The organism is Citrobacter sp. ANG330 (genome assembly GCF_047467925.1).
In the GTDB taxonomy this organism is placed as follows: Bacteria; Pseudomonadota; Gammaproteobacteria; order Enterobacterales; family Enterobacteriaceae; genus Citrobacter_A; species Citrobacter_A amalonaticus_G.
Window position 1 is genome coordinate 1 of sequence record NZ_JASJUI010000003.1, and the last position, 56154, is coordinate 56154.

58 protein-coding genes and 1 pseudogene (1 of these 59 only partly in view) are annotated in these 56154 nt (G+C 54.6%); 23 read left to right on the forward strand and 36 right to left on the reverse strand.

The features are described 5' to 3' along the window. The 4 genes and pseudogenes from QNN88_RS08340 to QNN88_RS08355 all read left to right on the forward strand — a co-directional run. A partial coding sequence (locus tag QNN88_RS08340; protein WP_414239812.1) for an RHS repeat-associated core domain-containing protein occupies window positions 1–645 on the forward strand: 645 nt, incomplete at its 5' end. A gap of 28 nt (window positions 646–673) precedes the next feature. Further along, a complete protein-coding gene (locus QNN88_RS08345; RefSeq protein WP_414239813.1) occupies window positions 674–1084 on the forward strand; it encodes a hypothetical protein in 411 nt (136 codons plus the stop codon). 96 nt (window positions 1085–1180) lie between these two features. Next, a pseudogene (locus QNN88_RS08350) lies at window positions 1181–1888 on the forward strand (RHS repeat-associated core domain-containing protein); the annotation flags it as partial. An 11-nt stretch (window positions 1889–1899) separates the two neighbouring features. Beyond that, window positions 1900–2202 (forward strand): hypothetical protein, encoded by a 303-nt coding sequence (locus QNN88_RS08355; protein ID WP_414239814.1) that lies wholly within the window; start codon window positions 1900–1902, stop codon window positions 2200–2202. 256 nt (window positions 2203–2458) lie between these two features. Here the strand turns inward: QNN88_RS08355 and hypF are convergent, their stop codons facing one another. The 3 genes from hypF to QNN88_RS08370 form a co-directional block, all read right to left on the reverse strand. After that, window positions 2459–4696: a carbamoyltransferase HypF gene (gene hypF / locus QNN88_RS08360; protein ID WP_414239815.1), complete on the reverse strand. Its 2238-nt coding sequence runs from the start codon at window positions 4694–4696 to the stop codon at window positions 2459–2461. 103 nt (window positions 4697–4799) lie between these two features. Beyond that, window positions 4800–5345: an electron transport protein HydN gene (gene hydN, locus QNN88_RS08365; protein WP_042999599.1), complete on the reverse strand. Its 546-nt coding sequence runs from the start codon at window positions 5343–5345 to the stop codon at window positions 4800–4802. Window positions 5346–5489: 144 nt separating this feature from the next. After that, the gene (locus QNN88_RS08370) at window positions 5490–6503 is read right to left on the reverse strand and encodes a LacI family DNA-binding transcriptional regulator (RefSeq protein WP_414239816.1); all 1014 of its coding nucleotides are present in this window, start codon (window positions 6501–6503) and stop codon (window positions 5490–5492) included. Window positions 6504–6768: 265 nt separating this feature from the next. On the opposite strand from QNN88_RS08370, the gene ascF reads away from it, so the two are divergent. From ascF to QNN88_RS08385, 3 genes are all read left to right on the forward strand, one after another. Then, window positions 6769–8223: a PTS cellobiose/arbutin/salicin transporter subunit IIBC gene (gene ascF / locus QNN88_RS08375; protein ID WP_414239817.1), complete on the forward strand. Its 1455-nt coding sequence runs from the start codon at window positions 6769–6771 to the stop codon at window positions 8221–8223. 22 nt (window positions 8224–8245) lie between these two features. Then, entirely contained in the window at window positions 8246–9670 is a 1425-nt protein-coding gene (locus tag QNN88_RS08380; RefSeq protein ID WP_414239818.1) for a 6-phospho-beta-glucosidase, read from the forward strand. Window positions 9671–9835: 165 nt separating this feature from the next. Further along, window positions 9836–10087: a SymE family type I addiction module toxin gene (locus QNN88_RS08385; protein WP_414239819.1), complete on the forward strand. Its 252-nt coding sequence runs from the start codon at window positions 9836–9838 to the stop codon at window positions 10085–10087. Window positions 10088–10113: 26 nt separating this feature from the next. Here the strand turns inward: QNN88_RS08385 and hycI are convergent, their stop codons facing one another. The 9 genes from hycI to hycA form a co-directional block, all read right to left on the reverse strand. Next, window positions 10114–10578 (reverse strand): hydrogenase maturation peptidase HycI, encoded by a 465-nt coding sequence (gene hycI, locus QNN88_RS08390; protein WP_414239820.1) that lies wholly within the window; start codon window positions 10576–10578, stop codon window positions 10114–10116. Beyond that, entirely contained in the window at window positions 10571–10981 is a 411-nt protein-coding gene (locus tag QNN88_RS08395; protein WP_414239821.1) for a formate hydrogenlyase maturation HycH family protein, read from the reverse strand. Before QNN88_RS08395 ends, hycI begins: the two co-directional genes overlap by 8 nt. Next, window positions 10978–11745: a formate hydrogenlyase subunit HycG gene (hycG, locus tag QNN88_RS08400; protein WP_042999592.1), complete on the reverse strand. Its 768-nt coding sequence runs from the start codon at window positions 11743–11745 to the stop codon at window positions 10978–10980. Before hycG ends, QNN88_RS08395 begins: the two co-directional genes overlap by 4 nt. Continuing rightward, window positions 11745–12287: a formate hydrogenlyase complex iron-sulfur subunit gene (locus QNN88_RS08405; RefSeq protein ID WP_414239822.1), complete on the reverse strand. Its 543-nt coding sequence runs from the start codon at window positions 12285–12287 to the stop codon at window positions 11745–11747. Before QNN88_RS08405 ends, hycG begins: the two co-directional genes overlap by 1 nt. A 9-nt stretch (window positions 12288–12296) precedes the next feature. Further along, window positions 12297–14006 carry a formate hydrogenlyase subunit HycE gene (hycE, locus tag QNN88_RS08410; protein ID WP_414239823.1) on the reverse strand — a complete coding sequence of 570 codons (1710 nt, stop codon included), beginning with the start codon at window positions 14004–14006 and terminating at the stop codon, window positions 12297–12299. Between the two features lie 17 nt (window positions 14007–14023). Further along, window positions 14024–14947, reverse strand: coding sequence for a respiratory chain complex I subunit 1 family protein (locus tag QNN88_RS08415; RefSeq protein ID WP_042322638.1), 924 nt, complete (start codon window positions 14945–14947; stop codon window positions 14024–14026). Between the two features lie 2 nt (window positions 14948–14949). Continuing rightward, the gene (gene hycC / locus QNN88_RS08420; RefSeq protein WP_414239824.1) at window positions 14950–16776 is read right to left on the reverse strand and encodes a formate hydrogenlyase subunit 3; all 1827 of its coding nucleotides are present in this window, start codon (window positions 16774–16776) and stop codon (window positions 14950–14952) included. Next, a complete protein-coding gene (hycB, locus tag QNN88_RS08425) occupies window positions 16773–17384 on the reverse strand; it encodes a formate hydrogenlyase subunit HycB (protein WP_414239825.1) in 612 nt (203 codons plus the stop codon). Before hycB ends, hycC begins: the two co-directional genes overlap by 4 nt. 128 nt (window positions 17385–17512) lie before the next feature. Next, window positions 17513–17974, reverse strand: a complete 462-nt coding sequence (gene hycA, locus QNN88_RS08430) for a formate hydrogenlyase regulator HycA (protein WP_414239826.1) — start codon at window positions 17972–17974, stop codon at window positions 17513–17515. A gap of 210 nt (window positions 17975–18184) precedes the next feature. On the opposite strand from hycA, the gene hypA reads away from it, so the two are divergent. The 6 genes from hypA to flhA all read left to right on the forward strand — a co-directional run bounded on the left by hypA (window position 18185) and on the right by flhA (window position 24051). Then, a complete protein-coding gene (gene hypA / locus QNN88_RS08435; protein WP_414239827.1) occupies window positions 18185–18535 on the forward strand; it encodes a hydrogenase maturation nickel metallochaperone HypA in 351 nt (116 codons plus the stop codon). A gap of 3 nt (window positions 18536–18538) precedes the next feature. Beyond that, window positions 18539–19411, forward strand: coding sequence for a hydrogenase nickel incorporation protein HypB (gene hypB, locus QNN88_RS08440; protein ID WP_414239828.1), 873 nt, complete (start codon window positions 18539–18541; stop codon window positions 19409–19411). Next, window positions 19402–19674, forward strand: coding sequence for a hydrogenase 3 maturation protein HypC (hypC, locus tag QNN88_RS08445; RefSeq protein WP_414240222.1), 273 nt, complete (start codon window positions 19402–19404; stop codon window positions 19672–19674). The genes hypB and hypC overlap by 10 nt, the downstream gene beginning before the upstream one ends. Next, on the forward strand, window positions 19674–20795 hold the full coding sequence (hypD, locus tag QNN88_RS08450) for a hydrogenase formation protein HypD (protein ID WP_414239829.1): 1122 nt from the start codon (window positions 19674–19676) through the stop codon (window positions 20793–20795). Before hypC ends, hypD begins: the two co-directional genes overlap by 1 nt. Further along, window positions 20792–21802: a hydrogenase maturation carbamoyl dehydratase HypE gene (hypE, locus tag QNN88_RS08455; protein WP_414239830.1), complete on the forward strand. Its 1011-nt coding sequence runs from the start codon at window positions 20792–20794 to the stop codon at window positions 21800–21802. Before hypD ends, hypE begins: the two co-directional genes overlap by 4 nt. Window positions 21803–21972: 170 nt before the next feature. After that, a complete protein-coding gene (flhA, locus tag QNN88_RS08460) occupies window positions 21973–24051 on the forward strand; it encodes a formate hydrogenlyase transcriptional activator FlhA (RefSeq protein ID WP_414239831.1) in 2079 nt (692 codons plus the stop codon). Between the two features lie 76 nt (window positions 24052–24127). Here the strand turns inward: flhA and QNN88_RS08465 are convergent, their stop codons facing one another. Continuing rightward, a complete protein-coding gene (locus tag QNN88_RS08465) occupies window positions 24128–24472 on the reverse strand; it encodes a nitrous oxide-stimulated promoter family protein (RefSeq protein WP_414239832.1) in 345 nt (114 codons plus the stop codon). Between the two features lie 197 nt (window positions 24473–24669). Here QNN88_RS08465 and QNN88_RS08470 point away from each other — a divergent pair, with 197 nt between their 5' ends. The 5 genes from QNN88_RS08470 (at window position 24670) to mutS (ending at window position 30807) form a co-directional block, all read left to right on the forward strand. Beyond that, the gene (locus QNN88_RS08470) at window positions 24670–25587 is read left to right on the forward strand and encodes a metal ABC transporter substrate-binding protein (protein WP_414239833.1); all 918 of its coding nucleotides are present in this window, start codon (window positions 24670–24672) and stop codon (window positions 25585–25587) included. After that, window positions 25584–26405, forward strand: a complete 822-nt coding sequence (gene sitB, locus QNN88_RS08475) for an iron/manganese ABC transporter ATP-binding protein SitB (RefSeq protein ID WP_414239834.1) — start codon at window positions 25584–25586, stop codon at window positions 26403–26405. The genes QNN88_RS08470 and sitB overlap by 4 nt, the downstream gene beginning before the upstream one ends. Further along, window positions 26402–27259 carry an iron/manganese ABC transporter permease subunit SitC gene (gene sitC / locus QNN88_RS08480; RefSeq protein ID WP_414239835.1) on the forward strand — a complete coding sequence of 286 codons (858 nt, stop codon included), beginning with the start codon at window positions 26402–26404 and terminating at the stop codon, window positions 27257–27259. The genes sitB and sitC overlap by 4 nt, the downstream gene beginning before the upstream one ends. Beyond that, window positions 27250–28098, forward strand: a complete 849-nt coding sequence (gene sitD / locus QNN88_RS08485; protein ID WP_414239836.1) for an iron/manganese ABC transporter permease subunit SitD — start codon at window positions 27250–27252, stop codon at window positions 28096–28098. The genes sitC and sitD overlap by 10 nt, the downstream gene beginning before the upstream one ends. A gap of 147 nt (window positions 28099–28245) precedes the next feature. After that, entirely contained in the window at window positions 28246–30807 is a 2562-nt protein-coding gene (gene mutS, locus QNN88_RS08490) for a DNA mismatch repair protein MutS (RefSeq protein WP_414239837.1), read from the forward strand. 98 nt (window positions 30808–30905) lie between these two features. Here the strand turns inward: mutS and QNN88_RS08495 are convergent, their stop codons facing one another. The 3 genes from QNN88_RS08495 to QNN88_RS08505 are packed head-to-tail and all read right to left on the reverse strand — an operon-like array spanning window position 30906 to window position 33173. Further along, complete coding sequence (locus tag QNN88_RS08495) at window positions 30906–31142, reverse strand: non-oxidative hydroxyarylic acid decarboxylases subunit D (RefSeq protein WP_414239838.1); 237 nt, start codon at window positions 31140–31142, stop codon at window positions 30906–30908. Between the two features lie 10 nt (window positions 31143–31152). Continuing rightward, a complete protein-coding gene (locus QNN88_RS08500; RefSeq protein ID WP_414239839.1) occupies window positions 31153–32580 on the reverse strand; it encodes a non-oxidative hydroxyarylic acid decarboxylases subunit C in 1428 nt (475 codons plus the stop codon). Further along, window positions 32580–33173, reverse strand: coding sequence for a non-oxidative hydroxyarylic acid decarboxylases subunit B (locus QNN88_RS08505; protein ID WP_414239840.1), 594 nt, complete (start codon window positions 33171–33173; stop codon window positions 32580–32582). The genes QNN88_RS08500 and QNN88_RS08505 overlap by 1 nt, the downstream gene beginning before the upstream one ends. A 171-nt stretch (window positions 33174–33344) precedes the next feature. Here QNN88_RS08505 and QNN88_RS08510 point away from each other — a divergent pair, with 171 nt between their 5' ends. Continuing rightward, window positions 33345–33752, forward strand: a complete 408-nt coding sequence (locus QNN88_RS08510) for a MarR family winged helix-turn-helix transcriptional regulator (RefSeq protein WP_414239841.1) — start codon at window positions 33345–33347, stop codon at window positions 33750–33752. A gap of 119 nt (window positions 33753–33871) precedes the next feature. On the opposite strand, the gene rpoS is transcribed toward QNN88_RS08510, so the two are convergent. After that, window positions 33872–34864 (reverse strand): RNA polymerase sigma factor RpoS, encoded by a 993-nt coding sequence (gene rpoS / locus QNN88_RS08515; RefSeq protein ID WP_000081550.1) that lies wholly within the window; start codon window positions 34862–34864, stop codon window positions 33872–33874. Window positions 34865–34926: 62 nt separating this feature from the next. Continuing rightward, on the reverse strand, window positions 34927–36009 hold the full coding sequence (gene nlpD / locus QNN88_RS08520; RefSeq protein ID WP_414240223.1) for a murein hydrolase activator NlpD: 1083 nt from the start codon (window positions 36007–36009) through the stop codon (window positions 34927–34929). On the opposite strand from nlpD, the gene QNN88_RS08525 reads away from it, so the two are divergent. Continuing rightward, window positions 35936–36097 carry a peptidase gene (locus QNN88_RS08525; protein ID WP_414239842.1) on the forward strand — a complete coding sequence of 54 codons (162 nt, stop codon included), beginning with the start codon at window positions 35936–35938 and terminating at the stop codon, window positions 36095–36097. The genes nlpD and QNN88_RS08525 overlap by 74 nt on opposite strands. Window positions 36098–36193: 96 nt before the next feature. Here QNN88_RS08525 and pcm read toward each other — a convergent pair whose 3' ends face one another. From pcm to cysD, 10 genes are all read right to left on the reverse strand, one after another. Further along, a complete protein-coding gene (gene pcm, locus QNN88_RS08530) occupies window positions 36194–36820 on the reverse strand; it encodes a protein-L-isoaspartate O-methyltransferase (RefSeq protein ID WP_414239843.1) in 627 nt (208 codons plus the stop codon). Beyond that, window positions 36814–37575: a 5'/3'-nucleotidase SurE gene (gene surE, locus QNN88_RS08535; protein ID WP_414239844.1), complete on the reverse strand. Its 762-nt coding sequence runs from the start codon at window positions 37573–37575 to the stop codon at window positions 36814–36816. The genes pcm and surE overlap by 7 nt, the downstream gene beginning before the upstream one ends. Next, complete coding sequence (gene truD, locus QNN88_RS08540; protein ID WP_414239845.1) at window positions 37556–38605, reverse strand: tRNA pseudouridine(13) synthase TruD; 1050 nt, start codon at window positions 38603–38605, stop codon at window positions 37556–37558. Before truD ends, surE begins: the two co-directional genes overlap by 20 nt. Next, a complete protein-coding gene (gene ispF, locus QNN88_RS08545; protein ID WP_414239846.1) occupies window positions 38602–39081 on the reverse strand; it encodes a 2-C-methyl-D-erythritol 2,4-cyclodiphosphate synthase in 480 nt (159 codons plus the stop codon). Before ispF ends, truD begins: the two co-directional genes overlap by 4 nt. Next, window positions 39081–39791: a 2-C-methyl-D-erythritol 4-phosphate cytidylyltransferase gene (gene ispD, locus QNN88_RS08550; RefSeq protein ID WP_414239847.1), complete on the reverse strand. Its 711-nt coding sequence runs from the start codon at window positions 39789–39791 to the stop codon at window positions 39081–39083. Before ispD ends, ispF begins: the two co-directional genes overlap by 1 nt. Before the next feature lie 18 nt (window positions 39792–39809). Then, the gene (gene ftsB, locus QNN88_RS08555) at window positions 39810–40121 is read right to left on the reverse strand and encodes a cell division protein FtsB (RefSeq protein ID WP_042288707.1); all 312 of its coding nucleotides are present in this window, start codon (window positions 40119–40121) and stop codon (window positions 39810–39812) included. 183 nt (window positions 40122–40304) lie between these two features. Further along, window positions 40305–40628, reverse strand: a complete 324-nt coding sequence (locus QNN88_RS08560) for a DUF3561 family protein (RefSeq protein WP_414239848.1) — start codon at window positions 40626–40628, stop codon at window positions 40305–40307. 46 nt (window positions 40629–40674) lie between these two features. Next, entirely contained in the window at window positions 40675–41280 is a 606-nt protein-coding gene (cysC, locus tag QNN88_RS08565; RefSeq protein WP_414239849.1) for an adenylyl-sulfate kinase, read from the reverse strand. Beyond that, window positions 41280–42707 (reverse strand): sulfate adenylyltransferase subunit CysN, encoded by a 1428-nt coding sequence (gene cysN / locus QNN88_RS08570; RefSeq protein ID WP_414239850.1) that lies wholly within the window; start codon window positions 42705–42707, stop codon window positions 41280–41282. Before cysN ends, cysC begins: the two co-directional genes overlap by 1 nt. A gap of 9 nt (window positions 42708–42716) precedes the next feature. Then, complete coding sequence (cysD, locus tag QNN88_RS08575) at window positions 42717–43625, reverse strand: sulfate adenylyltransferase subunit CysD (RefSeq protein WP_042322572.1); 909 nt, start codon at window positions 43623–43625, stop codon at window positions 42717–42719. A gap of 274 nt (window positions 43626–43899) precedes the next feature. On the opposite strand from cysD, the gene QNN88_RS08580 reads away from it, so the two are divergent. Beyond that, the gene (locus QNN88_RS08580) at window positions 43900–44937 is read left to right on the forward strand and encodes an aminopeptidase (RefSeq protein ID WP_414239851.1); all 1038 of its coding nucleotides are present in this window, start codon (window positions 43900–43902) and stop codon (window positions 44935–44937) included. Window positions 44938–45004: 67 nt separating this feature from the next. Here the strand turns inward: QNN88_RS08580 and cysH are convergent, their stop codons facing one another. From cysH to cysJ, 3 genes are all read right to left on the reverse strand, one after another. Continuing rightward, window positions 45005–45739, reverse strand: a complete 735-nt coding sequence (gene cysH, locus QNN88_RS08585) for a phosphoadenosine phosphosulfate reductase (RefSeq protein WP_414239852.1) — start codon at window positions 45737–45739, stop codon at window positions 45005–45007. A gap of 99 nt (window positions 45740–45838) precedes the next feature. Then, window positions 45839–47551, reverse strand: a complete 1713-nt coding sequence (gene cysI, locus QNN88_RS08590; RefSeq protein ID WP_414239853.1) for an assimilatory sulfite reductase (NADPH) hemoprotein subunit — start codon at window positions 47549–47551, stop codon at window positions 45839–45841. After that, window positions 47551–49350, reverse strand: a complete 1800-nt coding sequence (gene cysJ / locus QNN88_RS08595) for an NADPH-dependent assimilatory sulfite reductase flavoprotein subunit (RefSeq protein ID WP_414239854.1) — start codon at window positions 49348–49350, stop codon at window positions 47551–47553. Before cysJ ends, cysI begins: the two co-directional genes overlap by 1 nt. A 305-nt stretch (window positions 49351–49655) precedes the next feature. On the opposite strand from cysJ, the gene queD reads away from it, so the two are divergent. Continuing rightward, window positions 49656–50018 (forward strand): 6-carboxytetrahydropterin synthase QueD, encoded by a 363-nt coding sequence (gene queD, locus QNN88_RS08600; RefSeq protein ID WP_414239855.1) that lies wholly within the window; start codon window positions 49656–49658, stop codon window positions 50016–50018. Window positions 50019–50713: 695 nt separating this feature from the next. Here the strand turns inward: queD and queE are convergent. From queE to QNN88_RS08615, 3 genes are all read right to left on the reverse strand, one after another. Then, window positions 50714–51385, reverse strand: a complete 672-nt coding sequence (gene queE / locus QNN88_RS08605; RefSeq protein WP_042999521.1) for a 7-carboxy-7-deazaguanine synthase QueE — start codon at window positions 51383–51385, stop codon at window positions 50714–50716. Between the two features lie 71 nt (window positions 51386–51456). Then, window positions 51457–52146, reverse strand: a complete 690-nt coding sequence (locus QNN88_RS08610; protein ID WP_414239856.1) for an N-acetylmannosamine-6-phosphate 2-epimerase — start codon at window positions 52144–52146, stop codon at window positions 51457–51459. Next, complete coding sequence (locus QNN88_RS08615) at window positions 52146–53702, reverse strand: maltose/glucose-specific PTS transporter subunit IIC (protein ID WP_414239857.1); 1557 nt, start codon at window positions 53700–53702, stop codon at window positions 52146–52148. Before QNN88_RS08615 ends, QNN88_RS08610 begins: the two co-directional genes overlap by 1 nt. A 165-nt stretch (window positions 53703–53867) precedes the next feature. Between QNN88_RS08615 and QNN88_RS08620 the strand changes: the two genes are divergently transcribed. Beyond that, window positions 53868–54692, forward strand: a complete 825-nt coding sequence (locus QNN88_RS08620; RefSeq protein ID WP_414239858.1) for a MurR/RpiR family transcriptional regulator — start codon at window positions 53868–53870, stop codon at window positions 54690–54692. A 57-nt stretch (window positions 54693–54749) separates the two neighbouring features. Here QNN88_RS08620 and eno read toward each other — a convergent pair whose 3' ends face one another. Together eno and pyrG are read right to left on the reverse strand one after the other, a co-directional pair. Then, on the reverse strand, window positions 54750–56045 hold the full coding sequence (gene eno / locus QNN88_RS08625; protein WP_042322547.1) for a phosphopyruvate hydratase: 1296 nt from the start codon (window positions 56043–56045) through the stop codon (window positions 54750–54752). 89 nt (window positions 56046–56134) lie between these two features. After that, window positions 56135–56154 carry the final stretch of a glutamine hydrolyzing CTP synthase gene (pyrG, locus tag QNN88_RS08630; protein ID WP_042999517.1) on the reverse strand. The gene runs 1618 nt beyond the window's last position, so the window shows 20 of its 1638 coding nt (coding positions 1619–1638); its start codon lies off the right edge, out of view — the gene reads right to left on this strand; it ends in the stop codon at window positions 56135–56137.

Consider the following 56154-nt stretch of genomic DNA (forward strand, 5'->3'; position numbering starts at 1 on the left):
GAACAGCTCATTCGTCTGCCGGGGCAGCAGTATGATAAAGAGACGGGGTTGTACTATAACCGGCACCGGTACTACGACCCGTTACAGGGGCGGTATATCACGCAGGATCCGATTGGGCTAGCGGGGGGGCTAAACGCTTACAGATATCCTTTAGACCCAATGAATAATATAGATCCGATGGGATTAAAAACATGTATCTTAGTAACAAAAGGATCAATGTCATTGTTGCCAGGATTCAGAGACCATGCGTCGTTATTTATTGAAAGAGCCTATATTGATAACGGACAGTATGAGTCTGTAATATATGATCCTTCTGGTTCATATGCCAGATCAATTGATACAGGGAACGGGGATCAGTTATTTCATGACAATGCGTCATTTGAGAAATATAAAGATTTCTATAGAAAACATGATAATTCTACTGTCGATATTACCTGCAACTATGAAACTACTGCTGAGGCAGAAATGAATTTCTATAAAAAAGTTATGGAGTTAGGTGACAGGTCTGGTCCTGCATGCGCCTCAACAGTGTCTACTGTTCTTGAAGGATCTCCTTTTTTTCCTCGTGTTACAGGGGGAACTTTTTTCCCAGGGGATTTATTCAGAGATGCAGGCATAGACTATTCAAAAGCTGGAGTAAAGTGATAATAATTTCACTTACAGGAGCGACCTGATGTTAAAAACCAAACAATATATATATTTATATATAAGTTCCATTATATGCTGTGTTCTTCAATACTATATATTGGCAGGAACACATAAAGTCGGTAGAGAAAACTGGCCTTATGTCTTTGCTTCAAGCTTAATATCATTTTTGATTATCAATTCAATTTATGGAAATGTAAATGGAAAAATTTTTAGGATCACTCTTCTAACGGTTATGTTTTCTATTCCATTCATAGTTTATACATTAATAGAATGGCTTTATTTTCCTTCATCATTATTAAACACTATCAATGACAATGCTGTTTTCTATTTCTGCTCGGTAACTTTCTTATCAGGCGGTTGGATATTCTCAATCGCCTTGATTCTGAATTCAAAATATAGAGAAAAGTTAGATAAGTATTCTAGCCATAAGAATTAGATTAAGAATGAATTACAGTCTTAACATAAGACCTCTCAAGAGATAATGGCAAACCAGATTAAGTTATAATTTGCTATCACGATAACTTGCAGCGCCCACCGGGGCCTGCCGCTGGCGCTGATTGACATTAACGGGACCATAGCGTGGCGCGCAGAGTTTGATGAATGGGGGAATATGGTGCGGGAAGATAACCAGCATAACCTGGAGCAGCTCATCCGCCTGCCGGGCCAGCAGTATGATAAAGAGACAGGACTGTACTATAACCGGCACCGTTACTACGACCCGTTACAGGGAAGGTATATCACGCAGGACCCGATAGGGTTGATGGGGGGATGGAATCAATATATTTATCCATTAGATCCAGTTAGTTACATAGATCCATTGGGGTTAGATCAATTTTTATTTTCAAATGCGGATGAGGCCGGATTATTTGCTATAAAAATGTGCAACGCTGATTCAATTGAAAATAATCAAGAATATGGTGGTTTGATATGCAAAAAGGATAAGAACTATTTTTATACTGGTCCTCTAAAAGGCAGTTTAGCAGGGGTGAACCCATACAAAGCAGCCTGTCCTGACGACTCGAAAAGGGTTGGTGTATATCATACGCATGGATATTTTTCTGATACAAAAGGAAATAAGGTTTTAAAGGAAAATGATGCTTATGATAGCTTACATTTTTCACCGACAGATAAAAGTAGCGCTGATTTTTATGCTAAAGGAGAAAAAGAGTATTCAAGTTATCTGGGGACACCAGAGAATACCTATCTTAAATACAGCCAAAAAAAACAAGAAAGTCTCTGAGATGAAATATTATGAAATTTTTTGTTTTTATTTTCATGCTATGCACAATATGCAGTGCTTTTGGAGAGGATGTGATTTATTTAACAGGCAGAGAACAATCATCCTTAAAAATTGTATCTAATTGCTTGCCAGATAATGAGTCGTTTGAAAGTTATAATGCAAGTATTGAAGATACAAAAGAGTTTATTGAGATCATTTTTTTCAAATCTGATGGAAATATGTATAGCCAAGGTGGAGGTGGTAAAATGTATGTTTATCATGTTGATTTAAAAAATAAAACATGTGTTTTAGTAAGAAAAACGTTAATGAAATAATTTAAGTGTATAGTAAAAATATTGGGTCATGCCTTTAACCGTTACAGCAGAGTGGCGGCACTGGACAGGCTATAGGGAGAACTGAGGCGCAATGCGGTGTCTACAATGGCAATCGTGGCGCCGATTTAATTCATCATTATCACTAAATTGGCATCACGACCCTATATCACGCCAACCAGCCCCGCATAGAGAACCACAGCACCACAACTCACTGCGGACACAACTGTTTGGTTGACCCTATCATCACAAAGAATAATTAAGTTGGCGTCCCACGCGCCGCAGCAATCACCGCCTGTCCCAGCGACAGTCCGCCGTCGCCTGCCGGTAACTGTTGCGGAAACAGCAGCGTGAAATCGGCCAGATAATGCGCCAGACGCGCCGATAAAAGCCGGTTATGCATTACACCGCCGCTGAAGACTAACGTTGTGATCCCGCGTGCGGTGGCTTGTTCGCGCAGCATCGCGGCAAACCCTTGCGCCAGCGCATCATGAAACGCCCATGCGCGTTCGACGGGCGTTGCCGGCCAGTTCAGCCACTGCGACCAGAAGGTTGCCAGGTCCAGTTGATTCCCCGTCAAGGGAAGCATGACCGGATGTTTAATACCCGCGCATTGCGACGCCAGCGCCTCGAGTGCGCAGGCGGCCTCCCCTTCATAGCTGAGCGATTCTGGCGCACAGTTCAGCGCTGCGGCAACCGCATCGAACAGACGCCCACAGGAGGAGGCCAGCGGTGCGTTAATTCCGCGCTCAATCGCGCGTGTCAGCACGTTCCAGTTCTGCCGCTGTACACCGGCCGTTTCCGGATAACGCTGCCAGTCCGATACGAAGCGCAGACACTGCGCTAACAGATTGCGCCAGGGCTGCTTCGCGGCGAGATCGCCACCGGCAAGCGCCACGGCGGGCAGTCCGCCAAGATGTTCACACTCACGGTAATTCACCCGCAGGCATTCTCCGCCCCACAGTACCCCCGCGTCACCCATTCCGATACCATCCAGCGTCAGGGCGATGACATCGCCGCCGTCCAGCGGCCAGCCGTGCTCGGCAAGGCACGCCGCGGCATGGGCATGATGATGCAACACAATCTCCGTCGGCAGGTTCATTTCGCTCGCCCACTGGCTGGAAACATAGCCCGGATGAGCGTCATGAACGATGCGTTGCGGCGTGAAATCATAGATGTTCTGGATTAGCCGCAGCGCCTCACGCCACTGATTCTGAATCCCGTCATCGCTGAGATCGCCAAGATGCTGGCTGATCACCGCCTGCTTGCCGCGCACCAGGCAGAAGGTGTTTTTCAGATCCGCTCCCAGACACAGCATCGGTGGCACATTCTCAAATCCCGGCGGCAGCGCCAGCGCATCCGGGACAAATCCCCGCGAGCGACGCAGCATTTCACCGCTTTCACGCACCACCGAATCGTCCATTCGCTGCACGATATCGCGATTGTGCAGCAGGAAACCGTCAGCAATCTCCTGCAAATCATCGAGCGCCTGTTCATTACTGATGGCCGGCGGTTTACCGCTGAGATTACCCGAAGTCATCACCAGCGGGCGCTTCAGTTCCTGGAGCAGCAGATGCTGGAGCGGATTGGCGGGAAGCATCACGCCCACCTCCGCAAGCCCGGGCGCAATGCCGTCACACAGCGAGGCAACATGTTGTTTATCGACCAGCACAATCGGCGCGGCGGGCGTTTTCAGCAGTCGGACAGCCGCATCCGGCAGGCCCGACGCATCAGGCAGCATGACCGCCAGCGGTTTTGTCGGACGACGCTTACGCGCACGAAGCATTGCCACCGCAGCACCGTTTCGCGCATCGCAGGCCAGATGAAACCCGCCGATCCCCTTAACGGCAACAATGCCCCCGGCCTTCAGCATCTCAACCGCAGCCTGCAATGCCGTCTCTTTTTCCGCCTGGTGTTCGCCGCTCAGCCAGCGCAGATGCGGACCACACGCCGGGCAGGCCACCGGCTGGGCGTGAAAACGTCTGTCATACGGATCGCGATACTCGCTGTCGCATTGCGGGCAGAGCGGAAATGATGCCATTACGGTAAACGGACGATCGTAGGGCATCGCCCGGATAATGGTAAAACGCGGGCCACAATGGGTACAGTTGATAAAGGGATAACGATAACGACGCTCACCGGGTGTATTCATTTCGGCAAGACATTCCGGGCACGTCGCGGCATCGGGCACTATTTGGGTGTTCATCGTGCCGCCCGCACTCTGGCGAATGCTGAATTCTTCAGGCTGTTGTAGCCAGTTAAATGGCTCGCACTCTACGCTGTCGATACGCGCTAATGGCGGACAATGGGCATGCAGTTCATTGATAAACAGCGCGGGATCTTCCAGCAATCGCACCACCACACCATCGCCGTCATTACAGACGTCGCCATGCAACTGAAGCTGCTGTGCCAGCTGCCAGACGAAAGGACGAAAGCCGACGCCCTGAACTTTGCCGCGAATACGGAGCTGTACGCCGGAGGGGGTATTTGTTGCCATTACATCATTCTCGCCATCATCATTCCCGGAAATGTATTTTACGAAAATTTCCGGGAATTCCCTTGATGCCAGCGCGTTTCCTGAGTGATTTTTGCGGCAGGAATCAGAAAAGCAAAGACGCGGAAGAATCCAGCGCCGCGCGACGACGCTTTTCTGCGCTGAGTTGCTCAAGCTTATTACGATCAACGCAAATCAGGGCATGCGTCGGGCAGGCTTCCATACAGGCCGGACCGGCATCGCGGTGATAACAGAGATCGCACTTGTTGGCTTCCGCTTTTTCCGCCCGTACGTTCAGACCCGCACCGCTGTTACGCACAACCGGACGCACCACGACTTCCATAGCGCCATACGGGCAGGCCACCACGCAGGTTTTGCAGCCAATACAGCGTTCCTGCATCACATGCACGAAGCCTTTATCGCGGCTGATGGCACCGTTCGGACAGACGTTGGCACACGGCGCGTCTTCGCACTGGCGGCACAGCGTCGCCGTCGAGACGTTAACACCTTTGATCACATGAATACGGGGTAAAAAGGTTTCAGGGGTCAGTGACGCACAGTCCTGGTTTTCCTGATGGGAGACCACGCAGGCCACTTCACAGGTACGGCAACCAATGCACTTATTGGCGTCTGCAATGATGAAACGGTTCATCAAATTCTCCAGCAATAACGGATAATGTGCCGAAGCATTCACAAATCATGCCAGTTTTTATCTAACTGTAATTTAAAGATATTCTAAAACAAAGGACGACGATTTCGGTGTCATCGTCACGAATGACGATGACACGTGACAATTCTAACAACCGACAATCGGTGTAAGAGAGTCGCGGCGGATCAGCGTGCCAGTGAAGCTTTTTGGTGGCGTGAACGCCCCGCCGTCCAGCATAAAAATGAGTCGCCCAATGGTCTCCTGAATCATCTCCGTCACCGGGATTTTGACACTGGAGAGCGCCGGTATGGTGTAGGGCGCCATCGCGATATCATCGAAACCGATCACCGACACCTGCGATGGTACGGCCAGCCCATTATCATGCAACTGTTTGATGGCCCCAATCGCCATGTCGTCATTGCTGGCCACCAGCGCGCTGAACGTCACGTCGCGAGAAAGCAGCGTTTCCACCCCGGCGGCACCGCAGGCAGGGGTCCATTTCCCCTTGACGATGAGGTTGTCATTGACGGCGATACCGTGTCGGATCAGCGCCTCTTTATACCCGGACAGGCGTTCAACCCCGGTGGGTGAGTCCATTGAGCCGGTAATAAACGCAATCTGCTGGTGGCCTGCGGCAATCAGTTCCGCCACGGCGTTATAGCTGGTTTGCTTTTGATCGCACCAGACGCAGTGACTGCTGTTTTTCCGTAACCGGCGGTTAAGCACCATAATCGGCTGCGAGTGGCTGTCGATAATGTCATCTATCTCATCCACGCTGAGAAAACGCGGGTAAATCATGATGGCGTCACAACGTAAATCCAGAAGATACTGGATCGCCTGACGCTCCTCCTGCGCGCTGTGTTTGCCATCGGCAAGCAGAAGCTGACGCCCTTTATCTTCCGCCATCCGCGCGGTATGAAACAGCAGTTCGCTAAAATAGACGCCGTGGTAGAGGGTGTTAGTCACCACCAGCCCCAGCGTCTGACTGGTTTTCGCCGCCAGGCTACGCGCCAGCAGGTTAGGCCGATAGCCGCTCTCCTCAATCGCCTGAAATACGCGGTCCTTCGTCTCCTGGCTGACGTAGCCATTCCCTGAAAGCACCCGCGAGACCGTCGCCTTCGACACCCCGGCCCGCTGCGCTACCTCCAGCATCGTCGTCATAAGTTTTCTTCCTTTTCTCGCAATGAGATGCAGTGTACTGCACCGCTACGTGGTTGTCTCAGATGCTAAAGCACGGCCAAAAACCACCAGTGACGAACATCACAATTACGAGCAATAACCAAAATTAATTCTTGCTGAAACAAAATAAACTCATCATGATTTTGTGGAACCGGTTTCCCATGAACGTTTCATCACCGACGATCTCACGACCGATCATGCGGCAAAAATAAAACGTACCCTACTGATAAAACAGGATAAAAATCCTATGTCCAAGAATTATGCAGCGCTGGCGCGCTCCGTGGTGACGGCTCTGGGCGGCGTCGACAATATCACTGCAGTGACACACTGCATGACGCGTCTGCGTTTCGTCGTGAAAGATGACACGCTGGTCGATGCTGCCACGCTTAAAACCCTCAGCGGCGTACTCGGCGTGGTGCGTAGCGACAACCAGTGCCAGGTCATCATCGGCAATACCGTCTCTCAGGCCTATCGTGAAGTTGTCAGTCTGCTGCCGGGCGATATGCAACCCGCCGAGCCCGTTGGCAAACCCAGGCTGACGCTCAGACGCATTGGCGCGGGGATCCTTGATGCGCTGATCGGCACTATGTCGCCGCTGATCCCGGCGATTATCGGCGGATCGATGCTCAAACTGTTGGCGATGATCCTGGAAATGACCGGCGTGCTGGAAAAAGGCTCCTCCACGTTAACGATCCTGACCGTGATCGGCGATGGCGCCTTCTTCTTCCTGCCGTTAATGGTGGCGGCGTCGGCGGCGATTAAGTTTAAAACCAACATGTCGCTGGCGATCGCCATTGCCGGGGTGCTGGTGCATCCGAGCTTTATCGACCTGATGGCGAAAGCGGCGCAGGGCGAACACGTTGAATTCGCACTGATCCCGGTCACCGCGGTGAAATACACCTATACGGTTATTCCGGCGCTGGTGATGACCTGGTGTCTGTCGTACATCGAACGCTGGGTGGATCGCATTACGCCCGCGGTCACCAAAAACTTCCTGAAACCCATGCTGATCGTGCTGATCGCCGCCCCGCTGGCTATCGTACTGATCGGGCCAATTGGCATCTGGATCGGTAGCGCGATTTCCGCGCTGGTTTATACCATTCACGGCTATCTCGGCTGGCTCTCTGTCGCCATTATGGGCGCACTGTGGCCGCTGCTGGTAATGACCGGGATGCACCGCGTGTTTACACCGACCATTATCCAGACGATTGCCGAAACGGGCAAAGAAGGGATGGTTATGCCGTCCGAAATTGGCGCCAACCTGTCGCTTGGCGGCTCCTCGCTGGCGGTAGCCTGGAAAACGAAAAACCCGGAACTGCGCCAGACTGCGCTGGCAGCGGCGGCCTCGGCCATCATGGCCGGAATTTCGGAACCCGCGCTCTACGGTGTGGCGGTGCGCCTGAAACGTCCACTGATCGCCAGCCTGATCAGCGGCTTTATCTGTGGCGCGGTCGCCGGAATGGCCGGACTCGCCAGCCACTCGATGGCAGCGCCGGGCCTGTTTACCAGCGTTCAGTTCTTCGACCCGGCCAATCCCATGACCATTGTTTGGGTGTTCGGCGTCATGGCGCTGGCGGTGGTGTTGTCGTTTGTTCTGACGCTGCTGTTGGGCTTTGAGGATATCCCCGTCGAAGACGCGGCCGCACAGGCAAGAAAAAACCAGGCTGCACAAGCCGCTACGGTAAAAGGCGCCAGCGCCTGACTGTTATTCACTGAGGTTTATTATGGCTGTATTTCCGCAAGGATTTTTATGGGGCGGCGCACTCGCCGCCAACCAGTCTGAAGGCGCATACCGGGAAGGCGGCAAAGGGCTGACCACTGTCGATATGATCCCGCACGGCGAACATCGTATGCCGGTCAAACTGGGCCTGGAGAAACGCTTCCAGTTGCGGAATGACGAATTTTATCCCAGCCATCAGGCGATTGATTTTTACCATCGTTATAAAGACGATATCGCCCTGATGGCGGAAATGGGCTTCACCGTCTTTCGCACCTCGATTGCCTGGAGCCGAATTTATCCCAACGGCGACGAACTGACGCCCAACGAGGAAGGTATTGCGTTCTATCGGGATCTTTTCGCGGAGTGCAAAAAATACGGCATTGAACCGCTGGTGACGCTGTGCCACTTCGACGTGCCCATGCACCTGGTTACCGAATACGGCTCCTGGCGTAATCGCAAAATGGTGGAGTTTTTCACCCGCTATGCGCGTACCTGTTTTGAAGCTTTTAACGGGCTGGTGAAATACTGGCTGACCTTCAATGAAATCAACATCATGCTGCACAGTCCGTTCTCTGGCGCGGGCCTGGTGTTTGAAGAGGGGGAAAATCAGGATCAGGTGAAATATCAGGCCGCGCACCATGAGCTGATCGCCAGCGCGCTGGCAACGAAGATCGCCCATGAGATCAACCCGCAGAACCGGGTGGGCTGCATGCTGGCGGGCGGGAATTTTTACCCGTACTCCTGTAAGCCGGAAGATGTCTGGACAGCGCTGGAAAAAGATCGTGAAAACCTGTTTTTCATCGACGTTCAGGCGCGCGGCGCCTACCCGGCCTATTCCGCCCGCGTGTTCCGCGAGAAAGGCGTGGTGATTGAGAAAGCCCCGGAAGACGAAGCGATTCTGAAAAACACCGTCGATTTTGTCTCCTTCAGCTATTATGCGTCACGCTGCGCCTCGGCGGAGATGAACACGAAAAACACCAGTGCGGCAAACGTGGTGAAATCATTGCGCAATCCACACCTTCAGGTTAGCGACTGGGGATGGGGAATCGATCCGCTTGGCCTGCGCATCACGATGAACATGATGTACGACCGTTACCAGAAGCCGCTGTTTCTGGTAGAAAACGGCCTTGGGGCAAAAGATGAAGTCGATGCCGACGGCAATATTAATGACGATTATCGTATTAGCTATTTGCGCGAACACATCCGTGCGATGGCTGACGCCATTGAGGACGGCGTGCCGCTGATGGGTTATACCACCTGGGGTTGTATTGATCTGGTGGCCGCGTCGACGGGTGAGATGAGCAAGCGCTACGGCTTCGTCTATGTTGACCGTGATGATGCCGGGAACGGCACGCTGGCGCGAATCCGCAAGAAATCGTTCTGGTGGTATAAAAAAGTGATCGCCAGCAACGGCCAGGATCTGGCGTAAACAGGAGGTCGGATAGCGCTCGCATTATCCGGCCCCCTTCCCGCGTTACATCATTTGCATTTCGTTTCCGTTATCTCCCTTCCAGTTTCCGGTTTGCCCCTTCCCTTTTTTACTGGCATTTTATACAGGTATTTTCATCTACTCGTGGGTAACAAGGAATCGTTTATGACTATTGAGGCTGGCAGTCCTGAAATCGCTATCATCAGGCCGTTTCGTCGTTTAAAGGTGAGCTATGTCAGAAAGCGCCATGAGGACCCGAAAACCGGCAATACGCGCCGCTATAGCCGGCATGCGTCGTTAACCATTAATGGCGACTGGCTGGAACAGGCGGGTTTTCCGACCGGCACTATTGTCAATGTGGCGGTGATGCAGGGGAAATTAGTGATCGAACAGGTGAGAGAAGAACAGGCCGGATGAGGCCAGGACCGTCATCCGGCATGAAATCACGACGCCTCCAATTCCGCGAAGCCGCCGTGGCCCTTCCAGCCGTCGAGACGCTGGTAAACGGTGTCGACGGCGTCCTTAATTGGCTGAGTCATAGGATAATAGAACCCGACGATATCCGGCTGAATTCCGAGAAAGATCACCTCGCCGACATCGTCTTTGAGCTGATCGACCAGATAATTCAGCGGCATATTGTGGGTGGTCATCATGAACATCTCGGCGATATCATCAGGATCGATAATGCGGATCTCGCCGGGATTGAGCCCCATGTCGGTGGCATCTACGATCAACAGGCGATCCGGGCGCAGTTCGCGAATGGCGACGATGTCATTTTCCGGCGCGCTGCCGCCGTCGATCACGACCCAGTTTCCCTTTGCCTGCGCCGCGCATTTTTCTGCCAGCAGCGGGCCCGCGCCGTCATCGCCCATCATGCTGTTGCCTACACACAGTAAAACGTCAGTCACGCAGTCTCCTCACCATCAGGTAAATGGCGCTCTCCTGATGAATATCATGCAGCATGCTAAGCATCTGTTTACTCCATGCCTGCTGCTCCGGGGTCTGTACCGCAAGCGCACGATCGAACGCGTGCGCCAGCATTTGCACATGATTAAAATCGATGACGATCTCGCCGTACTTCGGCACCCCTTCCATTTTCCGACGGGCCACGCTGCCCTCTTCCAGCGTGGCAATCCACGCCAGATACGCCTCCCACGGGCAGGTCAGCGCGGCTTCCAGACAGTCGATGATCCCTAGGTGGTGACCAATCGCCAGGCTGTAATAGACAACCTGCTGCGCCTCGGCGGGCGTCGCATCGTTCTCATCAATAAACTTACGGCTCAGTTGACTGAACACCACTGTTTCACTCATCGGATTCGCGCCTCTTCGACAACCTGATTCAGGTGCGTGACAATCTCGGTCAGGCGCGGATCGCTTTCCGCTTCCAGCCAGCGCGCCACCTGATGTTCACCCTGACCGAGCTGGCGCAGGTAATCATCGGCTATCTGGCGGCCATAGCGATAACCGGCCAGTCGACGCGCCTCGCGATCGACCTTCACGCGCAGCGGCTGCACCATGTCCGGATGCAGAATTTCCGCGGGCTGATCGTCCAGTTCGCCAGGCGCTCGAGCGTGAATTTTCTGCTCCAGCAGGCCGAGCGCCATCGCAAAACCGTACAGCGTTGCCGCAGGCGTTGGCGGGCATCCCGGAATATACACATCCACCGGCACAATTTTGTCGGTACCGCCCCAGACGCAGTACAGGTCATGGAAGATACCGCCGCTGTTGCCGCAGGCGCCGTATGAGATACAGATTTTCGGATCGGGCGCAGACTGCCAGGCACGCAGCGCCGGGGAGCGCATCGCGCGCGTAACCGCGCCGGTGAACAGCAGAATGTCCGCATGACGCGGTGACGGTACGACTTTGATACCAAAGCGTTCGGCGTCGAACAGCGGTGACAAGGTCGCGAAAATTTCAATTTCACAGCCGTTACAGCCGCCGCAGTCCACGCGGTAAACATAGGCTGAACGCTTGATGTTTTTCAGTAATGACGCCTTCATGCTGGCGATGGACTCATCCACCGTCATCGGTACCGGAATACCGTTTGCGTCACGCGGACCTAATAAATGGCTCATCAGCTGGCCTCTTTCATATGGCGAGTCAGTTCAATTCGGTCGGACGGCACCAGGCACTTCTGACGCTTGCAGTCCGGGCAGGTCTCAAAGCTTTCACGGTGATGCTCCGCGCGGCTGTCGCCGTTGTGCTTAAGCAGCGCAATGGCGTAATCAATCTCTTTCTGAACAGCGAAAGGACGATGGCATACGCGGCAGTTGCACAGTGCAAAACGGGACTGCTGGAGGAAATCCTCTTTCTTCCACACCGCCAGCTCATACTCCTGCGAAAGCCTGATCGCCGCCGTCGGGCACACTTCTTCGCAGCGGGCGCAGAAGATGCAGCGCCCGAGGTTGAACTGCCAGGCCAGTTCGCCGCTGACCAGATCGGTTTCCACCGTCAACGCATTCGACGGGCAGGCATTCACGCAGGCCGCACAACCAATGCACTGCTGCGGATTGTGCTCCGGCTTGCCGCGGAAGTTTTTATCAACTGCAATCGGCTCCAGCGGATAAGACGAAGTCGGTGCGCCGGTTTTGATGACTTTTTTGATAAAGGTAAACATGGCGATTCCTTATTTCAGCGGCGAGTTTTTACGCTCAATGCTGTAGCGCTCAAGTTCTTTGTATGGCACGACTTTGCTCTTCTTCTTACGCACATCCACCACGGTCATGCGGTCAGTACAGGAGTAGCAAGGGTCAAGGCTACCGATAATCAGCGGTGCATCAGAAACGGTGTTGCCGCGCAGCATGTAACGCAGGGTCGGCCAGTTGGCGTAAGTCGCCGCACGACAGCGCCAGCGGTACAGCTTCTGGTTGTCGCCGGTCATGCTCCAGTGAATATCATCACCGCGCGGCGCTTCGGAAAAGCCCAGCGCAAAGCGGTGTGGAATATAGGTGAAGCCTTCAACCATCAGCGGGCCACCCGGCAGGTTGTCCAGACCGAAGTCGATCATATTCAGCGCGGTGTACACTTCGTTGATGCGCACTTTCAGACGAGAGATCACATCGCAGCCCTGTTCACTGTGAACCGTCATCGGCAGCAGGCCGTAACCGACAAACGGGTGATCGGCGCGGGTGTCACGAGCGTGACCGCTGGCGCGAACCATCGGCCCAACGTTACTGAAATCACGCGCAATCTCTGGATCCAGACGACCAATTCCCACGGTGCGCTGTTCCATGTTCGGCGTACTGAGCAGCATATCCACCAGTTCCTGCACGTCACGACGCATCTGCTGCGCCAGTTGACGGGTCTGGATCATGTCCTCTTTCAGCAGATCGCGACGAATCCCGCCAATCAGGTTCAGACCGTAGGTTTTACGCGCTCCGGTCAGGATCTCCGCCATCTTCATGGAGGTTTCGCGTACGCGGAAGAACTGCATAAAGCCGGAGTCAAAACCGGTGAAGTGACAGGCCAGGCCGAGGTTCAGCAGGTGGGAATGCAGACGCTCTACCTCCAGTAGAATGGCGCGGATCATCTGCGCGCGTTCCGGCACTGCGATGCCCATCGCGTTTTCAACGGAGGTGGTATACGCGGTGCTGTGGGCAAAGCCGCAGATCCCGCATACGCGGTCCGACAGGAAGGTGACTTCGTTATAGCCCATCCGGGTTTCCGCCAGTTTCTCCATGCCGCGATGGACGTAGAACAGACGGTAATCGGCGTCGATAATGTTTTCGCCGTCAACGAACAGGCGGAAGTGCCCGGGCTCATCTGAGGTAACGTGCAGCGGGCCAATCGGCACCACGTTATTTTTCTTGTCGCCCAGTTCGTTAATGAACTCGTAGGTTTCCGCATCGGTGGTCGGTGCCGGACGCTGACGATAATCCATACTGTCTTTACGCAACGGATAGAGTTCGTCCGGCCAGTCATCCGGCAACACCAGACGGCGTTCATCCGGCAGACCGACCGGGATCAGACCGTACATGTCGCGCACTTCACGTTCGCCCCAGACGGCAGCCGGAACGCGCGGCGTGACGGACGGGAATTCCAGCTTATTGGCATCAACTTCAACACGTACCGTGATCCAGCATTTGGTGCCCTGCTCCATCGACAGCACGTAGTACACGGCGTAATGACCGCAAAGTTGACGTTCATCGTTGCCGAACAGCACGGAGAGCCAGCCGCCCTGCTTGTAGTAAAGGAATTCGACCACTTCCGGCAGATAGTTGACCTTCACGGTGATGGTCAGCTGATCCCGGGTCTGCCAGGCTTCGTCCAGTACCACGCCAGGAAAAGCCTGGTGCAGTGCTGCAAGGTATTGTTGACCAATTTTTTCTTCAGACATGCTCAAACTCTCTTAAATCACGCCACCAGCAAGGAGACGAAGGCTAAAAACGCAAACCCAAATCCGGCCCAGGTCACGCGTGAAGTGGCGCAAAAACGCAGACGCGCCATGCTGTTTTCGAACAGGGCAATCACCAGCACGCCGACCAACAGCTTGACGATGGCAATCACCAGCGCCAGCAGCAATCCACCTGCGCTGAACGTTTCCATCTGTCCCCACGGCAGGAACACGCCGACAAACATTTGCAGCACCACCAGCTGTTTGAGACTAATGCCCCACTTCAGCACCGCGAAGCCGCTGCCGCTGTATTCGGTCAGCGGGCCTTCCTGCAACTCCTGCTCCGCTTCCGCCAGATCGAACGGCAGTTTTCCCATTTCGATAAAGGTGGCGAACGCACAGGCGCACAGTGCCAAAATCAGCGGGATGCTGCGGGCTGCTGGCCAGTGATAGATCGTATCGGTGATATTGCTGATATGGGTGGAACCCGCGACCTGCGCAGCGACCCACAGTCCCAGCAGCAGGATTGGCTCCACCAGCACGCCGAGCATCGCTTCGCGACTGGCGCCGATTGCCGTGAACGGGCTACCGGTATCCAGACCAGCAATGGAAAAGAAGAAACGGGCAATGGCGAACAGATAAATCAACGTGATCAAATCGCCCAGTTGCGGCAGCGGTGACCCCACAGTCACCACCGGCAGCGCGGTGGCGATGGTCAGCATGACGCCCACCATCACAAACGGCGTCAGGCGAAAGACCCAGCCGGCATCCGCCGGCGCGACGCTCTGACGCCCCAGCAGTTTGATCAGGTCGCGATACTCCTGCAATACGCCAGGACCGCGACGATTGTGCAGACGGGCACGCGCCACGCGGGTTACGCCGGATAACAGCGGCGCGGCGGCAAAGAGTACCAGCGCCTGAATTAACGGATATAAAACACTCATTCTCAGGCTCCTCGTGAAACCACAATCACCACCAGCACCGCCAGCTCAATCAGCGCCAGGCGACGGAACAGAACCGGAGCAGCTGCGTTCTGCCAGCCCGGAATCAGCGATACCGGATTGAGCCATTTACGCAGTCTGAGGATCGGCGCAAAGGCCTCTTTTACCGGCATCGCGAAACCATGCGCGGTAATGACCATCGACTGCTCGTGATCGTAGCCGCAGACCCATGCCGTACCGCGTGAACGCGACGGCAGACGGTTGCCTTTGAATATAGCCATGATGATGAACGGCAGCAGCGGACACGCGATCAGCAGCAGCGTGATCATCGGTTGTGAAACCGTGGTGTTGGCGGTTTCCAGCGGTAACGGCACTGCGGTCGCCAGCAGCGGCAGCAGCCACGGCGCGGCAACCCCGCCCAGCACACAACAAATCGCCAGTGCCACGACGCTGACGCCCATCAGGAGAGGCGCACAGCAGGCGTTTTCCGCTTCTTTCGTGCGCGGCGCGCCGAGGAAGGTCACGCCATACACTTTCGCCATACACATCACCGCCAGCGCACCGGTGATCGCCAGTCCAACCGCCAGTAATGGCCCCAGCAGACGACCAATAAATGCGCCGCTGTTGCCCAGCTTGAAGAAGGACTGATAGATAACCCATTCGCCGGCAAAGCCGTTCAGCGGCGGCAATGCAGCCATCGCCATCAGCCCCACCAGTATTGCAATGGAAATGACCGGCATGCGTTTGCCGATGCCGCCCAGTTTTTCGATATCGCGATGCCCGGTACGAAACCAGATGCTGCCCGCTCCGAGGAACAGTACGCTTTTGAACAGGCTGTGGTTCACCAGGTGATAAAGCCCACCGGTCAGGCCCAGCGCAATCAGCGTCGGTTGATTGAGCGCAATCCCGGTTACGCCAGCCCCCAGACCGAGCAGAATAATGCCGATGTTTTCCAGGGTGTGATACGCCAGCAGGCGCTGAATATTGTGCTCCATCAGCGCATACAGACCGCCAACAAACGCGGTGATCATGCCGAGCACCAGCAGCAGCACGCCCCACCACAGCGGCGCATTACCGCCAATCAGCGATAGCGAGAGAATGCCCAGCAGACCGACCTTCATCACCACGGTGGAGAACAGGGCTGCCGCCGGAGCGCTGGCGTTCGCGTGTGCCTGCGGCACCCATCCGTGGAGTGGAATAATCCCGGCCAGCAGACCAAAACCCGCCACGCCGAGCAGCCAGATGTCAGAACCCAGCGGCAGCTCCTGGGTACGCAGGTCGAGCAGGCGTAACTCCAGCGTGCCGTAGCGCTGCCACACCAGATAGCAGGCAATCGCCAGCAGCAGCGTACCGAGACGCCCCAACGCGAACCACAGCTTGCCTTCTTTGCTGCATCCGGTCAGGAACACCGCACTCAGCGCCATGATTTCCGCCATCACCACCAGCGTGCCAAGATTGCTGGCGGCAACCGCGCACACCGCCGCGGCCATCAGCAGATTCACCAGCAGGCCGTTAGCTTTCACCTGCGGATGGCGATGCCAGTCGATGTTGTACAGACTGACGAACAGTCCACACAGCCCCAGCGTAATCAGCCAGATGGCATTCAATGGGGTGATTTGTACGCTGTGACCGATAAACGGCATCACGCCGCGCACCGCGACAGCGTTGATGAGCACGGAGAAACCCGCCGCGGCGGTACACAAGCTCCCCACCGCGCCGCCCACGCCAGCAATCCAGCCGCTCAGCGCTTTATGAAAAGAGAACAGAAATGCCAGGACGGCGGCAGCGGCAAACCAGGCCACGCCGCTGGCGATCAGTGAAATTGCGCTCATTTTGCCTCCCCACTCTGCGCCTGCTGAAACAAGGTGAGATCGCCGAAGTCGGTATTGAAAGTCAGCTCACGTTTGCGTTTACTGGCGCGGGCGATGTCCATGTTATTCACCAGATGCAGGGCTTTGGTCGGGCACATCCGCACGCAGGCTGGCCCTTGTTCGTCAAAGCTGCACAGATCGCATTTCACCGCGATAGCCCTCACGCCCGGAACCCAGTCCAGCAACGTGCTGACGCGAGCCGGCGCAGGGGGAGCTGGTGGAGCTTTCGACGTATTGGCGTTGGCCGGGATATGCAGCGGACGGCTGCCGGAAAATTCGATCGCGCCAAACGGACAGGCAATGCCGCACAGTTTGCAGCTTACACACAGGCTTTCATTAAGCTGTACGGCGCCCTCCACCCGGTTAATCGCGTTAACCGGACAAACGGTAGCGCAAGGCGCATCTTCACAATGGTGGCAAAGCTGCGGCGCGGATTCTTTTTCATTTAACATCACTTTCAGGCGCGGCATAGACTGCAGGCCGTGCTGGCGATGCGTCTCTGAACAGGCGGCCTCACAGGTGTGACAGCCGATACAGAGCGTGGAGTCAGCAATTACAAAACGATTCACCAGGCATTCCTCAGGTGATAGTCATTTTTGACGAAAACATGCCGACGAGATGTCAGTTTCGACACTGTTCGACATATCTGTCCCTCAATTCGTCGTGACGACCAACGACACGACGCAAAGCACCGCCTTCAGGCCGCCGGATTTTGTTCCGCCACCAGTTGGCTCAGATTGATCGGCGAACCGCTTTCGACAGCGGCATACAGACGGTCATAGACGCTGGAGATTTTGTCGAGATAGTGCTCCAGCACCTGCTCGCGATTGCGGTTGCTGACCTGCTCATCGACTTTGCCGTCAATACTCAACTGCGCCTGCGCAACCAGTTGTTTATCTTCGCCATCTTTGGTTTCGACGTAGTACTCGATGGTGTGGCTGTTAAAGCCATCCGCCAGCGTGACGTAAATACGAAAGTGTTCGAACAGCACGAAGCAGAGATCTTTATCCGGCGCGCAGCTCATCGCGTGATGCAGGCGCGCTTTCGACAGGGTGATCCCCTGAACCAGCGAGTTGCAGTAAATATGCCACTGGTCCTGTAGGCGACGATGCCGCTGCGCGATGTAATCGGCTTTTTCGCTTATTTCCCAAATAGTCATGTCAGGTTACCCGTTTAACAGAGATAGCCTGCCATAAGCATTTTTCATGCCAGTTTTTAACCATTTGTTTTTTCATGAATTTAAAAATAAATGACGGCTGTCGACGCCGAGATGACATGTCATTTCGTCATCATCGTCATTGACAAGCACACCCAATTTTCAGGCTGGCATAATTATTGCTTAACCCTGCCCATCATATCGGGAGGCACTATGCACGAAATAACCCTTTGCCAGCGGGCACTGGAATTGATCGAACAACAGGCCGTCGCGCACGGCGCAAAACGGATAACTGGGGTCTGGCTCAAAATTGGCGCATTTTCTTGCGTAGAAACCAGCGCTCTCTCCTTTTGTTTTGATCTGGTATGCCGTGGCACCGTTGCGGAAGGTTGTAAACTGCACCTCGAGGAACAAGAAGCCGAATGCTGGTGTGAATCCTGTCAGCAATACGTCACCTTACTGACTCAGCGCGTACGTCGTTGCCCGCAATGCAATAGCGACATGCTGCAGATCGTGGCCGATGACGGATTACAGATCCGGCGAATAGAAATAGATCAGGAGTGAGCGATGTGTACTACATGCGGTTGCGCTGAAGGCAACCTTTATATAGAGGGTGATGAGCATAACCCTCATTCCGCGTTTCGCAGCGCGCCCTTTGCCCCGGCAGCTCGCCCGGCGCTGAATATTACCGGCATTAAAACGACCGAATTCACCCCGAGCCAGACGGAAGAAGGCGATTTGCACTACGGTCACGGTGAAGCCGGCACCCACGCGCCAGGCATGAGCCAGCGCCGGATGCTGGAAGTGGAAATCGACGTGCTGGATAAGAACAACCGCCTGGCCGAGCGCAACCGCGCCCGCTTCGCGGCGCGTCAGCAACTGGTGCTTAACCTCGTCTCCAGTCCCGGTTCCGGTAAAACAACTCTGCTCACCGAAACGTTGATGAAACTGAAAGACAGCGTACCGTGCGCGGTCATTGAAGGCGATCAACAGACGGTCAACGATGCCGCACGCATTCGCGCCACCGGCACGCCCGCCATTCAGGTTAACACTGGCAAAGGCTGCCACCTCGACGCGCAGATGATTGCCGACGCCGCGCCGCGACTGCCACTTGCCGACAACGGTATTTTGTTTATCGAAAACGTCGGCAACCTCGTCTGCCCGGCAAGCTTCGATCTCGGCGAACGACATAAAGTCGCCGTGCTTTCTGTCACTGAAGGTGAAGATAAGCCTCTGAAATATCCTCATATGTTCGCCGCCGCTTCGCTGATGCTGCTCAATAAAGTCGATCTGCTGCCGTACCTGAATTTCGACGTAGAGAAGTGCCTGGCCAGCGCCCGGGAAGTGAACCCGGACATTGAGATCATCCTGATTTCAGCCACCAGCGGTGAAGGGATGGATCAGTGGCTGAACTGGCTGGAGGCACAGCGATGTGCATAGGCGTTCCCGGCCAAATCCGCACCATTGAAGGCAACCAGGCGAAAGTCGATGTTTGCGGCATTCAGCGCGACGTCGACCTTACGCTGGTCGGCAGTTGCGATGAGCACGGTGAACCCCGTCTGGGCCAGTGGGTGTTGGTTCACGTCGGTTTTGCGATGAGCGTAATTAACGAAGCCGAAGCGCGCGACACGCTCGATGCGCTCCAGAATATGTTTGATGTTGAGCCGGACGTCGGCGCTTTGCTGTATGGCGAGGAAAGATAATGCGTTTTGTTGACGAATACCGCGCGCCGGAACAGGTGATGCAACTGATTGAGCACCTGCGTGAACGCGCCGCGCATCTGCTGTATACCGCCGAACGTCCGCTGCGCATAATGGAAGTCTGCGGCGGCCACACGCACGCGATCTTCAAATTTGGTCTCGACCAGTTGCTCCCCGACAACGTGGAATTTATCCACGGCCCTGGTTGCCCGGTTTGTGTGTTACCGATGGGACGTATCGACAGTTGTATAGAGATTGCCAGCCATCCGGAGGTGATTTTTTGTACCTTTGGCGACGCGATGCGCGTGCCGGGCAAACAGGGCTCACTGTTACAGGCGAAAGCCCGCGGCGCAGACATTCGCATCGTCTACTCGCCGATGGATGCGCTCAAACTGGCGCAGGATAACCCGACGCGAAAAGTTGTTTTTTTCGGTCTGGGTTTCGAAACCACGATGCCGACCACCGCCATTACGCTACAGCAGGCAAAACAGCGTGACGTGCAGAACTTTTATTTCTTCTGCCAGCACATCACGCTGATTCCTACCCTGCGCAGTCTGCTTGAACAACCCGACAACGGCATCGACGCGTTCCTTGCGCCAGGCCACGTCAGTATGGTGATCGGTACCGACGCGTATCATTTTATTGCCAGCGAGTTTCATCGTCCGCTGGTGGTCGCCGGATTCGAACCGCTTGATCTACTGCAAGGCGTCGTGATGCTGGTTGAGCAGAAAATAGCGGCCCACAGCCAGGTCGAAAATCAGTACCGTCGTGTGGTGCCGGATGCCGGGAATTTGTTGGCGCAAAAAGCCATTGCCGAGGTGTTTTGCGTCACCGGCGACAGCGAATGGCGCGGGCTTGGGGTGATTGAATCCTCCGGCGTGCATCTGACGCCTGATTATCAGCGCTTTGATGCCGAAGCGCATTTTCGCCCGGCGCCGCAGCAGGTGTATGACGATCCGCGCGCCCGTTGCGGCGATGTGCTGACCGGGAAATGTAAACCGCATCAGTGCCCGCTGTTTGGCAAGACCTGTAATCCCGAGACCGCGTTTGGCGCACTGATGGTCTCATCTGAAGGCGCATGCGCCGCCTGGTATCAGTATCGTCAGCAGGAGTGTGAAGCATGAACAGCGTACAACTCGCCCACGGCAGCGGCGGCCAGGCTATGCAGCAACTGATTAACAGCCTGTTTATGGAGGCGTTTGCCAACCCGTGGCTGGCGGAACAGGAAGATCAGGCACGGCTTGAACTGGCACAACTGGTCGCCGAAGGCGATCGTCTGGCTTTCTCCACTGACAGTTATGTTATTGACCCGCTGTTCTTCCCCGGCGGCAACATCGGCAAACTGGCGATCTGCGGCACCGCCAATGACGTCGCCGTCAGCGGCGCAATCCCTCGCTATCTCTCCTGTGGCTTTATCCTCGAAGAAGGTTTGCCGATGGAGACGCTGAAAACCGTGGTGAACAGCATGGCGGCTACCGCGCGTGAAGCTAACATCGCGATCGTCACCGGCGATACCAAAGTGGTGCAGCGCGGCGCGGCGGACAAACTGTTTATCAATACCGCCGGAATGGGCGCGATTCCCGCCAATATTCACTGGGGCGCGCAAACCCTGACCGCAGGCGATGTGCTGTTGGTCAGCGGAACGCTGGGCGATCACGGGGCAACGATTCTTAATCTGCGTGAACAACTGGGTCTGGATGGCGAGCTTTTCAGCGACTGCGCGGTATTAACTCCGCTGATTCAGTCGCTGCGCGATATCCCTGGTGTGAAAGCCCTGCGCGACGCCACTCGTGGCGGCGTTAATGCGGTCGTCCATGAGTTTGCCGCTGCCTGCGGTTGTGGCGTTGAGCTGTCCGAATCCGCACTTCCCGTGAAGCCCGCCGTTCGGGGAGTATGTGAACTGCTGGGGCTGGAGGCACTCAACTTTGCCAACGAAGGCAAACTGGTGATTGCCGTTGAACGTCAGGCAGCAGAGCACGTATTAGCGGCCCTGCATGCACATCCGCTGGGACGTGACGCGGCGTTGATTGGCGAAGTGGTCGAACGTAAAGGCGTGCGCCTGGCCGGTCTTTACGGCGTGAAGCGCACGCTGGATTTACCGCATGCAGAACCGCTGCCGCGGATCTGTTAAGTCCGTCATTATGCCGGATGGCGGCGTCGCCTTATCCGGCCTACACAAATTGTTCGAACCGTAGGCCGGATAAGGCGTTTTTTGTCGCCATCCGGCGGAAGTTGAGTCTCTATACCTATAATTTAATTTCTTTTTCGCACCGCGCAGCGGTACTTTCCTGGAAAAGCAATATGTCGTATACACCGATGAGCGATCTCGGGCAGCAAGGATTGTTCGACATCACTCGCACATTATTACAGCAGCCCGACCTGCAATCGCTAAGCGAGGCGCTTGCGCAACTGGTAAAGCGTTCAGCGCTTGCCGACAGCGCGGCGATTGTGTTGTGGCAAGCGCAAACGCAGCGCGCGTCGTATTACGCCACGCGCGATAACGGCAAACCCGTCATCTACGAAGACGAAACCGTACTCGCCCATGGCCCGGTCCGCCGGCTTCTTTCCCGCCCGGACGCCCTGCACTGCAATTATCACGAATTTTCAGAAACCTGGCCGCAACTGGCCGCTGGCGAACTTTACGCGCCATTTGGCCACTACTGCCTGCTGCCGCTGGCAGCGGATGGGCGCATTTTTGGCGGCTGCGAATTTATCCGCAACGACGATCGTCCCTGGAACGAAAAAGAGTACGAGCGTCTGCAAACCTTCACCCAGATTGTCGGCGTGGTGGCGGAGCAAATTCAGTGCCGGGTCACGAATAACGTCGATTACGATCTCTTGTGCCGCGAACGCGACAACTTTCGTATTCTGGTCGCCATCACTAACGCCGTACTCTCCCGGCTCGACATGGATGAGCTGGTGAGTGAAGTCGCCAAAGAGATCCATCACTATTTCAATATTGACGACATCAGCATTGTCCTGCGCAGCCACCGAAAAAATAAGCTCAGCATTTACTCCACTCACTACCTCGATGAAAATCATCCCGCACACGAACAAAGCGAAGTCGATGAAGCCGGCACCCTGACGGAACGGGTATTTAAAAGCAAAGAGATGTTGCTGATTAACCTGAATGAACGGGACGCGCTGGCCCCATATGAACGCATGCTGTTCGATACGTGGGGCAACCAGATTCAGACGCTGTGCCTGCTACCGCTGATGTCGGGCAACACCATGCTCGGCGTACTCAAGCTGGCGCAGTGTGAAGAAAAAGTGTTTACCACCGCTAACCTGAACCTGTTGCGCCAGATTGCCGGGCGCGTCGCCATCGCCGTGGACAACGCCCTCGCCTATCAGGAAATTCATCGCCTGAAAGAACGGCTGGTGGATGAAAACCTGGCGCTTACCGAACAGCTTAACAATGTCGACAGTGAATTTGGCGAGATCATCGGGCGCAGCGATGCGATGTACAGCGTGCTCAAGCAGGTCGAGATGGTGGCCCAGAGCGACAGCACCGTGCTGATCCTCGGTGAAACCGGCACCGGTAAAGAGCTGATTGCCCGCGCAATCCACAATCTGAGCGGGCGTAACGCACGCAGGATGGTGAAGATGAACTGCGCGGCTATGCCCGCAGGCCTGCTGGAAAGTGACCTGTTCGGTCACGAACGCGGCGCCTTCACCGGTGCCAGTGCGCAACGCATTGGCCGCTTTGAGCTGGCGGATAAAAGTTCTTTGTTCCTGGATGAAGTGGGCGACATGCCGCTGGAATTACAGCCTAAGCTCCTGCGCGTCTTACAGGAACAGGAATTTGAGCGTCTGGGCAGCAATAAGCTGATCCAGACCGACGTGCGTCTGATCGCCGCTACCAACCGTGACCTGAAAAAAATGGTCGAGGATCGCGAATTTCGTAGCGATCTCTACTACCGCCTCAACGTTTTTCCGATCCGGCTTCCTCCGCTGCGCGAACGCCCGGAGGATATTCCTCTTTTGGTGAAAGCGTTCACCTTTAAAATCGCTCGCCGCCTGGGGCGCAATATCGACAGCATTCCAGCTGAAACGTTGCGCACGCTTAGCAATATGGAATGGCCGGGGAATGTGCGCGAACTGGAGAACGTGGTGGAGCGAGCCGTTCTGCTGACGCGAGGAAACGTGCTGCAACTTTCACTGCCGGATATCGGCATGCTCTCGCCTGGCGAACCGCCCGTTGCGACCGAAGTCGCCCAGGAAGGGGAAGACGAGTATCAGCTTATCCTGCGGGTGCTGAAAGAGACCAACGGTGTGGTCGCAGGCCCGAAAGGTGCAGCTCAGCGACTGGGGCTTAAGCGCACAACGCTGCTGTCGCGCATGAAGCGTTTAGGGATTGATAAAGACGCGCTGGTTTGAGGCACGCGTTGCTGGATGCGGGTAGGCAATTATCCGTAAACCAGATTAAGGCGAGGCCGCCATCCGGCCTCTCGCTTCACTTTTTACGCGAGTATTTTTCCGGCAGTTCCGGGACAGGCCGTTTGTCGTCGATAAGATGACGGACGGTCAGGATCGGGTGACGCCAGAGCATTCTCGGTCCCGCCCAGCGCATTACCTGCTTCATCTCTTCACGTTTCGCGGGTTGATAGCAGTGCACCGGACACTGCTTACAGGCCGGCTTCTCCTCGCCAAAAACGCACTTATCCAGCCGTTTTTGCGCGTAGGTAAACAGCGCGTCGTAGTGCCCTGGCTCATCAGATGCCTGCGGGCACTGGTTTTCGTACAGCGCGATCATTTTTTTAATCGTCAGCTTTTCGCGAGCAATACGCTTACCGGACATGATGCGCCTCCCCTCTTTTAAAGTGCATTTATTTTACTCCTTAACGCTCCTGCGCACTATCACCCAAAGGTGACATCTCCTCGCTTACAAATAAGAATTATTTTCATTTAAGCTTATCTTTATGTATGCCATGTGCTATATAACATAGCAAAGGCTATATTCGATGAATAATTAACCACTTTTTTATGAGGGATTCTATGCCGCACCTGCCCCGTCTGACGTCATCATTGTTAATTGCCATGCTGGCCCTGTGCGCGCTGCCTCCGGCGTACGCTACAGAAAAATTCAAAGTCATCACCACTTTTACGGTCATTGCCGACATGGCGAAAAACGTCGCCGGCGAGGCCGCAGAGGTCAGTTCGATCACCAAACCTGGTGCGGAAATTCATGAATATCAACCCACGCCCGGCGACATTAAGCGAGCGCAGGGAGCACAGCTTATTCTCTCCAACGGTCTGAATCTGGAGCTGTGGTTTGCACGTTTTTATCAAAATCTGTCGGGCATACCGGAAGTGACGGTGTCGGATGGGGTGAAACCGATGGGCATCAGCGAAGGTCCATACAGCGGTAAACCCAACCCCCACGCCTGGATGTCGGAAGAAAACGCGCTGATTTACGTCGACAATATCCGCAACGCGCTGATGAAGTACGATCCGGCAAACGCCGCGACCTATCAAAAAAATGCTGAACATTATAAAACGCAGATCCACCAGACAATGAAACCCTTACGCGCTGCGCTGGCGGCCATCCCTGCTGACAAGCGCTGGCTGGTCACCAGCGAAGGGGCCTTTTCCTATCTTGCCCGCGACAATGGGCTAAAAGAGTTGTATCTCTGGCCGATCAACGCCGATCAGCAGGGAACGCCAAAGCAGGTACGTAAGGTGATCGATGCGATCAGAGCGCACCAGATCCCGACTGTTTTCAGCGAAAGCACCGTGTCAGATAAACCGGCCCGCCAGGTTGCGCGGGAAGCCGGCGCACATTACGGCAGCGTCCTGTACGTTGATTCCCTGAGCACGGCTGAGGGGCCTGTTCCCACCTGGCTTGATCTGCTGCGCGTGACCACTGAAACGATCGTCACCGGCATCAACGACGGTATGAGGAGCCAGAAATGAATCAATCTGCGATTACCGTGAATCAGGTGACGGTGACGTATCGCAACGGTCATACCGCGCTACGCGATGCCACCTTTCAGGTACCGGGTGGTTCGATAGCCGCGCTGGTGGGGGTCAACGGGTCGGGAAAATCAACATTGTTTAAGGCGCTGATGGGTTTCGTCCGCCTGGCCGACGGCGAGATTTCCATCCTGCAACAGCCGGTAAATCGCGCGCTGAAACAGAATCTGATCGCTTATGTTCCGCAATCTGAAGAGGTCGACTGGTCATTTCCGGTGCTGGTGGAAGATGTGGTCATGATGGGGCGCTACGGGCATATGGGCTGGTTGCGTCGCTCGAAGGATCAGGATCATGCCAGTGTTGACGCGGCGCTGGCGCGGGTGGATATGCTGGAATACCGCCACCGGCAGATTGGCGAGCTTTCCGGCGGACAGAAAAAACGCGTCTTCCTCGCCAGAGCCATCGCCCAGGATGGCCAGGTCATTTTGCTGGATGAACCCTTTACCGGAGTGGACGTCAAAACCGAAGCGCGCATTATTACGCTGCTACGCGAGTTGCGCGATGAGGGGCGCACCATGCTGGTCTCCACCCACAATCTCGGGTCAGTCACTGAATTCTGTGATTATACGGTGATGATCAAAGGCACCGTGCTGGCGAGTGGCCCGACCGAAACCACCTTTACCGCCGAAAACCTTGAACTGGCGTTCAGCGGTGTCCTGCGTCATGTCGCGCTCAGCGGCGGTGAAGAACACATTATTACCGATGACGAACGTCCGTTTATCTCCCGACGTACGGCAGGTAGCGGAGAGTCATTATGAACTGGCTGACGGAACCTTTTGGCTATCAGTACATGCTCAATGCAATGTGGGTATCGGCAATGGTGGGTGGCCTGTGCGCCTTTCTCTCCTGCTATTTAATGCTCAAAGGCTGGTCGCTGATCGGCGATGCGCTGTCACATTCCATCGTACCCGGCGTTGCCGGCGCCTACATGCTCGGCCTCCCCTTTTCGCTCGGCGCCTTTCTCTCTGGCGGCCTGGCGGCGGGCAGTATGCTGTTTCTGAACCAGCGCTCGCAGCTGAAAGAAGATGCCATTATTGGCCTGATCTTCTCGTCATTCTTTGGCATCGGGCTGTTTATGGTCTCACTCAACCCGATGTCGGTGAATATTCAGACTATCATTCTCGGCAACGTGCTGGCGATTGCCCCGGAAGACATCGTTCAACTGGCGATTATCGGCGTTGTTTCCTTACTCATTCTGCTGCTGAAGTGGAAGGATCTGATGGTCACTTTTTTTGATGAAAACCACGCCCGATCCATTGGTCTGCATCCGGGTCGTCTGAAGCTGCTGTTTTTCATGTTGTTGTCGGTATCAACCGTCGCCGCGCTGCAAACCGTGGGGGCATTTCTGGTGATCTGTCTGGTCGTGACGCCCGGTGCCACCGCCTGGCTACTGAGCGACCGCTTTCCACGCCTTCTTATGATCGCGGTTGCGATCGGCAGTCTGACCAGCTTCTTCGGCGCATGGCTCAGTTACTGGCTTGACGGTGCCACTGGCGGGATCATCGTGGTATTGCAAACGCTGCTGTTCCTGCTGGCATTCGTTTTCGCCCCTAAACACGGCCTGCTGGCGAATCGTCGTCGCGCGCGCCGTAAGGAGTCGTCATGTTTCTGACCACCCTGCTGGAACCCTTTCAGTTCGACTTTATGGTCAATGCGCTGATCGTCTCTGTCCTTGTGGCGATTCCCTGTGCGCTACTGTCGGTATTTCTGGTACTCAAAGGCTGGGCACTCATGGGAGACGCCATGAGTCATGCGGTCTTTCCGGGAATTGTGCTGGCTTATATTGTCGGTATTCCACTGGCTATCGGCGCGTTTATTGCGGGCCTGTTCTGCGCAGTCGCGACCGGATATCTTGACGACAACAGCCGCATCAAACGCGATACCATCATGGGGATCGTTTTCTCCGGCATGTTTGGCGCCGGGCTGGTGCTCTATGTCTCTATCCAGTCTGAGGTTCATCTCGATCATATTCTGTTCGGCGACATGCTGGGGATTTCACTCAGTGATATTGGGCAAACGGCGCTCATTGCGCTGGGTATCACGCTGATCATCGTCTTCAAATGGAAAGATCTGCTGCTGCATGCCTTCGATCCGCATCAGGCAAAAGCCTGCGGTCTGAACATGGCCATGTTGCACTACGGGCTGTTGTGCATGATTGCGCTGACCATTGTGGCGACGCTGAAATCGGTGGGGATCATTTTGTCGATCTCCCTGCTGATCGCCCCAGGCGCGATTGCCATTTTACTCACCCGCCGATTTGCTCACGCGCTATTGCTGGCAACAGGTCTGTCGGTGATCGCCTCATTTTCAGGTGTGTATCTGTCATTTTTCCTCGACAGCGCCCCCGCGCCCACGATCGTCGTGCTGTTCACCATTATCTTTATCGCTGCGTTTGTTTTTGCCTCTTTACGCGATCGACGTTCAGAAATGCGGCTACGACAGTCGGTGTAAAATTCGGAAACGGAAGAAGGATCGAGAAGTCGGCGATCCTGGCTTTCCCTGAAATGCGTATCTCCGTTATCATGTGTCCCTTATGTGATAACAACGAAAATTAAAAGTATCGCAACCTCAATCCATTCAGGGACTGGACACAACTCCATGAGTACAATCGATAATCTCGACGCCCACACCCCCATGATGCAGCAGTATCTCAAGCTGAAGGCTCAGCACCCGGAGATCCTGCTTTTCTATCGCATGGGCGACTTTTACGAACTCTTTTACGACGATGCAAAACGGGCGTCGCAACTGCTCGATATTTCGCTGACTAAACGCGGCGCGTCTGCGGGCGAGCCCATCCCGATGGCGGGCATTCCCCATCATGCGGTAGAAAACTATCTCGCCAAACTGGTTAATCAGGGTGAATCCGTCGCCATTTGCGAGCAAATTGGCGACCCGGCCACCAGTAAAGGGCCGGTTGAGCGTAAAGTCGTGCGTATTGTCACGCCGGGCACCATCAGCGATGAAGCGCTGCTACAGGAACGCCAGGACAATCTACTGGCGGCCATCTGGCAGGACAGCAAAGGTTATGGTTATGCCACGCTGGATATCAGTTCCGGGCGTTTTCGCCTGAGCGAGCCCGCCGATCGCGAAACAATGGCCGCCGAACTGCAGCGGACCAATCCGGCAGAACTGCTGTACGCCGAAGATTTCGCAGAGATGGCGCTGATAGAAGGACGTCGCGGGTTGCGTCGTCGCCCATTGTGGGAATTTGAAATTGATACTGCGCGCCAGCAACTGAATATGCAGTTTGGTACTCGCGATCTGATTGGCTTTGGCGTTGAAAACGCACCGCGTGGGCTTTGCGCCGCTGGCTGTCTGTTGCAGTACGTCAAGGATACACAGCGCACTTCCCTGCCGCATATTCGCTCGATCACCATGGAGCGCCAACAGGACAGCATCATCATGGATGCAGCAACGCGCCGAAATCTGGAGATTACCCAGAACCTGGCGGGTGGCGTAGAGAACACGCTGGCCTCCGTGCTCGACTGCACCGTGACGCCGATGGGCAGCCGTATGCTCAAACGCTGGCTGCATATGCCTGTCCGTGACACGAAAATCCTGACTGAACGCCAGCAAACCATTGGTTCATTACAGGATGCAACCAGCGAACTGCAGCCGGTGCTGCGTCAGGTGGGCGATCTGGAACGTATTCTTGCCCGTCTGGCGCTGCGTACAGCCCGTCCACGCGATCTCGCTCGCATGCGCCACGCTTTCCAGCAGTTGCCGGAACTGCGTGCGCAACTGGAATCGGTAGACAGCACTCCCGTACAAATGCTGCGTGAGAAAATGGGCGAATTTGCCGAATTGCGGGAACTGCTGGAGCGTGCGGTCGTTGACGCGCCGCCGGTTCTCGTTCGTGACGGCGGTGTTATTGCGCCGGGCTACAACGAAGAACTTGATGAGTGGCGCGCCCTGGCAGACGGCGCGACCGACTATCTCGACAGGCTGGAAATCCGTGAACGCGAGCGTACCGGGCTGGATACGCTGAAAGTTGGCTTCAACGCGGTACACGGTTATTACATCCAGATCAGTCGTGGGCAGAGCCACCTCGCGCCAATTAATTATGTCCGTCGTCAGACGCTGAAAAACGCCGAGCGCTACATCATTCCGGAACTGAAAGAGTACGAAGATAAGGTTCTGACTTCCAAGGGCAAAGCGCTGGCGCTGGAAAAGCAGCTCTATGACGAACTGTTCGATCTGCTGCTACCGCATCTGGCGGATTTACAGCAGAGCGCCAGTGCGCTGGCGGAACTCGACGTACTGGTGAATCTGGCCGAACGCGCGTACACGCTGAACTACACCTGTCCAACCTTCAGCGATAAACCGGGTATTCGTATTACCGAGGGCCGCCATCCGGTGGTGGAACAGGTGCTGAATGAGCCGTTTATCGCCAACCCGCTCGACCTCTCACCACAGCGCAGAATGCTGATCATTACCGGACCAAACATGGGCGGTAAAAGTACCTACATGCGCCAGACCGCGCTGATTGCCCTGCTGGCCTATATCGGCAGCTACGTACCGGCGCAAAAAGTAGAGATTGGCCCTGTCGATCGTATCTTTACCCGCGTAGGCGCAGCGGACGATCTGGCCTCCGGGCGCTCCACCTTCATGGTAGAGATGACCGAAACGGCCAACATTCTGCACAACGCCACTGAGAACAGCCTGGTGCTAATGGATGAGATTGGCCGCGGGACATCTACTTACGATGGCCTGTCGCTGGCGTGGGCATGTGCAGAAAATCTGGCGAATAAGATCAAAGCGCTGACGCTGTTCGCGACGCACTACTTCGAACTGACGCAGTTGCCGGAGAAAATGGAAGGCGTTGCCAACGTCCATCTCGACGCGTTAGAGCACGGCGATACCATTGCCTTTATGCATAGCGTGCAGGACGGTGCGGCCAGTAAGAGCTACGGTCTGGCGGTCGCGGCGCTGGCAGGCGTTCCAAAAGAGGTGATTAAACGTGCGCGACAGAAACTGCGCGAGCTGGAAAGCCTTTCGCCAAACGCAGCGGCAACTCAGATAGACGGCACGCAGATGTCGCTACTGTCCGCCCCCGAAGAGACCTCGCCTGCGGTTGAAGCGCTGGAAAATCTCGACCCGGATTCTCTGTCGCCACGTCAGGCACTGGAGTGGATCTACCGGTTGAAGAGTCTGGTGTAAGAGAAATGCCCGATGACGCTTTGCGTATCGGGCCTACACACTAACGGTACTGTACTTCCCCAGGCCGGATAAGGTGTCAACCGCCATCCGGCACTCCGTTAACGCTTACCTTCTGCCAGCAGCGGCGGAATGCTCGGCACCATCGGCGCGTCATCAATATCTTTTTGCGTCATACGAAACGCCTGAGGATAGTGTTCGCGGCTGGTGCGACGTAGCGGCTCGGTATTACGCCAGGTATACAGGCAATGCTGGCACTGATACACCGTCCAGACGCCTTTCACTGGCGAGGTCGCCATGACTTCAATATGTTCATCAGCACAACGTGGGCAAATCATCTGTGACTCCTTATTTACGGTTGGCCAGCATGGTGGTCAGCTTTTCAGCCCAGGCTTTGGTTTCCGGGAGATCGCACACCGGTTGGCTATAGTGACCACGGTTATCCGGCGCAACGGGCGTGGTGGCGTCAATGATCAGTTTATCGGTGATCCCCGCCGGACTTGAGCCCGGATCCAGCTCCAGTACCGACATGTTCGGTAGCTGCACCAGATCGCCTGCCGGGTTGACCTTCGACGACAACGCCCACATCACCTGCGGCAGGTTGAACGGATCGACATCTTCATCCACCATGATCACCATCTTCACGTAACCCAGACCGTGTGGCGTGGTCATCGCACGCAGCCCCACCGCCCTCGCAAAGCCGCCGTAGCGTTTTTTGGTCGAGATAATCGCCAGCAGGCCGTGGGTATACATGGCGTTAACCGCCTGCACTTCAGGAAATTCAGCTTTCAGTTGCTGGTACAACGGCACACAGGTGGCCGGCCCCATCAGGTAGTCGATTTCTGTCCACGGCATCCCGAGATAAAGTGATTCAAAAATCGGTTTGCTGCGATATGACACCTTATCGATACGCACGACCGTCATGTTGCGACCACCGGAATAGTGGCCGGTAAATTCGCCGAACGGCCCTTCAATTTCACGTTTGCGGCTTTCAATCACCCCTTCCAGGATCACCTCCGATCCCCACGGTACATCGAAGCCGGTCAACGGTGCGGTGGCAATGGGATACGGGCTTTCCCGCAGCGCCCCCGCCATCTCATATTCTGATTGATCATATTTCAACGGTGTCGCGCCCATCAGCGTGATGATCGGATCGTTACCCAACGTGATGGCGATTGGCAGATCCTCGCCACGTTCTTCCGCCTTATGCAGATGCAGCGCAATATCGTGCATCGGTACGGGTTGCAGGCCCAGCTTACGCTTGCCCTTCACTTCCATCCGGTAGATACCGACGTTCTGCTTGCCGAAATTTTCCGGGTCGAGCGGATCGCGGGAGACCACGCAGGCTTTATCCAGATAAAATCCGCCATCGCCGTCGTTCAGGCGAAACAGCGGCAGAATATCGAACAGGTTAATCGCTTCTCCATCGACGCTGTTTTCCGCCCATGCCGGATTCGCGCGGCGTTCCGGAGCGACCGGGAACTTATCCCAGCGGCGAATAAACTCATCAATTTGCTTTTTCACCGGCGTATTCGGCGGCAAGCCTAATGAAATGGCATGATTTTGCCAGGAACCAATGGTGTTCATTGCCACACGCGCATCGGTAAAACCGCGGATATTGTCGAACCATAGCGCCGGAGCGCCGTCGCCAATACGGCCAGTGGCGTTGGCAGCCGCGGCCAGATCCGGCTCCGCGTTCACCTCTTCACTGATTTTCAGCAATTGTCCCTGGTCGTCGAGCGCCTGCAAAAAGCTGCGCAAATCATCAAATGCCATTATTCATTCTCCTGTGAAAAATTCGGTGTCTGCGCCAAACCCTGCCAACGGCGTGCGAGGGGATGTTCCAGCGCAAACTGGTCCAGTACGCGGGCCACGATGTGTTGCGTAATATCCTCAACGGTTTGTGGATGGTTGTAGAACGCGGGCATCGGCGGCACTATCGCCACGCCCATGCGGGAAAGCGCGAGCATATTTTCGAGATGCACCGTGCTGAGCGGCATTTCACGCGGCACCAGCACCAGCTTGCGCCCTTCTTTCAGCACCACGTCGGCAGCGCGTCCCACCAGACCGTCGGCATAACCTGCGCGTATGCCAGCCAGGGTTTTCATGCTGCAGGGGATAACGATCATGCCGTCAGTACGAAACGAACCAGACGAGATGGTCGCCGCCTGATCCGCCGGACTGTGGCAAAAATCGGCCAGTCCGGCAACATCGCGCGCGCTGTATGGCGTTTCCAGCTCAATGGTGGTTTTGGCCCACTTTGACATCACCAGATGTATTTCTACCTCCGGCATTTTCCGCAATGCCTGCAACAGAGCTACGCCAAGCGGCGCGCCCGTTGCCCCGGTCATCCCTACAATCAGTCTCATCCGTTACCTCATAAATTGTTCGTATACGAACGTTTTATTTAAATTACCTCCGTGAAACCGCGACGGCAAGACTCCTCATTTTTTTTCGCACGTATCGCTTAAGATTTCCTCGTTAAAAAAAGCAGCGTTACCCGCTATGATAGGCGAAATGATTTTTCGCCTGGAGTTTTCATGGAGTTACGGAATAAAGCGTTTCACCTGTTACGCCAGCTGTTTCAGCAACATACGGCGCGTTGGCAGCACGCTTTGCCGGATCTTACTAAACCGCAATACGCGGTGATGCGTGCCATTGCGGAACGTCCCGGCATTGAGCAAATTAATCTGATGGAAGCCGCCGTCAGTACCAAAGCGACACTGGCGGAAATGCTAAGCCGAATGGAAAAACGCGGGCTGGTGAGGCGCGAGAACGATCCGTTAGATAAACGTCGCCGCTTTGTTTATCTGACCACAGAGGGTGAAGCATTACTGAATGTCACCATGCCGTTGGGAAATCAGGTGGATGAGGAGTTTCTGGGGCGGTTGAATGACGAAGAACGTGCGCAATTCGCCCGGCTGATTAAGAAAATGATGCCTGATTAACGAACCTGAATGTACATGGAATACCCTTTCGGACTTTGCCTGCGAATCCACAGTTAACATAAGCCAAACAGAAAAAAGGCCAGCCTCTTAGAGGCTGGCCTTTCTTGTCAGAGCGGTGCTTACTCGCGGAACAGCGCTTCGATATTCAGCCCTTGAGTCTGCAGAATTTCACGCAGACGGCGAAGGCCTTCAACCTGAATCTGACGAACACGTTCACGAGTCAGACCGATTTCGCGGCCCACATCTTCCAGTGTTGCAGCTTCATAACCCAGTAGACCGAAACGACGTGCCAGCACTTCACGCTGTTTGGCGTTCAGTTCGAACAGCCATTTGACGATACTCTGTTTCATATCATCATCTTGCGTGGTGTCTTCCGGACCGTTCTCTTTCTCATCGGCCAGGATATCCAGCAACGCTTTTTCGGAATCGCCACCCAACGGGGTGTCTACCGAGGTAATACGCTCGTTAAGACGAAGCATACGGCTGACGTCATCAACTGGTTTATCCAGCTGTTCTGCAATTTCTTCCGCGCTCGGTTCGTGGTCCAGTTTATGGGACAACTCACGTGCGGTACGCAGATAAACGTTCAGCTCTTTAACAATGTGGATCGGCAGTCGAATGGTACGGGTTTGGTTCATGATTGCCCGTTCAATCGTCTGGCGAATCCACCAGGTTGCGTATGTGGAGAAGCGGAACCCGCGTTCCGGGTCAAACTTCTCAACGGCACGGATAAGCCCCAGATTGCCCTCTTCAATCAGATCCAGCAGCGCCAGACCACGATTGCCATAACGACGGGCAATTTTCACCACCAGACGCAGGTTACTTTCAATCATCCGACGGCGTGAGGCGACATCTCCACGCAATGCGCGACGCGCAAAATACACTTCTTCTTCGGCCGTTAACAGTGGTGAATAACCAATCTCACCAAGGTAAAGCTGAGTCGCGTCCAACACACGCTGTGTGGCCCCCTGCGATAACAGCTCTTCTTCAGCCAAATCGTTATCACTGGGTTCCTCTTCAACTAAGGCTTTTTCGTCAAAAACCTCAACTCCGTTCTCATCAAATTCCGCATCTTCATTTAAATCATGAACTTTCAGCGTATTCTGACTCATAAGGTGGCTCCTACCCGTGATCCCTTGACGGAACTAGCAAGTGTCAGCCTGGTTCCGCCGATTTATCGCTGCGGTAAATAACGCAGCGGGTTTACGGATTTCCCCTTGTAACGAATTTCAAAATGCAATCGTGTAGAACTGGTTCCGGTGCTACCCATCGTCGCTATTTTTTGTCCTGCCTTCACTTCTTGTTGTTCCCGGACCAGCATTGTATCGTTATGAGCGTAGGCACTCAGGTAATCATCGTTGTGTTTGATGATAATAAGATTACCGTAACCGCGCAGTGCGTTACCGGCATAGACCACGCGCCCATCGGCGGTCGCGATAATAGCCTGTCCCTTACTGCCTGCAATGTCGATCCCTTTATTGCCCCCCTCGGAAGCCCCAAAGTTCTCGATTACTTTACCGTCAGTCGGCCAGCGCCATGCGGAAATTGGCGAACTGGTAGACGAACTGCTTGCAGTCGATTCGGTTGCGCTAACTGCTGGTGCCGTTACAGGCGCTGTGACGACTGTCCCAGCAGGCTTGTTGTTCGGCAACATTTTGTTAGCACTTTGTTCACCTGAGTCCTCAGAATACGTAATTGTCGGTTTCGACGCAACAGCAACGGCGGAATTTTGTGCAGGTTTGGTCACAACTCCTTGCTCTGCCGCATCGGCCTGAGTAATCGCATTGCCGCCGGTAATTGGCGCACCCGATGCATTACCCACCTGCAACGTTTGCCCGACGTTCAGGCTATACGGGGCCTGGACGTTATTGCGTTGCGCCAGGTCACGGAAATCGTTCCCGGTTATCCAGGCGATATAAAAAAGCGTGTCGCCTTTTTTAACGGTGTAAGTACTGCCGCCGCTATAGCTCCCTTTCGGAATGTTCCCATACTGGCGATTGTAAACAATGCGGCCGTTTTCCATCTGTACGGGCTGTTCGGTGACCGGCTGAATTTGCGTCGGCTGCGTCGTCGGGCGCTGCACCGGTTGAATTTGCGGTGTCTGCGGTGCGGACGTCGTCGTCCCCATCTTCGGCGGTGGCGTAATCAACATGCCAGAACTGGTATTTGCCGGGGCATTACCATTGACTGAACTTACCGGCGCTGGTGGATTTGATGAATTTGAACACCCCGCCAGCCATAGTGAAACCAGTGACAGTGCCGCAATGCGACTAACGGTGAATTTTGGGCTTCCCGCGCTCATTTATCCCCCAGGAAAAAATTGGTTAACAACCAGTGACGTATAATCGTGCAGACGGCAAATGGACACTGGAAAATGTGACCACGATACGCTGACCCGTTCCAAAAACTCCAGGAAAATTCCAGGTATTCGGAACTGTTTCTTACGCGAGTTCCCCTTTCACTAAGGGAACAAAACGTACTGCCTCCACGGTGTCGATAATAAATTCGCCGCCCCGACGACGCACCCGTTTCAGAAACTGATGCTCATCACCCACGGGCAAAACGAGAATGCCGCCTTCATCCAGTTGCGTCATCAACGCGGTCGGGATTTCCGGCGGTGCTGCCGTCACAATAATAGCGTCAAATGGCGCGCGTGCCTGCCAGCCTTGCCAGCCATCACCGTGACGAGTTGAAACATTGTGTAAATCGAGTTGCTTCAGGCGGCGACGCGCCTGCCACTGCAGTCCTTTAATGCGTTCGACTGAGCAAACCTGCTGTACCAGGTGCGCCAGTATCGCCGTTTGATACCCGGAACCGGTGCCAATTTCCAGCACCCGAGACTGCGGCGTCAGTTCGAGCAGTTCGGTCATTCGCGCCACCATATAGGGCTGCGAAATCGTCTGTCCCTGACCTATCGGCAACGCGATATTGTCCCAGGCCTTATGTTCAAACGCTTCATCAATAAATTTCTCACGCGGCACCGCAGCCAGGGCATTAAGCACCTGCTCATCGCGGATCCCCTGCGTGCGCAGTTGATCAAGAAGCGTCTGTACGCGTCTGCTTACCATTGCGTGCCAACTCCCACGCTCTCTAACCAGTCGGAAACCACATCATGCGCGCTGTGCGCCGTTAAATCTACATGCAACGGCGTAATGGAGACGTAACCTTCATCCACAGCCGCAAAATCGGTGTCAGGTCCGGCGTCATATTTATCGCCAGGCGGACCAATCCAGTACAGCGTGTTGCCACGCGGATCTTCTTGAGGGATCACCTTGTCTGCAGGATGGCGACTACCGCAGCGCGTCACACGGACACCTTTGATCTGATCCAGCGGTAAGTCAGGCACATTAATGTTGAGGATCCGCCCGGTACGCAGCGGTTCGCGCCGCAGTGCGCGCAGGATTCGACAGGTGATGGCCGCTGCGGTTTCATAATGCTGGTGCCCATCTAACGACACGGCGAGCGCCGGAAAACCCAGATGGCGCCCTTCCATCGCCGCCGCGACGGTGCCGGAATAGATAACGTCATCCCCAAGATTGGCGCCGGCGTTAATTCCTGAGACCACGATGTCCGGACGCGGTCGCATGAGAGCATTAACGCCCAGATAAACACAATCGGTGGGTGTCCCCATCTGCACTGCGATATCGCCGTTGTCAAAGGTAAATGTCCGAAGAGAAGATTCCAGCGTCAGCGAGTTTGACGCACCACTGCGGTTCCGATCCGGGGCGACAACCTGTACGTCAGCAAACTCCCGCAGGGCTTTCGCCAGCGTTTGTATACCGGGTGCATGGACCCCATCATCGTTACTCAGCAATATGCGCATAATCACCCATTGTGTTGATCAGTTCCCTCACCACGCTGGTCGCGAAGCTTCCCGCCGGCAGCCAGAAGCGTAGCTCGACGGTGACGTCATCCCACCAGTTCCAGCTTAATTGCTGCGGATAAAGCAGTATCGCTCTTCGCGAGGCCTCGACTTTTTCGCGCAGCAGCAGCGACTGCAACGCGGTCTCTTCGGCAATCGCGGACTGTTCGAACGCCAGCGCATCCCGCTGGGTTCCCCACTCGCCGCTGCCGGGAAGCGAAGCCGTCACCATCAGTTCTTTTTCATCGACACGACGCTGTAGTTCCACCCGCTCTTCTTGCGAGGCGACAAACCAGCTTCCGCGTCCCGCTAATTGTAGCGCATCGCCGTCAACAACTTGATTAAAGTCTGTTTTTTTCAGGCGCTCGCTAACAATTTGATTAAACAACGCACTGCGGGCCGCCGACAACCAAAAACTGCGTTTATTGCGATCACGAACCGGTGCATCGCTTTGCGCCCAGCGCAGCGCGCCTTGCAGATTGCTGCCGCCGATACCAAAACGCTGAGCGCCGAAATAGTTCGGTACGCCGCCAGCGTTTATCGCTTGCAGACGGGATTCCACCTCATCACGATGGCTGACTTCGCGCAGCACCAGTGTGAACGCATTGCCCTTCAGCGCGCCTAAACGTAGTTTGCGTTTGTGACGCGCATATTCCAGCACTTTGCACCCCTCAAGCTGGAAGGCGCTCAGGTCGGGCATTTCCTTGCCCGGAACGCGCGCGCACAGCCATTGTTCGGTGACCGCATGCTTGTCTTTTTGCCCGGCAAAGCTCACTTCACGGGCGTGTATTTTCAAAAATTTCGCCAGGGCATCGGCCACAAAACGGGTGTTGCAGCCGTTTTTAAGAATACGCACCAGAATGTGTTCACCTTCGCCATCCGGTTCGAAACCCAAATCTTCGACCACCACAAAATCTTCCGGACTGGCTTTCAGCAACCCGGTACTTTGTGGTTTCCCGTGAAGGTACGTAAGATTTTCAAACTCTGTCATTTCGCGGCCTTAATGAGTAACGCCACCGCTTCACAGGCGATCCCTTCCCCACGACCGGTAAAACCCAGTTTTTCCGTAGTGGTCGCTTTCACGTTCACGTCATCCATGTGACAACCGAGGTCTTCAGCAATAAATACGCGCATTTGCGGGATGTGCGTCAGCATCTTCGGCGCCTGAGCAATAATGGTCACATCGACGTTGCCTAAGGTATAGCCTTTGGCCTGAATACGACGCCAGGCTTCGCGCAGCAGCTCGCGGCTATCGGCCCCTTTAAACGCCGGATCGGTATCCGGAAACAGCTTGCCAATGTCACCCAGTGCCGCAGCGCCAAGCAGGGCATCGGTAAGCGCATGCAGCGCAACATCGCCATCAGAATGCGCCAGCAGCCCTTTTTCATAAGGGATACGCACGCCACCAATAATGATTGGGCCTTCCCCGCCAAAGGCGTGTACGTCAAAACCGTGTCCGATTCGCATTATGTTTTCTCCTGATGGATTTTTCGGGTCAGATAAAATTCAGCCAGCGCTAAATCTTCCGGACGGGTCACTTTGATGTTATCAGCCCGGCCTTCCACAAGCTGTGGATGGAAGCCGCAATATTCCAGCGCCGAGGCTTCATCCGTGATGGTCGCCCCTTCATTCAGCGCACGCGTCAGACAGTCATGCAGCAGTTCACGAGGGAAAAACTGCGGCGTCAGGGCGTGCCATAAATCATTGCGCTCAACGGTATGGGCGATGGCCGTTTTTCCCGGCTCTGCGCGTTTCATAGTATCGCGCACGGGGGCGGCCAGGATCCCGCCGGTGCGGCTGGTTTCACTCAGCGCCAGCAGACGCGCTAAATCATCCTGATGCAGGCAGGGGCGCGCCGCATCATGCACCAGCACCCATTCGGCGTCTCCGGCGGCCTGCAATCCGGCAAGCACAGAGTGTGCTCGTTCATCTCCCCCGTCCACGACGGTAATTTGCGGATGCTGCGCCAGTGGGAGTTGGGCAAAGCGGCTGTCGCCGGGGCTTATCGCGATGATCACGCGGGTCACCCGGGGATGTGCCAGCAGCGCGTGGACCGAGTGTTCGAGAATAGTTTTATTGCCAATCGAGAGATATTGCTTAGGACATTCCGTTTGCATACGGCGGCCAAATCCGGCCGCCGGCACCACGGCGCAAACATCCAATAAAGTGGCTGCCATGTGATTTCCTGGGCTGGTTTAACGAGTATTTTGCCCCGCAGTTTGCGCGCGTTTAGACGCGTCGGGCACCAGACGATAAAACGTTTCGCCTGGTTTAGTCATGCTGAGTTCGTTGCGTGCACGTTCCTCGATAGCCTCCTGACCGCCATTGAGGTCGTCAATTTCGGCAAAAAGCTGATCGTTACGTGCTTTAAGTTTGGCGTTCGTCGCCTGCTGCGCCGCCACGTCATCATTGACGCGGCTGTAATCATGTATGCCGTTCTTACCGAACCACAGCGAATACTGTAGCCAGACCAGTAAAGCCAGCAACAGCAGCGTTAGTTTACCCATCCTGCCCCCTGAAAAACGGCATCATCCTCCCATACTTCCGCAAACGACACGACGTTTGCAGGCGGGAAAGCCGCAACAACGCGGGCAAATGTACCACAATTGCCCTTTATAACGTATACCCAGAACCCTGAGAACATCATCTCATTGTTAGTTACGGTTTGAATTATGGACAGCCGTCGCGCTTTAGCCCAGCAGCCACATAAACAGCGCGCCGAACATTGCGCAAACGGTCAGCAGCGTTGCGAGAATGCTGTAGCGCAATTTTCCCTTGAGCAGGGAATGCAACGCGATACCCACGACCACCGCAACGGGCATTAACGCCAGGAAGAAAGGCCAGGTGTAGATGAAGAAAAACAAGGTGTTGGCACCATACACCAGAAAGGGGATCCCCAACGCCAGTAGCCATGACGCGAAACCCACCACGGCGCCCGGCAGCGACCAGGTGGTTTCGTCATCAGTAGCAAACGCGTCTGTCGTGGTGAGTGTGATGTTCTGGCTATTGCGCATAGTGAATCCTGTAACCTTGACTGACCGTACACACAGGTCAGGTGTCTCAGGATCTGATAATATCGTCCTGCCTCAGCAGGTCTAATAATTGGGCGACCAAATTTGTTACTAATTGTTCACCATTCAGATGAACCTCAGGCGATTCAGGCGCTTCATACACGGAATCAATTCCGGTGAAGTTGCGCAACTCTCCCGCACGCGCTTTTTTGTATAACCCTTTTGGATCGCGGGCTTCGCAAATTTCCAGCGGCGTATCCACGAACACTTCAATGAAGCGCCCTTTACCGACGCGATCGCGCACCATCTGTCGCTCCGCCCGGTGCGGGGAAATAAACGCCGTCAGTACCACCAGTCCGGCATCCACCATCAGGTTAGCCACTTCGCCCACGCGCCGGATATTCTCTTTACGATCGGCGTCGCTAAACCCTAAATCGCTGCACAGGCCGTGGCGAACATTGTCGCCATCCAACAAGTAGGTGCTAACGCCCAGCTTGTGCAGCGCCTCTTCCAGCGCCCCGGCGACCGTTGATTTCCCCGATCCGGAAAGCCCGGTAAACCACAGCACAACACCACGATGACCGTGGTGTTGTTCACGCTGTTGCGGCGTGACGGGATGGGCATGCCAGACGACGTTTTCGTCATGCAACGCCATTATTTCCCCCCCAGTAAATCACGCGCGCCCCAGTGCGGGAAGTGGCGACGCACCAGCGCATTCAGTTCCAGCTCAAAGGCGCTGAATTCTGATGGCGCGGCGATCTCCTGCACCATCGGTTCGCGGACCATACCGGCACCGACGGTGACATTGCTCAGACGGTCGATAAAAATAAGCCCGCCTGTCACCGGGTTCTGCTGGTAGGTATCCAGCACCAGCGGCTCGTCAAAGGTCAGATTCACCAGACCAATGCCGTTCAGCGGCAGAGTGTCCACCTCACGCTGGGTCAAATTGTTGATATCCACCTGATACTGAACCTGATCGACGCGAGCACGGGTCTTTTTACCCGCGATTTTGATTTCGTAGCTCTGTCCCGGCGCCAGCGGCTGTTCCGCCATCCAGACCACATCGACGGCGGCGCTTTGCACTGCCGGTAAGCTCTCCTCCGCCGCCAGCAGCAAATCGCCACGGCTGATATCAATCTCGTCTTTCAGGACGAGGGTAATGGCTTCCCCGGCAAAGGCGTCGTCCAGATCGCCATCAAAGGTGACAATGCGCGCCACACTGGACTCTACGCCGGACGGCAATACCTTCACGCGCTGCCCCACTTCAACGCGCCCGGAAGCCAGCGTGCCGGAATAACCGCGGAAATCGAGGTTCGGGCGGTTTACGTATTGCACCGGGAAGCGCATGGGTTGGCTGTCGACCACGCGCTGGATCTCAACCGTCTCCAGCACTTCAAGTAAAGTCGGGCCGCTATACCACGGCATGCTGACGCTTTGCGAAGCCACATTGTCGCCTTCCAGCGCGGAGAGTGGCACGAAGCGGATATCCAGATTGCCCGGCAACTGTTCGGCAAAGGTCAGGTAATCTTCGCGAATACGCGCGAAAGTCTCTTCGCTGTAGTCAACCAGATCCATTTTGTTGATCGCCACCACCAGGTGCTTGATCCCCAGCAGCGTAGAAATAAAGCTGTGGCGACGGGTCTGATCCAGCACACCTTTACGGGCGTCGATCAGCAGGATCGCCAGGTCACAGGTGGAGGCGCCAGTCGCCATATTGCGGGTGTATTGCTCGTGCCCAGGGGTATCGGCAATGATAAATTTGCGTTTCTCAGTAGAGAAATAGCGATACGCCACGTCAATGGTAATGCCCTGCTCACGCTCGGCCTGCAGCCCATCCACCAGCAGCGCCAGATCCAGCTTCTCACCCTGCGTACCGTGGCGCTTGCTGTCGTTATGCAACGATGACAGCTGATCTTCATAAATCTGACGCGTGTCGTGCAGCAGGCGACCAATCAGGGTGCTTTTGCCATCATCCACGCTACCGCAGGTTAAAAAGCGCAGCAGGCTTTTATGTTGTTGAGCGACCATCCAGGCTTCGACGCCGCCTTCATTGGCAATTTGTTGTGCAAGTGTGGTGTTCATGGCGGCTCCTTAGAAATACCCCTGACGTTTCTTCAGCTCCATAGAGCCCGCCTGGTCGCGGTCAATCACGCGACCCTGCCGTTCACTGGTCGTCGAGACCAGCATCTCTTCAATAATTTCCGGCAGCGTTTGTGCATTCGATTCCACCGCGCCAGTCAGCGGCCAGCAGCCGAGAGTACGGAAACGCACCATCCGTTTTTTGATCATCTCGCCGGGCTGCAGGTCGATGCGATCGTCATCGATCATCATCAACATACCGTCGCGCTCCAGCACCGGGCGCTCCGCCGCCAGATACAGCGGGACGATCTCAATATTTTCCAGCCAGATGTACTGCCATATATCCTGTTCCGTCCAGTTGGACAGCGGGAAGACGCGGATACTTTCGCCTTTGTTAATCTGCCCGTTGTAGTTGTGCCACAGTTCAGGACGCTGGTTTTTCGGATCCCAGCGATGAAAGCGGTCGCGGAAGGAGTAGATGCGCTCTTTCGCCCGCGATTTTTCTTCATCGCGACGCGCACCGCCAAAGGCGGCGTCAAAACCGTATTTGTTCAGCGCCTGCTTCAGCCCTTCGGTTTTCATAATGTCAGTGTGTTTGGCGCTGCCGTGGACAAAGGGGTTGATACCCATCGCCACGCCTTCCGGGTTTTTATGCACCAGCAGCTCGCAGCCGTACGCTTTGGCAGTACGATCGCGGAATTCATACATCTCGCGGAATTTCCAGCCGGTATCGACATGCAGCAGCGGGAACGGCAGCGAGCCTGGATAGAATGCCTTCCGGGCCAGATGCAGCATGACGCTGGAATCTTTGCCAATGGAGTAAAGCATTACCGGGTTCGAGAATTCTGCTGCCACCTCGCGAATGATGTGGATGCTTTCGGCCTCCAGCTGTCGCAGGTGGGTGAGTCGTTTTTGGTCCATAACCGTTCCTTTACAATACCGCGAATGTCGAGCACGTCAGATAACCCGACTATAGGGAGCGCAAGAGAACGAATGAAATTACGAATTGGAATGAGTAGTTCCTCAAAGGAATAACGATCTGGCAAAGCAAATATCAAAAAGTGCTTAACCCGCCGGAATTCGGGCATTTAAGAGCAAATGAAATTGTTTTAGCGGGGTCACGGTTTCATACTAGGCGGATTAAATTTTTTGCTGTGTATTCAGGGCTTCCCCCGCTGGCTATTAAGGATCCTCTATGTTTTCCGCAACGCGCCGCCTTTCTACTCTCCTGGCGCTCGGCGTATGTTTTATTGTCCCCGCTCAGGCGTCATCGCCAAAACCGGGGGATTTTGCGACCTCACAGACTCGCCATATCGCAACTGTATTTCCTGGCAGAATGACCGGCTCACCGGCAGAAATGTTATCTGCCGACTATTTGCGCCAACAATTTGAGCAAATGGGTTATCGCAGCGACATCCGTACATTCAACAGTCGCTATATTTATACCGCCAAAAATAACCGCAAAAACTGGCATAACGTCACCGGCAGTACCGTTATTGCCGCCCACGAAGGCAAGGCCCCGCAGCAGATTATTATCATGGCGCATCTGGATACCTACGCGCCGCAAAGCGATGCCGACACCGACGCGAATCTTGGCGGACTCACTCTGCAAGGCGTAGATGATAACGCCGCCGGGCTGGGCGTGATGCTTGAACTGGCGGAACGTCTGAAAGATGTGCCGACCGAATACGGTATTCGCTTTATTGCTACCAGCGGCGAAGAAGAGGGAAAACTGGGGGCTGAAAATCTGCTGAAGCGCATGAGTGCGGCAGAGAAGAAAAATACGCTGCTGGTGATTAATCTCGACAACCTGATTGTCGGCGACAAACTCTATTTTAATAGCGGGCAGAGCACGCCGGAAGCCGTGCGTAAATTAACCCGCGATCGGGCGTTAGCCATTGCACGCAATCATGGTATTGCCGCCAGCAGCAATCCAGGCCTGAATAAGGATTATCCAAAAGGCACCGGTTGCTGCAATGACGCGGAGGTTTTCGATAAAGCAGGAATTTCGGTGCTTTCCGTCGAGGCGACGAACTGGAGTCTTGGCAAGAAAGATGGTTACCAGCAGCGCGCCAAAACCACCTCTTTCCCGGCGGGAAATAGCTGGCACGACGTGCGCCTTGATAATCAGCAGCATATTGATAAAGCCCTGCCAGGACGCATTGAACACCGCAACCGCGACGTCATGCGCATTATGCTGCCGCTAGTGAAAGAATTAGCGAAAGCGAGCTAATCATATTGCCGGATAAGACAATGCCATTATCCGGCAATACTGTCAGACCGTCATAGGGTGGTTTGTTTCACCCTTCGTGCAGCCCGCACTCCCGCTTCAGGCCAAAGAAGCGGGTTTCTTCTTCAGCCATACCCGGTTCCCATTTCCGCGTGGTGTGGGTATCGCCGACGGAAAGATAGCCCTGATCCCACAGTGGATGGTATTTCAGGCCGTGTTTTTGCAGATACTGATATACCGTGCGGTTATCCCAGTCGATAATCGGCAGCACTTTAAATACGCCACGCTGAATCGCCAGCACCGGCAGATGCGCACGGCTACCGGACTGTTCGCGCCGCAGTCCTGCAAACCAGGTTTGCGCATTCAGTTCCTGCAACGCCCGGTTCATCGGTTCGACTTTGTTGATCTCATTGTATTTCTCAATACCTTCAACCCCTTGCTCCCATAGCTTACCGTAACGCGCTTCCTGCCAGGCGGCGCTCTCGGTTGCACGGTAGACCTTCAGGTTCAGTTTGAGCTTGTCCGTTAACTCGTCGATAAACTGATAGGTTTCCGGGAACAGATAGCCGGTATCGGTCAGGATCACCGGGATATCCGGGCGGATCTGGTTTACCAGATGCAGACTCACCGCCGCCTGAATACCAAAGCTGGAGGAGAGCACGTAATTGCCGGGCAGGTGCTCCAGCGCCCAGGCCACACGGCCTTCGGCATCCAGCTTTTCCAGTTGAGAGTTAGTTTCTGCCAGCGCCATGACGCGTTCCACTTTTGGCAGCGCGTTCAGAGCATGTAGATCGAGTCTGGACATAAGAACCTCGTTTGCCTGTTTTGCCGGGCGGCACTGCGTTTGCCCGGCCTACAAAACCCGTAGGCCCGGTAAGCGAAGCGCCACCGGGCAAAGGATGGGTTATTCCCAGAAATCCCGTGCGGGATCAAGCACCGGGCGAATAATGCCCGCACGCACCGTAAAGTCGCCGAAGCCTTCACCCGCTTCGCGCTCTTTCGCCCAGCGCCCAATCAGTTCATCCAGCGAGTCGAGAATTTCCGGCTCGGTGATATTTTCTTTGAACATCCGAGGTATACGCGTGCCAATTCGGTTACCACCGAGATGCAGGTTATAGCGGCCAGGCGCTTTCCCGACCAGACCGACTTCCGCCAGCATCGCACGACCACAACCGTTCGGGCAGCCCGTTACGCGCATGACGATGTGTTCATCGCTGACGTTATGTTTCGCCATCAGTCCGTCAATCTTGTCGATAAACGTCGGCAGGAAGCGCTCGGCCTCTGCCATCGCCAGCGGACAAGTCGGGAACGACACGCAGGCCATGGAGTTTTCACGCTGTGGCGTCACGGTATTCATCAGACCGCTCTCTTGCGCGATCTTCTCAATCTTCGCCTTCTGGCTTTCCGGTACGCCAGCGATAATCAGATTCTGATTCGCGGTAATACGGAACTCACCTTTATGGATTTTTGCGATTTCCAGCAGACCCGTTTTCAGCGGACGCCCCGGATAATCGAGGATACGGCCATTTTCGATAAACAGCGTCAGATGCCATTTATTATCGATGCCCTTCACCCAGCCAATGCGATCGCCGCGACCGGTGAATTCGTACGGACGAATCGGTTCGAATTTGATGCCTGCACGACGTTCCACTTCCGCTTTAAACGTCTCTACCCCCACGCGTTCCAGCGTGTATTTGGTTTTCGCATTTTTACGATCGGTACGGTTACCCCAGTCGCGCTGGGTGGTGACCACCGCTTCCGCTACGGCCAGCGTGTGCTCCAGCGGCAGATAGCCAAACTCGCTCGCGGTACGGGCATAGGTTTTTTTATTACCGTGCTCGATAGAAAGACCGCCACCCACCAGCAGGTTAAAGCCCACCAGCTTGCCGTTCTCCGCCACGGCGACAAAGTTCATGTCGTTGGCGTGCAGATCGATGTCGTTCTGCGGCGGGATCACTACCGTGGTTTTAAACTTACGCGGCAGATAGGTTTGACCGAGGATCGGTTCTTCATCCGTCGTCGCGACTTTTTCCTGATCGAGCCAAATTTCAGCATACGCGCGGGTGCGTGGCAGCAGATGCTCGGAGATCTTTTTCGCCCACTCATAAGCTTCAGCATGCAGCTCAGACTCGTACGGGTTCGAGGTGCACAGCACGTTACGGTTCATGTCGTTGGCAGTTGCCAGCGCATCCAGCCCCACGGAGTGCAGCATCTGGTGTACCGGTTTCACGTTCTTCTTCAGGATCCCGTGGAACTGGAACGTCTGACGGTTGGTCAGGCGAATGCTGCCGTAAATCGTGTTCTCGGCGGCGAATTTATCAATCGCCTGCCATTGTTTGGTGGTGATAACGCCTCCCGGCAGACGGCAGCGAAGCAACATCGCGTGACGCGGCTCCAGCTTCTGCTCGGCACGCTCGGCGCGGATATCACGGTCATCCTGTTGGTACATTCCGTGAAAACGGATCAGCAGGAAGTTGTCACCTTTAAAACCGCCGGTGAGACCGTCATTTAAATCTTCAGCAATGGTGCCGCGCAGATAGTTGCTTTCCAGCTTCATACGCTCGGCGTCTGCCAGTTTACCTTCGACCACCAGGGGTCCCGGATGTTTATCGCTCATTAGTAGACATCTCGCTGATAACGGCGCTCAACGCGCAGCTCACTTAAAAATTCATCCGCTGATTCCGCGTCCATCGCGCCGAATTCAGCTATCACGTCCAGCAATGCCTGCTCAACGTCCTTCGCCATGCGATTCGCGTCGCCGCAGACATAAATGTGGGCACCGTCATTGATCCAGCGCCACAGTTCTGCGCCCTGTTCGCGCAGTTTGTCTTGTACGTAGACTTTTTCTTTTTGGTCTCGTGACCAGGCGAGATCGACACGGCTCAGTACGCCTTCTTTGACGTAACGCTGCCATTCCACCTGGTAGAGGAAATCTTCAGTAAAGTGCGGGTTGCCAAAGAACAGCCAGTTTTTACCGGACGCTCCCTCAGCAGCGCGCTGTTGCATAAAGGCGCGAAACGGCGCGATGCCTGTCCCTGGACCAATCATGATCACCGGGGTTTCAGGGTTCGTCGGCAGACGGAAGTTATCGTTATGTTCGATGAACACACGCACCTCGCCATCTTCTTCGACGCGATCGGCCAGGAAGCTGGATGCACCACCGGCACGCGCGCGGCCTTCCACTTCATAACGCACCGCACCCACAGTGATGTGCACCTCACTCTCCACTTCAGCCTGTGAAGACGCAATGGAGTACAGGCGCGGCGTTAACGGACGCAACAGATCGACTAACGCTTGTGCATCCAGTTGTGCGGGCGAGAAACGCAGCATATCGACAACAGGCGTCGTGGTGGCGTAATGCTGCAACTGTGCCTTATCGCCGACCAGCGGCAACAACGAATCACTGCGTGTTAAGGTGGCATAGTTTTCAACGATATTGGCGGTATTTACGGTCAGTTCAACATGCCACTGTAGCGCTTCGGACAGCGGGAGAGACTGCCCATTGACCGTAACCGGCTCATCGCCTTTCAGCCAGACCAGTTCTACGATCTCTTTCACCAGCGCCGGATCGTTTTGATACCAGACACCCAACGCATCGCCAGGCTGGTAGCGCAAACCCGAGTCACCAAGATCGATTTCAATATGGCGAACGTCTTTCTCTGAATCGCGTCCGGTGATTTTTTGATTCACGGACAACGTGGCGCTTAGCGGCGCTTCTTTGGTATACGGACTGGTGTGGATCTCATTGACTGCGCCGCTGGCAACCGGCTGAGCCTGTGTCGCAACCGGCGCACGTGATTTCAACACCTCAACCACACGAGCACGCCACTCGGCGGCGGCGGCCTGGTATTCCACATCAGCATCAACGCGATCTAACAGGCGCTCACCGCCGAGCTCTGCCAGTTTATTGTCAAAATCTTTGCCCGACTGGCAGAAAAATTCGTATGACGTGTCACCCAGACCAAAAACGGCAAAGGCGGTGTTTTCAAGCTTCGGTGCTTTTTTAGAGAACAGGAACTTATGCAACGCGACCGCTTCTTCCGGGGGCTCGCCTTCTCCCTGGGTAGAAGTGACGACAACCAGCAGCTTTTCATTGGCGATTTGTTTGAATTTGTAGTCGCCTGCGTTAACCAGCGTAACGCTAAGTTTTGCTGCCAGCAGGTCATCACGCAGCGCTTCCGCCACTCGGCGTGCATTCCCCGTTTGGGATGCGGAGATCAGCGTGATGCCCGGCATTTCCGCCACGGGAGCGGGTATGGCAACGGCTGCGCCAGGTTGCTGATTCAGCGTACCCCAGAAATAGCCAGAAACCCATGCAAGCTGCGTGGGCGTGAGATCGGTGGTGGCCGCCTGGAGGCGTGCCAGTTGCTCCGGGTTCAGCGGAAGCAAAGCGGAAGGTGGGGCCTGTGTCGTCATGCGTCGTTATGTTCCAGTAAGCAAAGCGGATTTAAGCAATAAAACCCAAACTGATGATAAGGGTAACGGCGGCGATAATAACAATTAAAGAAGGGATGGAAATAACAAATAACCAAATGGACTAACCTGTTTTAGCTATAGTTATTAGCGACAAAAACGATTAAATAACCACATGATATATAAAAAGTTATTTAATTTTTCTCACCTATATGTGGCATTCTGACGCTTAGCGCCCTTTTAACTAATGATAAAAAATGTACTTTACGGTACCCTACGGCGTTTTTTTGCATTCGTGAGAGTAAATAATGACCACCACCCTGTTTAAAGATTTCACCTTCGAAGCCGCTCACCGCCTGCCGCACGTACCGGAAGGGCATAAATGTGGCCGTCTGCACGGACACTCTTTTATGGTGCGCCTTGAAGTCACCGGTGAAGTCTGCCCTCATACGGGATGGATTATCGATTTCGCTGAATTAAAAGCCGCATTTAAGCCAACGTATGACAGGCTTGATCATTACTACCTGAACGATATTCCCGGTCTCGAAAACCCGACCAGCGAAGTGCTGGCGAAATGGATTTGGGATCAGGTCAAACCATCCATTCCCTTGCTGAGCGCGGTGATGGTAAAAGAGACCTGCACGGCGGGCTGTGTCTATCGCGGCGAATAAGCCCCTACATTTTTCCACATTAGTTGATGCATCGTCCCTGCCCTCTAAATGAGAGCCGCCCGCACTGTATCGGCGCTAATCAAGCTTCTTTTTCGCATCTTCCCCGCTGACGCGGGGAAGATAGCACGGTTAAGTTCAGTCGACTGGCTCAGGACGGTTTATCCCCGCTGGCGCGGGGAACATTGCCCTCTGCGACAAATCCCCAACTTACGACACGGTTTATCCCCGCTGGCGCGGGGAACATTACAGGCTGATTGGATTAAATCAATGGGTGAGCGGTTTATCCCCGCTGGCGCGGGGAACATGCCGTGGATGGTGGCGTACGCCTGCACAACCTCGGTTTATCCCCGCTGGCGCGAGGAACATACTAATTATATCTCATTGTTTATAATGCATTTTTTTCAGCAGTAAATTCTACCAACAAAATATCAACAAGTATCGATTTTTAAAGAACAGCTAATCTGCTGATTTAAAAAAACAAAATATCAGTTTCACTATTCTTCCTTTTAATCCACCGAAATAGTGTGACGACAATATCACCCATAAAAAATGGCGATTATCAGAAGCGGAGATAACCTGAAAGTAAAAAACACAACGCTAGGTAGTATGATCGCATAAAAGAACAGCGGCAGAGGATGAAAAAATACAGGAAACAGGTAACCATAATTTTATGGTTACCGTTCAACGCACGAAGATCAGGCAATATTCAGATACTTGTGCGTCTGCATCGACAGGCGCCAGTTGCGGGCGATACAGGTATCGATGCACAGCCGGGTAGCGTCTTCTTTCTGACTGATGGGTTGCAGCGCAATCACCCGCGGTTTGTCATCGCTCAGCGTGGCGAGCAGTTCGTCCAGCGCTTCAATATCACGTACGCGTCCAACCGGGTGTTTGATCTCATTTGCGCGTTCCAGCGCCTGGGAGAGAACGTCATAACCACCGCGCATGTTCACCTTCGGAGAAACGGTCACCCAGGTATTGGGTGTGCAGCGCACTTCGTGTGTACCGCTGGTTTCTATCTGGCAGCTAAAGCCGTTCTTTTCCAGCAAATCAGTGAGTGGCATCAGATCATGAATACAGGGTTCACCACCGGTGATCACCACATGACGCGCGGTGTAGCCTTGTCGGCCAATCACCGCCAGCAGATCTTCACTGCTTGCCGCGCCCCATTTATCACTCTCTTTGGTTTTCGCCAGGATGCTGTACAGGGAGACTTCCCGATCCTCAAGCTTATCCCAGGTGTGTTTGGTATCGCACCAGGCACAGCCAACCGGGCATCCCTGTAAACGAATAAAAATGGCGGGGACGCCGGTAAAATAACCCTCACCTTGCAGGGTCTGGAACATCTCGTTAATCGGGTACTGCATAGCATTCTCAATATGGGGATAAACGATAATTATCGCAGATCCCCACCAAAGTATCATGCCCCATCGGTGCTTTACGAGGCGATCGCCGCGATAAAGCGTGCCGTTATCTGCTGCGGACGCGTGATTGCCCCACCAACCACCACGGTGTGAGCGCCTAATGCCAGGCAGCGTGCGGCGCGTTCCGGAGTATCGACGTTCCCTTCCGCCACGACCGGAACGCTGACCGCTGCCAACACCTCACGTAAGAATCCGCAGTCATTTTCCGCCAGCACATGCCCGGCTGTTTCTGCGGTATAGCCGTAGAGCGTGGTGCCCACACAATCAAAACCCAGACGCTCGGCTGTCACCGCCTCGTCTACAGTTGCTATATCCGCCATCAGTAGTACGGACGGGTAGCGATCGCGGATCTGCGCGACCAACTCTTCCAGCGTCTGCCCACCAGGGCGCGGTCGCGCTGTGGCATCCAGGGCAATGATTTCCGGCTCAACGGTCATCAGCTCATCCACTTCCTGGAGAGTGGCCGTGATAAACACCTCACTGCCAGGATAATCACGTTTGATAATCCCAATCACCGGCAGGGAGACGATCTCTTTGATAGCGCGAATGTCCACCACGCTGTTCGCACGGATACCTGCCGCACCGCCTTGTGCCGCCGCCAACGCCATACGAGACATAATAAACGGACTGTGTAGAGGCTCATTTTCCAGCGCCTGACAGGAGACGATTAATTTACCTTTCAGGGAATCCAGTACTGTTTTCATTACGATAAAATCTCTTCGACTTCGTTTTTAATGATGGTGACATGCGGGCCATAAATCACCTGAACACCGTTGCCGCGAATAATCACGCCGCGGGCTCCGGTTGCTTTCAGCGCCGCTTCATCTACCTTGCTGCTCTCTTTCACCGTCACGCGTAAGCGCGTGGCGCAACAGTCCACCTCTTCCAAATTCTCTTTGCCTCCCAGCCCAGCGATGACTGCTGCTGCGCGTTCACTTTGAGGCAGGCCAGATTCAACCGGGGTTGCGTTCTCACGACCCGGCGTCAGCCAGCCAAAGCGGGTGATCAAATAGCGGAAGGTGAAGTAGTAGAGGAAGAACCACGGTATTCCCACCATAGGGACATACATCCAGTTGGTTTTAGCTTCTCCCTGTAGCACGCCGAAGAGGAGGAAATCGATAAGCCCACCCGAAAAGGTTTGCCCAATAGTGATATGTAAAATATGGGCGATCATAAACGCCAGACCATCGAAGAAGGCGTGAATGACGTATAACACGGGCGCCACAAACAGGAAGGAGAACTCAATAGGCTCAGTGATTCCCGTCAGGAAAGAGGTCAGAGCTGCCGACAGAAGCAGTCCGGCGACAATCTTTCTCTTCTCCGGCTTTGCGGTGTAGTACATCGCCAGACATGCGCCGGGCAGGCCAAACATCATGGTGATAAAGCGGCCGGACATAAAGCGCGCGGTCCCCGTATAGAACTGCTGCGTATTCGGATCGGCAAGTTGGGCAAAGAAAATCCGCTGCGTACCCTCAACCAACTGGCCGTTGACGATTTCGCTGCCGCCCAACGCCGTTGTCCAGAACGGCAAATAAAAGATATGGTGTAAACCCAGTGGGCCAAGCATGCGCAGGATGAAGCCGTACAATAGCGTCCCCAGATAGCCCGTCGCATCCACCAGACCACCCAGTCCAAAAATGAGTTTCTGGAAATGCGGCCAAACCACCGTCATAACCGCACCCACTACAATCGCGGCAAGGGAGCTGATAATCGGTACAAAACGCGAACCGCTAAAAAAACCGAGGAACTGAGGTAGGGAGACTTTATTGAAACGGCTATGCAACGCGCAGGTGACAAGACCAATCACCACCCCACCAAACACGCCCGTTTCCAGCGTCTGAATCCCCAGCGTCATCCCCTGGCCAACAGCGCCGGGGTTCTCTTGCGCCAGCGTTCCGTTAAGCGTTAATAAGGCGTTGATGGTGGCGTTCATCACCAGAAATGCCAGCAATGCCGCAAGCCCGGCAGTGCCTTTATCTGCTTTCGCCAGCCCCACGGCGACACCGACTGCAAAGAGTACCGACAGGTTGGCAAACACAATGGAACCTGCGCTGGTCATGATCGTGAAGATTGCCTGCAACCAGTCGACATCTAAAAACGAATAGGCCGCCAATGTGTTGGGATTGGACAACGCGCCACCAATCCCTAACAACAGTCCTGCTGCGGGTAATACTGCAATCGGCAGCATGAAGGATTTGCCGAACCGCTGCGCTTTTTCAAACCATCCCCCCGATGAAGCGCCGCTAACCATTTGCATCATTTTTTCATCTCCTCGATTATTGATGAAAATTTTTACCATATTTAATTTTATAAATGAAAATTATCATCAAAATCCAGGAAGCCGATCATACTTTTTTAAAATGTCTGGCATCTCTCCCCTGCTTTCCGCCACACTATCAACAGATAAACGCATTAAGGATTTTGCATGTCTGAAAATGAAAACCTGCTGCTGAGATTGCGCCAGAGCGTTGAGGGATACAGCCGAACACAACAGAAGCTAGGAGAGTTTGTACTCAGCGATCCGGCAAAAGTTGTCTACCTGACGATTACCGAACTGGCGCGTGAAAGCGGCACCAGCGAGGCTAGCGTCACACGTCTGTGCCGAACGCTGGGGTGTAAGGGCTATAACGAGTTCAAAATGGCGCTGGCACTCGATCTCCGACAAGGAAAGTCTGTAGAACACAGCGGCGATGAGATTGACAATGTGGTCAATGAATCCGTGCAAGCGCTGCAGGACACAGCAAAATTACTCGACAGAACCTTACTGGAAGCCGCCGCGCTTGCACTGCACCAGGCTCAGTCAGTGCAGATTTATGGCGTAGCGGCCAGTGCCATTCTGGGGGAGTATTTACATTACAAACTCCTGCGTCTGGGTAAACCCGCGCAATTGTTCAGCGATATGCACCGTGCTGCCATGAATGCCACTACACTGAGTAAAAATACGCTCGTGGTGGCGATTTCCAGTTCAGGCTCCACGCGCGATCTGTTACATGTGGTAAAGCTGGCGCGTAAACAAGGTGTGCGCGTACTGGCGCTGAGTAATACGCCGCGCAGTCCGTTAGCGTCGCTGAGTGATATTCAACTGGTCGCAGCCAAACCAGAAGGTCCGTTGAGTGCCGGCGCGCTGAACGCCAAGGTGGGTGTGATGCTGCTGGTAGAACTGCTCACCACATCGCTGATCGCACTGGATGAAAAGTACAGCGATGTGAGCCAGAAAACGGCCAGCGCGACCCTACCGCTACTGCTTTAAAGGCATAAAAAAACCCGCCGAAGCGGGTTTCTTGGAGTAAAAAGCGACAGTAATAAATTACTGACCTTTGATCTCTTTACGACCGTTGTACGGTGCTTTTTCACCCAGCGCTTCTTCGATACGAATCAGCTGGTTGTATTTAGCAACGCGGTCAGAACGGCTCATAGAACCCGTTTTGATCTGGCCTGCAGCGGTACCTACAGCCAGGTCAGCGATGGTAGCGTCTTCAGTTTCACCAGAACGGTGAGAGATCACAGCCGTGTAGCCAGCGTCTTTCGCCATCTTGATTGCAGCCAGCGTTTCGGTCAGAGAACCGATCTGGTTGAATTTGATCAGGATGGAGTTAACGATGCCTTTTTCGATACCTTCTTTCAGGATCTTGGTGTTGGTCACGAACAGATCGTCACCCACCAGCTGGATTTTGTCGCCCAGTACTTTGGTCTGGTAAGCAAAACCATCCCAGTCAGACTCGTCCAGACCGTCTTCGATAGAAACGATTGGGTACTGTTTGGTCAGGTCTTCCAGGAAGTGAGTGAATTCTTCAGAGGTGAATGCTTTGTTGCCTTCGCCAGCCAGAACGTATTTACCGTCTTTGTAGAATTCAGATGCTGCACAGTCCATCGCCAGAGTGATGTCTTTGCCCAGCTCGTAGCCAGCAGCTTTAACCGCTTCAGCAATGACAGCCAGCGCTTCAGCGTTGGAGCCCAGGTTCGGCGCATAGCCACCTTCGTCACCCACTGCGGTGTTCATGCCTTTCGCTTTCAGCACTTTAGCCAGGTTGTGGAAAACTTCAGAACCCATACGTACGGCTTCTTTCAGGGTTTTCGCGCCAACTGGCTGAATCATGAATTCCTGGATGTCGACGTTGTTGTCAGCGTGCTCACCACCGTTGATGATGTTCATCATCGGAACCGGCATGGAGTATTTGCCCGGAGTACCGTTCAGCTCAGCGATGTGCTCGTACAGCGGCATGCCTTTAGCAGCAGCTGCTGCTTTGGCGTTAGCCAGAGACACAGCCAGGATGGCGTTCGCACCGAAGTTAGATTTGTTTTCAGTACCGTCCAGATCGATCATGATCTTGTCGATGCCAGCCTGATCTTTGGCATCTTTGCCAAGGATAGCCTGAGCGATCGGGCCGTTAACCGCGCCAACAGCTTTCAGTACGCCTTTACCCATGAAGCGGGATTTGTCGCCATCGCGCAGTTCCAGCGCTTCGCGGGAGCCCGTAGAAGCACCTGACGGAGCTGCTGCCATACCGACGAAACCACCTTCCAGGTGTACTTCGGCTTCAACAGTCGGGTTACCACGGGAGTCGATGATTTCACGACCGATGACTTTAACGATTTTGGACATTAGGTTTTCCTCAGTACAAGTTAAACTAAAACTCCAGACAAACAACGCGTACCTTTGGTACGCGTTGCCGTTCTAACTTTTTTTACTTCTTACTTCGCCTGACGCTTCT

What these genes read in the sequence shown, in the direction of transcription:
- QNN88_RS08345 (WP_414239813.1), top strand. Translation starts at nt 674, where the DNA reads ATGTTAAAAACCAAACAATATATATATTTATATATAAGTTCCATTATA.
- QNN88_RS08355 (WP_414239814.1), top strand. Translation starts at nt 1,900, where the DNA reads ATGAAATTTTTTGTTTTTATTTTCATGCTATGCACAATATGCAGTGCT.
- hypF (WP_414239815.1), bottom strand. Translation starts at nt 4,696, where the DNA reads ATGGCAACAAATACCCCCTCCGGCGTACAGCTCCGTATTCGCGGCAAA.
- hydN (WP_042999599.1), bottom strand. Translation starts at nt 5,345, where the DNA reads ATGAACCGTTTCATCATTGCAGACGCCAATAAGTGCATTGGTTGCCGT.
- QNN88_RS08370 (WP_414239816.1), bottom strand. Translation starts at nt 6,503, where the DNA reads ATGACGACGATGCTGGAGGTAGCGCAGCGGGCCGGGGTGTCGAAGGCG.
- ascF (WP_414239817.1), top strand. Translation starts at nt 6,769, where the DNA reads ATGTCCAAGAATTATGCAGCGCTGGCGCGCTCCGTGGTGACGGCTCTG.
- QNN88_RS08380 (WP_414239818.1), top strand. Translation starts at nt 8,246, where the DNA reads ATGGCTGTATTTCCGCAAGGATTTTTATGGGGCGGCGCACTCGCCGCC.
- QNN88_RS08385 (WP_414239819.1), top strand. Translation starts at nt 9,836, where the DNA reads ATGACTATTGAGGCTGGCAGTCCTGAAATCGCTATCATCAGGCCGTTT.
- QNN88_RS08395 (WP_414239821.1), bottom strand. Translation starts at nt 10,981, where the DNA reads ATGAGTGAAACAGTGGTGTTCAGTCAACTGAGCCGTAAGTTTATTGAT.
- hycG (WP_042999592.1), bottom strand. Translation starts at nt 11,745, where the DNA reads ATGAGCCATTTATTAGGTCCGCGTGACGCAAACGGTATTCCGGTACCG.
- QNN88_RS08405 (WP_414239822.1), bottom strand. Translation starts at nt 12,287, where the DNA reads ATGTTTACCTTTATCAAAAAAGTCATCAAAACCGGCGCACCGACTTCG.
- hycE (WP_414239823.1), bottom strand. Translation starts at nt 14,006, where the DNA reads ATGTCTGAAGAAAAAATTGGTCAACAATACCTTGCAGCACTGCACCAG.
- QNN88_RS08415 (WP_042322638.1), bottom strand. Translation starts at nt 14,947, where the DNA reads ATGAGTGTTTTATATCCGTTAATTCAGGCGCTGGTACTCTTTGCCGCC.
- hycC (WP_414239824.1), bottom strand. Translation starts at nt 16,776, where the DNA reads ATGAGCGCAATTTCACTGATCGCCAGCGGCGTGGCCTGGTTTGCCGCT.
- hycA (WP_414239826.1), bottom strand. Translation starts at nt 17,974, where the DNA reads ATGACTATTTGGGAAATAAGCGAAAAAGCCGATTACATCGCGCAGCGG.
- hypA (WP_414239827.1), top strand. Translation starts at nt 18,185, where the DNA reads ATGCACGAAATAACCCTTTGCCAGCGGGCACTGGAATTGATCGAACAA.
- hypB (WP_414239828.1), top strand. Translation starts at nt 18,539, where the DNA reads ATGTGTACTACATGCGGTTGCGCTGAAGGCAACCTTTATATAGAGGGT.
- hypC (WP_414240222.1), top strand. Translation starts at nt 19,402, where the DNA reads ATGTGCATAGGCGTTCCCGGCCAAATCCGCACCATTGAAGGCAACCAG.
- hypD (WP_414239829.1), top strand. Translation starts at nt 19,674, where the DNA reads ATGCGTTTTGTTGACGAATACCGCGCGCCGGAACAGGTGATGCAACTG.
- hypE (WP_414239830.1), top strand. Translation starts at nt 20,792, where the DNA reads ATGAACAGCGTACAACTCGCCCACGGCAGCGGCGGCCAGGCTATGCAG.
- flhA (WP_414239831.1), top strand. Translation starts at nt 21,973, where the DNA reads ATGTCGTATACACCGATGAGCGATCTCGGGCAGCAAGGATTGTTCGAC.
- QNN88_RS08465 (WP_414239832.1), bottom strand. Translation starts at nt 24,472, where the DNA reads ATGTCCGGTAAGCGTATTGCTCGCGAAAAGCTGACGATTAAAAAAATG.
- QNN88_RS08470 (WP_414239833.1), top strand. Translation starts at nt 24,670, where the DNA reads ATGCCGCACCTGCCCCGTCTGACGTCATCATTGTTAATTGCCATGCTG.
- sitB (WP_414239834.1), top strand. Translation starts at nt 25,584, where the DNA reads ATGAATCAATCTGCGATTACCGTGAATCAGGTGACGGTGACGTATCGC.
- sitC (WP_414239835.1), top strand. Translation starts at nt 26,402, where the DNA reads ATGAACTGGCTGACGGAACCTTTTGGCTATCAGTACATGCTCAATGCA.
- sitD (WP_414239836.1), top strand. Translation starts at nt 27,250, where the DNA reads ATGTTTCTGACCACCCTGCTGGAACCCTTTCAGTTCGACTTTATGGTC.
- mutS (WP_414239837.1), top strand. Translation starts at nt 28,246, where the DNA reads ATGAGTACAATCGATAATCTCGACGCCCACACCCCCATGATGCAGCAG.
- QNN88_RS08495 (WP_414239838.1), bottom strand. Translation starts at nt 31,142, where the DNA reads ATGATTTGCCCACGTTGTGCTGATGAACATATTGAAGTCATGGCGACC.
- QNN88_RS08500 (WP_414239839.1), bottom strand. Translation starts at nt 32,580, where the DNA reads ATGGCATTTGATGATTTGCGCAGCTTTTTGCAGGCGCTCGACGACCAG.
- QNN88_RS08505 (WP_414239840.1), bottom strand. Translation starts at nt 33,173, where the DNA reads ATGAGACTGATTGTAGGGATGACCGGGGCAACGGGCGCGCCGCTTGGC.
- QNN88_RS08510 (WP_414239841.1), top strand. Translation starts at nt 33,345, where the DNA reads ATGGAGTTACGGAATAAAGCGTTTCACCTGTTACGCCAGCTGTTTCAG.
- rpoS (WP_000081550.1), bottom strand. Translation starts at nt 34,864, where the DNA reads ATGAGTCAGAATACGCTGAAAGTTCATGATTTAAATGAAGATGCGGAA.
- pcm (WP_414239843.1), bottom strand. Translation starts at nt 36,820, where the DNA reads ATGGTAAGCAGACGCGTACAGACGCTTCTTGATCAACTGCGCACGCAG.
- surE (WP_414239844.1), bottom strand. Translation starts at nt 37,575, where the DNA reads ATGCGCATATTGCTGAGTAACGATGATGGGGTCCATGCACCCGGTATA.
- truD (WP_414239845.1), bottom strand. Translation starts at nt 38,605, where the DNA reads ATGACAGAGTTTGAAAATCTTACGTACCTTCACGGGAAACCACAAAGT.
- ispF (WP_414239846.1), bottom strand. Translation starts at nt 39,081, where the DNA reads ATGCGAATCGGACACGGTTTTGACGTACACGCCTTTGGCGGGGAAGGC.
- ispD (WP_414239847.1), bottom strand. Translation starts at nt 39,791, where the DNA reads ATGGCAGCCACTTTATTGGATGTTTGCGCCGTGGTGCCGGCGGCCGGA.
- ftsB (WP_042288707.1), bottom strand. Translation starts at nt 40,121, where the DNA reads ATGGGTAAACTAACGCTGCTGTTGCTGGCTTTACTGGTCTGGCTACAG.
- QNN88_RS08560 (WP_414239848.1), bottom strand. Translation starts at nt 40,628, where the DNA reads ATGCGCAATAGCCAGAACATCACACTCACCACGACAGACGCGTTTGCT.
- cysC (WP_414239849.1), bottom strand. Translation starts at nt 41,280, where the DNA reads ATGGCGTTGCATGACGAAAACGTCGTCTGGCATGCCCATCCCGTCACG.
- cysN (WP_414239850.1), bottom strand. Translation starts at nt 42,707, where the DNA reads ATGAACACCACACTTGCACAACAAATTGCCAATGAAGGCGGCGTCGAA.
- cysD (WP_042322572.1), bottom strand. Translation starts at nt 43,625, where the DNA reads ATGGACCAAAAACGACTCACCCACCTGCGACAGCTGGAGGCCGAAAGC.
- QNN88_RS08580 (WP_414239851.1), top strand. Translation starts at nt 43,900, where the DNA reads ATGTTTTCCGCAACGCGCCGCCTTTCTACTCTCCTGGCGCTCGGCGTA.
- cysH (WP_414239852.1), bottom strand. Translation starts at nt 45,739, where the DNA reads ATGTCCAGACTCGATCTACATGCTCTGAACGCGCTGCCAAAAGTGGAA.
- cysI (WP_414239853.1), bottom strand. Translation starts at nt 47,551, where the DNA reads ATGAGCGATAAACATCCGGGACCCCTGGTGGTCGAAGGTAAACTGGCA.
- cysJ (WP_414239854.1), bottom strand. Translation starts at nt 49,350, where the DNA reads ATGACGACACAGGCCCCACCTTCCGCTTTGCTTCCGCTGAACCCGGAG.
- queD (WP_414239855.1), top strand. Translation starts at nt 49,656, where the DNA reads ATGACCACCACCCTGTTTAAAGATTTCACCTTCGAAGCCGCTCACCGC.
- queE (WP_042999521.1), bottom strand. Translation starts at nt 51,385, where the DNA reads ATGCAGTACCCGATTAACGAGATGTTCCAGACCCTGCAAGGTGAGGGT.
- QNN88_RS08610 (WP_414239856.1), bottom strand. Translation starts at nt 52,146, where the DNA reads ATGAAAACAGTACTGGATTCCCTGAAAGGTAAATTAATCGTCTCCTGT.
- QNN88_RS08615 (WP_414239857.1), bottom strand. Translation starts at nt 53,702, where the DNA reads ATGATGCAAATGGTTAGCGGCGCTTCATCGGGGGGATGGTTTGAAAAA.
- QNN88_RS08620 (WP_414239858.1), top strand. Translation starts at nt 53,868, where the DNA reads ATGTCTGAAAATGAAAACCTGCTGCTGAGATTGCGCCAGAGCGTTGAG.
- eno (WP_042322547.1), bottom strand. Translation starts at nt 56,045, where the DNA reads ATGTCCAAAATCGTTAAAGTCATCGGTCGTGAAATCATCGACTCCCGT.